Consider the following 55,618-nt stretch of genomic DNA (forward strand, 5'->3'; position numbering starts at 1 on the left):
TCTCTTCTCAGAAGAGGAGTGCACCAACTACTTCAAAAACTCAGGCTATGTTTCCGTATAAAAACATCATGCTCTAGAGCAGGTCGCCACCGGTAAACTACGGGACCAGCGAATTGAGGCGGCCCTCGAATACGTGCTATACGGGACGGTGTGGGTCAGGAATTGCACCGATGTCCGCCGTAGACTATGGCCGGGAGGCGCTCGACTTCATTGAAGGCCTTGGGGCTTATCGCACCGTCCCAGACGCGATGAATGCGCTTGAATCAGCCTTCGGTCGCTTCGGCTTCGAAACCATCATCGTGACGGGGCTGCCGAATCCCGATCAGCGCTTTGCGCAGATGGTGCTCGCCAAGCGCTGGCCCGCAGGCTGGTTCAGCCTCTACACCCAGAACAATTACGACCGCGTCGATCCGGTGGTGCGGCTGTGCCGGCAATCGGTCAACCCGTTCGAGTGGTCGGAAGCCCCCTATGATGCCGACCTCGAGCCTGAGGCGGCCGAGGTGATGAACCGCGCCGGCGATTTTCGTATGTCGCGCGGCTTCATCGTGCCGATCCACGGGCTCACCGGCTATGAAGCCGCGGTGTCGCTCGGCGGCGTCCATCTCGACCTCAATCCCCGCAGCAAGCCGGCGCTGCACCTGATGGCGATGTATGGCTTCGACCACATCCGCCGTCTGCTCGAGCCGGCGCCGTATCCCTCGACGCGTCTCACCCCGCGCGAGCGCGAGGTGATCTCGTGGGCCTCGCAGGGCAAGTCGGCCTGGGAGATCGGCGAGATCCTGCACATCACGCAGCGCACGGCCGAAGAGCATCTTGCAACCGCCGCGCGCAAGCTCGGCGCGGTCAACCGTACGCATGCGGTGGCGCTGGCGATTCGCAGCAAGATCATCAATCCCTAAGCGGCGTACTGGGAAATTTCCCAATATCGAACCTGCGTCTTTTGGCAGATTCTTTCCCCCATTGAGGCTGAATGGGGGTTTTCATGATTCACGCAATTTCCGCGGTCAATCGCCACCTTTACGAAGACGTACTGGAACAACATTTCAGGCTGCGCCACGATATCTTTGTCGAGGAGCGGCGCTGGGAGACGCTGCGCCGGCCGGATGGCCGCGAGATGGATTCCTATGACGACGAGGACACCGTCTATCTGCTTGCGCTGGAGGGCCGGCGCGTCGTCGGCGGCCACCGGCTCTACCCGACAACCAAGCCTTCGATGATGAGCGAGGTGTTCCCGCATTTGGCGGCGGTGCGCGGCTGTCCCGTGGATCCGCTGGTCTGGGAGTGGTCACGCTACTTCGTCGTCCGCGACCGCCGCGACGGCGCGCTCAACCTGCAACTGATGGCGGCGGTGCAGGAGTTCTGCCTCAATCAGGGAATCGCGCAGGTCAGCGCGATCATGGAAACCTGGTGGTTGCCGCGCTTCCACGAGGCCGGCTTCGTCGTGACGCCACTAGGCCTGCCGGCCCTGGTCGAAAACGCGTGGACCATGGCGGCCACCATCGACATTCGCCGGGAGACGCTCGATGCCCTGCATGATCGCATCGGCATGGCTTCCGTCGTGCAGCAGGACGGCCCGCGTCTCGATGCCGTCGCCCGTGCCAACCTCTGCGGTCTTGCTGCCGCGCAACGAAAGAGTGCCTGAGATGTCGAACATGATGCGGGACAGCCAGATCATGGCGCAAACCCAGGACGAGAACCTCGGCTACATGTCCGACATGGCGATGGAGCTGGCGCAGATGGCGGACGACTCCGGACTGGCGACGCTCGCCTATCTATTCCGGATGGCGGCACTGGAGGCTTCGACGGTCAACAGCATGGTCGCCGAGCCGGACGATTTTCCCCAGCAGATGACGTCGCACTAAAGCGCGATGAGATTTGGATGAATCGTCATCGCGCTTCAGGTTGTTGTTTACGCATGATCTTTCCGGAAAACCGCTTCGCACTTTTCCGGATCATGCTTTAGACGCATCCTTCCTTCAACGGCGTTCGCACCCTCTCCCCGCGAAGAGCGGGGGGAGGGTGATGCCATTTGGGTGCGGCAGGTTGCCCCATCCTGCGCGGCAGCCTTTTTGCATTGTGAGGCGTGTCTCGGCGGCAACCCGCCGGGATGCAACAAAGTGCATGTTTGGTGTCGAATCGCTCTTGCCTCGGAACGATACTGCCATTACCCATTTTTCGGCCTTGAAGAGGCAGGGGGAGCTCTTTCACTGATGGCGACTGTGTTCGAACATCGGCGCGACGCTGCGTGCGCCTGAAAGAGTTTTGATGCTGCTCGTCGTCGAACAGTTCCTGAACGGATTGCAGTTTGGCCTGCTCCTGTTCCTGCTCGCCGCCGGACTGACGCTGGTGTTCGGGATCATGGATCTCGTCAACCTCGCGCACGGCTCGCTCTACATGATGGGCGCCTATTTTGCCGCGACCTTCGCGGCCTGGACCGGCAGCTTCCTGCTCGGCGCGCTGATGGCGCTTGGCGCCACGCTGGTGCTCGGCATCGTGCTGGAGGTGACGGCGCTGCGGCATCTCTATGGCCGCGACCATCTCGACCACGTGCTCGCGACCTTCGGCCTGATTCTGTTCTTCAATGAAGCCGTGCGGCTGATCTGGGGCCCGGCGGGCCTCGCGCTGCCGCTGCCGGCCTGGCTCACCGTGCCGGTGCCGATCCTGCCCGGCATTCACTATCCCGCCTATCGGCTCGCCATCATCGCGGTGGCGCTGCTGGTCGCGCTGCTGCTCTATCTCGGCGTGATGCGCACCCGCATCGGCATGCTGATCCGCGCCGGTGCCTCCAACCGCGAGATGATCGGCGCGCTCGGCATCAACATCAAGCTGCTCTACACGCTGGTGTTCGGCCTGGGGGCCGCGCTCGCTGGTCTCGCCGGCCTGATGCAGGCGCCGATCCTCACCGTGCAGATCGGCATGGGCGAGAACATCCTGATCCTCGCTTTCGTCATCATCGTGATCGGCGGCATCGGCTCGATCCGCGGCGCGTTCCTGGCCGCGATCTTCGTCGGCATGATCGACACGCTCGGCCGCGCCTTCCTGCCCAATTTGCTGCGGCAGGTGCTGAGCGGCGCCGCTGCCTCCACCGCCGCGCCCGCCCTGTCCTCCATGCTGATCTATCTCCTGATGGCGATCGTGCTGGTGGTGCGGCCGGAGGGGCTGTTTCCGGCCAACCGTCGATGAAGGGTTTGAGCGTGAGCAAGGCCGTCACGGCCCTGATGCTGGCGGGCCTCGTGCTGCTGCCGCTCTATTCGCAGCTGTCCGGCAACATCTTCATCCTGACGCTGTTCACCCGCATCGTCATCCTGGCGCTGGCGGCGGCGAGCCTCAACCTCATCATGGGCTTTGGCGGCATGATGAGTTTTGGCCACGCCGCCTATCTCGGCATCGGCGGCTACGCGGTCGGCATGCTGGCGCAGGAAGGCGTAGGGTCCGGCTTCATCCAGTTTCCGGTCGCGCTCGCGGCCTCCGCGATCTATGCGCTCGTGATCGGCGCGCTCTCCTTGCGCACCCGCGGCGTCTATTTCATCATGATCACGCTCGCCTTTGCACAGATGGCCTATTACGTCGCCTCGGGCCTGGCGCGCTACGGCGGCGATGACGGCCTCACCGTCTACAAGCGCAGCGACTTCTCCGGGCTGATCGACCTGTCGAACCGCACGCAGTTCTACTATCTCTGCCTCGCCTGTCTGTTTGGCGTGATCTTCCTGATCTGGCGCATCGTCAATTCGCGCTTCGGCCTCGTCGTGCAGGGCCTGCGCTCCAACGAGCAGCGCATGCAGGCGATCGGCTTCCCGGCCAAGCGCTACCAGCTGGTCTGCTTCGTCATATCAGGCACGATGTGCGGCCTTGCCGGCGCGCTGCTCGCCAACAACACCGATTTCGTCAGTCCGGCCGTGATGTACTGGACGCGTTCCGGCGATCTCATGGTGATGGTGATCCTCGGCGGCATGGGCACGCTGTTCGGCCCGATCATGGGCGCGGTGGTGTTCCTGCTGCTGGAAGAGTTCCTGTCGCAGATCACCGAATATTGGGCACTGATCATGGGCCCGCTGCTGCTGCTGATCGTGCTGTTCGGCCGTGGCGGCATCATGGGCATGCTCGGGAGGGCTGGCCGTGGCTGAACCCTTGCTCCGCGTCGAAAAGCTGGTGCGCCGCTTCGGCGGCATCATTGCGACGGACAACGTCTCGCTCGACGTCGCGGCCGGTGAGCTGCACGCCATCATCGGTCCAAATGGCGCCGGCAAGACCACGCTGATCAGCCAGCTCACCGGGCACCTCGAGCCGCATTCCGGCAGCGTCTCGCTGGCAGGGCGCGACATCACCTATTTGCCGGCCTATCGCCGCTGCGCGCTGGGGCTCGCCCGCTCGTTCCAGATCACCTCGCTGCTGCTCGATTTCACTGCCGCGGACAATGTCGCGCTGGCGGCGCAGGCGCATGCCGGCACCTCGTTCCGCTTCTTCGCCAACGCGCGCAAGGAGAAGGGCCTGCGCGATGCCGCCCACGCCGCGCTCGATCGCGTCGGCCTCGGCCATCGTGCCGATGTCGTGGTGAACCGGCTCAGCCATGGCGAGCGGCGCGAGCTGGAGCTAGCGGTTGCGCTCGCGAGCAAGCCGAAGCTCTTGCTGCTCGACGAGCCCATGGCCGGCCTTGGTGTGACTGAATCGCAGCGCATGGTGAAACTGCTCCAGGAGCTGCGGAAAGAGGTCTCGATCGTGCTGGTCGAGCACGACATGCCGGCGGTGTTCGCGCTGGCTGACCGTATCTCGGTGCTGGTCTATGGCCGCGTCATCGCCTCCGGCGATCCGGCCGCGATCCGCGCCAATGAAGAGGTCAAGCGCGCCTATCTCGGCGACCAGCATGTGGTGACGCACCATGGCTGACACGCTGCTCGAGGTCGACGGCATCGAGACCTGCTACGGCCTCTCACAGGTGCTGTTCGGCCTGTCGCTGTCGATCAGCTCGGGCGAGATGGTCTCGCTGATGGGCCGCAACGGCATGGGCAAGACCACGACCATCCGTTCCATCATGGGCCTGACACCGGCCCGATCAGGCGCGATCCGTTTTGCGGGCGCGGAAGTGCGGCAGCTTCCATCCTACCGAATTGCAAAACTCGGCGTCGGCCTGGTCCCCGAGGGTCGCCAGATCTTCCCGAATCTCACCGTGCGCGAGAATCTTGTCGCCGCCGCCGCCGACCGCTTCGGCAGCCGCAATCCCTGGACGTTGGCCGCGATCTATTCCCTGTTTCCACGGCTTGCCGAGCGCGCCGCCAACATGGGCAACCAGCTCTCCGGCGGCGAGCAGCAGATGCTCGCGATCGGCCGCGCGCTGATGACCAATCCGAAGCTGCTGATCCTGGATGAAGCGACCGAGGGTCTCGCGCCGCTGATCCGCGAAGAAATCTGGAACTGCCTGTCGCTGCTCAAGAGCCGCGGACAGTCGATCCTCGTGGTCGACAAGAACGTCGACCATCTCGCCCGCATCTGCGACCGTCACTACATCATCGAGCGCGGCAAGACGGTGTGGAGCGGCACGTCCAACGAGCTGAGGGCCGAGCCGGATCTGCAGCACAAATATTTGGGGATCTAGCGCTTCCGCCGGTGAGGTGAGGAGCGGAATGCTGGCGCCTCACACTCATTGTCGTCCCGGCGAAGGCCGGGACCCATACCGCGTAATCTATCGGCTGCGGTCAGTATCAGTACCGAGCGACCAGTCTTCGCCAAACCTCTCCCTGTGGTTATGGGTCCCGGCCTTCGCCGGGACCACGTTGGGGAAGTAACTTTGCCAATCAACTACCAATAAATCCCATGCCGATGCAGCTCGCGGATGACGCGAGCCTCGGTCGATGGCTGCCGGCGCTTCGGCTTGGCGGTTTCGGTCGTGGTTGCCGCCGGTGTCGCGGCCGGCCGGGCCGGCGTTGTGGCGGCCGGAGCTGCTGTGATCGGCGCTGTCGATGCCGCCGGCGCGGTCGTCGCCGTCTGCACATTCGTCGTCTGCGGCGCCGGCGGGGCTTGGGTGGTCTGTGGCGGCGGCGCCGTGGTGGCGGGCTGCTCCGCCTGCTGGCCCGCACTGCTGGCTGCCAAGCTCAGGCTCCGTGAACCGCCGGCGTAAGCCCCGGTTGCCAGCAGCGACATCGCTGCGATCAGGATCAGCTTGCGCATGGTAACCCCCGTCATCTGGTCAATCCGTCTTACCCAATTCGCGTGCACCGGCGGCTAACGCGTGAAGCGATGCATCCCGATCTCGATCAGGGTTGCCCGGCAGGACAGGCGATAGATCAGGCTGAACAATCGACCCCACATGACCGAACTCCGTTGTTGATCACGCCCCGAACTTATAGACCGCGCGCCTTTCCGGCGTTTTTCTCGGCATGGAGAAAATGGCTTCGTCCGGGATGGCGCGATGTCGTCGGAACACTCCGGATGAAGTCGCCTCACAGGCGTGTGAGCAATGCATCGGGCCGAGGCCGGGCCGGATTCCGATAGAGGCCGGTAGTTCTCCCGAGATGAAGCGCGCGCAGCGCGGCGGTATCGTGCGGCGTCTTCAGGCTTGGCTATTGAATGGGCTCCGATCGCGAAGAGAACCCGCCGATCCTCATCTGCTCAAAATGCGGGAGGCCAATGAAGTACTTGGCGACACTACCGGGAATAGTCACGTTGCCTCCGGTGCACGCCTATATTTGTGTCCCGTGTGGTCGCGTCGACACGATCCAGCTGAAGTAAGTCACCGGTGCCGGATTGAAACCGGACTTGTTCAGAACATCTCGAAATATTCGCGGTGCTCCCAGTCGGTCACTTCAGACAGGAAGCGGTCGATCTCGGCGTTCTTGATGTGGGTGTAGTAGTCGACGAACTCCGCACCGAACTTCTCGCGGAAGAACGGGTCGTCCTTCAGTGCGGCGACCGCATCGCGCAAGCTTTTCGGCAGCAGCGGTGCCTTGGTCTCGTAGGGCGTGTCGGCCGAGGGGCCGGGATCGAGCTTGCGGTCGACGCCGTCGAGGCCTGAGAGAATCTGCGAGGCCATGTAGAGATAGGGATTGGCGGCGGGTTCGCCGATGCGGTTCTCCAGGCGCGTTGAGGCATCATTGGCGCCGCCGAGCACGCGGATCATGACGCCGCGGTTGTCGCGGCCCCAGATCGCGCGGTCCGGCGCCAGCGAATAGGAGCGGTAGCGCTTGTAGCCGTTGATGGTCGGCGTGGTGAACACGGTGGACGCACGGGCGTGGTCGAGCAGGCCGGCGAGGTAGGACTTGCCGAAGGCGCTGAGGGGCTCGGTACCGTCCTTCGCCATGAACTGGTTCTCAGCCGTCGCGCGCGAGACGATCGACTGGTGCAGATGCCAGCCGCTTGCGAACACGTTCGGCAGTTTCGGCCGGCACATGAAGGTGGCGTGATAGCCGTGGCGGCGGGCGATCTGCTTCACCGCGCTGCGGAACAGCACCATGTTGTCGGCGGGCTCCAGGCCTTTCCTCGGCTGGAAGGTGAACTCGCACTGGCTCGGCCCGAACTCGACCTCGATCGAGCGCAACGGCAGCCCCAGCGCGACGATGTCGCGCCGTAGAATCTCCAGCACCGGCTCCATCTGATCGAAGCGCTGCTCGGTGAGATATTGATAGCCGTGGCTGAGCAGGCTCACCGATGGCGGCGTGCCGGGCTGGCCCGCGTCTTCCGGGCGCATATGCGCGTCATCGAGCTTGAAGATGTGGAATTCGACCTCGAGCCCTGCGACGAAATCGTAGCCGCGCGCGCCGAGCTCATCGAGCACGCGCTTGTAGAGCCCGCGCGTCGCGAACGGCACGGGACGGCCGTCATTGAAATAGAGGTCGCAGAGCACCCAGCCCGTGGTCGGCGCCCAGGGCAGCACGCGAAACGTGGTGGGATCGGCAACCATCAGCACATCGGCCGCGCCCTCCATCTCCTTCATGCCGAACCCGCCGCCCGATGTGAACACCGGAAACACCGTGCGGTGCGAGGTGTCTTTCGCCAGCATGGTCGTGGTGATCGAGCAGCCGCTCTCCAGCGAGGCGATCGCCTCGGAAGCGATGATGGTCTTGCCGCGCAAAATGCCGTGCTGGTCGGGGAAGGCGAGGCGGATGACCTCGAGGTTCCTGTCCTCGACGATGCGGCGCATGCGCGACGCGGCGTCTCTCTGCTCATCCGACCACAGCGCATGGCGCGCGACGAAAGTCACTTTGCTAGTTCCTTCTCGCTCGATGAGAGTATAGCGCACACTGTCATCGTCCGCGAAGGCGGACGATCCAGTATTCCAGGGACGGCAACGTATCCACGAGAGGCCGCGGCGTACTGGATGCCCCGCCTTCGCGGGGCATGACAGCGGAGAATGTGGAGCCGTCGCGACTGGCCGTCGGCGAACGGCATCGTCACTCCGCCGCCGTCAGCCGATGCACGTTGTCCGCGATCTCCTTCGGCACCGGTGCGGTCCACGGCGCGCCGCGGCGGCGCTTGACGTCGACCTCCATCCAGTAGGTCTCCCAGCCCCGCGTCGGCCCGATGCCGTCCATGGTCGCGGGGCCCTGGATGCTGCGCGCATTGGCTTCGTCCAGGAACAGCATCGGCCTCTCGCCGCCGGAAACCTTCTCGATCTCCTGCCGCAGCAGGCGGCGATACTGCACGATCGCCTTGTCGGACTGTCCGAGATGCTCCTTGGTGCGGTCCTGGATCGCGCCCATCGATTCCACCGCCCACTGGTCGTGGACGTTGATGTCGTTGCCCATGCCGGTATAGGTCGCGGTCTGCTGCTCGTGCGGATCGAAACCGTAATCGTTGCTGCTGTTCTTGCGCGACTTGTAGTCCGGCAGCTCATAGAGCTCGAGCCGCTGGTCGCGCATCTTCTGCTTGTCGACCGGGTTCGTGTAGCTGGTGAAGATCGCGTACCAGTAGCAGTTCTCGTCATCGACGGGCACGTGCCACTGCGTGATCGTCATCTCCGTGCTCATGGGGATGACGAAGCCGTGCGGGAACAGCTGGTTGGTGACGCGCACATGGGTGCGCTCCTCGTCGATCTCGCGCAATGCGATCAGCCGCAGGCCGTATTCGGTGTGCTCGACATTGATGATCGGGCGGTCGTATTCGCGCAGGATTTTCGTCATCGGCAGGTCGCTGCCGGCGGAGGCGCCGCGGAACTGCTTGCCGTAGGCTGTGGACGTGTCCTCGTCCTCGAAGAAGCGGTGCAGATAGGAGGCGTGCGCGGGATCGATGCCGACCTCCAGCGCCTGCAGCCAGTTGCAGGCCATGTGGCCCTTGAACGCGAAAGTATGGCTGCCCGGTGCAATGAAGCAGTCGATCTCCGGAAAGGCGGGCGGCTCGCCCTCGCCGAGATAGGCCCAGAGGATGCCGCTCTTCTCCACCACGGGATAGGAGCGCTGGCGGATGTTCTGGCAGAGCTTTGAGTCCTTCGGCTCGGCCGGCGTCTCGATGCACTGGCCGGTGGCGTCGAACAGCCAGCCATGGAAGGCGCAGCGCAGGCCGCCATGCTCTAACCGTCCGAAGGCGAGGTCGGCGCCGCGATGCGCGCAGTGGCGGTCGATCAGGCCATAGCGCCCGCTCTCGTCGCGAAACAGAACCAGGTTCTCGCCGAGCAGCCTGACGGGACGGATCGGCCGCGCGCCCTCCAGCTCATCGACCAGCGCCGCCGGCTGCCAATAGCTCCGCATCAGCTTGCCGCAGGGGTCCTTCGGCCCGGTGCGGGTGATCAGGTCGTTCTGCTCCTGGCTCATCATGGCAGTCGCATCCTTCTTGATGAGGATCGTTGTCGATCAGCGAAGCACGTTTTCTTTCGCCTCTCCCCGCGTGCGGGGAGAGGCCGGAGCGCATCGCAAGATGCGATTCGGGTGAGGGGGCTCTCCGCGAGGGCAGCTCTCACCGTCCCTGTGGAGACTCCCCCTCACCCCACCCTCTCCCCGCAAGCGGGGCGAGGGAGCGAGAGATCGGGCTTACCTAACCGAAACTATCCAAAGCGGTATGTTCGCCTATTGAACGAATGGGCGAATTATGACATGCCTTGGATCGGCAGCAAGCACTATTTTGCAGGATTGTCCCGGCGCCATGCCCAAGCTGAAGCGGAGCGAGACTGACGAGCGGGCGACGGATTTCGTCGAGGCCCTCGACCGCGGCCTGCGCCTGCTTCAGTGCTTCGGCACGACCGCTGGCCCGATGACGCTGAGCGACCTTGCCCGCGCTGCCGATCTTCCGCGCGCGACCGCGCGGCGCATGCTGTTCACGCTCCAGCGTGGTGGCTACGTCTCAGGCGATGGCAAGCTGTTCTCGCTGACGCCGCATGTGCTGACACTGGCGGCGTCCTATTTGCGATCCAACCAGCTCGTCACGGTGCTGCAACCGGTGCTCGATCGAGTCGCGACCGCGGCAAACGAAATCTCCTCGCTCGCAGTGCTCGACGGCGATGAGGTCGTGTTCGTCGCGCGCAGCAGCCCGGCACGCATGTTCTCGGGCGGGCTGGAAATCGGCTACCGCCTGCCGGCCTTCTGCACCTCGGTCGGGCGCGCCATGCTCGGCCGGCTCGACGATGCCGATCTCGCCGCGCGCCTGAAGACGATGAAGCGGGACGCGCTGACGCCGCAGACGGTGACCGACCCGAAGGCGCTGCTCGCGCGCATCGCCGCCGACCGCGCACAGGGCTATGCGCTGGTCGACCGCGAGGCCGAACCGCATTTCCGCTCGATCTCGGTCCCCGTCCGCCGCTACGACGGCGTCATCGTCGCCGCCATCAACATGGGCGCCCATGTCGATCGCGTGCCGGCGCAGGAACTGATCGACCGTTTCCTGCCGCTGTTGCGGGAAGGCGCGGAGGCGGTGCGATCGCAGCTGCTGTAGCTGCATTCCCGCCGCCTCGAAACCGGTGCTATAATGGTCGCAAGCACAAGAGACGAGGGAGGACACCATGCAACACACCATGGTTCCCAGTGACCGCGTCGAGCACGTCGTCGTCTATGGTTGCGACGGCACGAAGCTCGGTACGATCGAACGATTGATGCTCGACAAGGTAAGCGGAACGGTCGCTTACGCCGTGATAAAGACCGGTAGGCTGCTCGGTACGCATCACCATTATCCCGTGCAGTGGAGCGCGTTGAAATATGACCCGGGACGTCAGGCTTTCCAGGTCGAACTGACGCCGGAGCAATTGAGCAGTGGCCCCTGCGAAGTCGATGGCGATGAATTCGACTGGGGCGACCGCTCGCGGCCCTACCAGCATCCAAACTACTGGTCGATCTAGCCGCGTCGGAAGTATTGTAGCCCGGGTGAGCCAACGGGTCGGCGCGAAGCGCCGCCCGATGACAGGCTCCGCGATACCCGGGAAGCCAAGACCCCGGATGTCGCTTCGCTCATCCGGGCTACGCGCCGGTAAGCAGCGTCACGTCCGGTTGCGCATCCAGTCGGCGAGGCCTGATATCGCCTTATCGAGGTCCTGCCGCGCAGCGGGGTCGGCGATTATCTCCTCCAGCGCGCCGCGCATGCAGAGCATCCACGCGTCGCGCTCGGCATCGCCGATGGCGAAGCCGAAGTGGCGCTGGCGCAGCCGCGGATGTCCCTTCTCGGGCGTATAGAGCCGCGGGCCGCCGGTCCATTCGGTGAGATAGCGCTTCAGCACGTCCCGGATCAGGCCGAGATCGGCCGCATGCATGGCGCGGATCACTTGCGCTTCCGGCAACGTGTCCATGCGCTCGTAGAAGCGATCGACGAGACGATCAATCGTGGCACTGCCGCCGATCCGCTCGAACATGGAGACTGCGACGTCGCTATCGGTCATCATCTATCCCAAGGCTTGCTGCTGGCTCGGATATAGGACGTCCGTGCCCACATACAAACTCCGCTGTCGTCCCGGATCTGCGCTTACGCTTGTCTGGGACGACAGCGGAGGGGATTGGATGAAGCGAGAACTACAGCGCCACGCTGCGCAGCCCGAAGCTGCGGGCTTCGTTCTGCAGCACCGGCCGCACCGCATCGATCAGCCTTGCTGCCGCGGCATCGACCGACAGTCCCGCCGTATCCACCACCGCGGTTGCGCGCGAATACAGCGGCTCGCGGCTGAGCAGGATGTTGCGCAGCTCGGTCATCGCCGAGCGATCATCCGCCATCGGGCGCAGGTCGCCCTGGCGGCGCACGCGCGCCATGTGCTCTTCCGGCTCGGCCTTCAGCCAGATCGTATAGAACGACGACAGGATCTGGTCGAAGGTCAGGGGCTCCGACACGATGCCGCCGCCGGTCGCCAGCACCATCAGCTCGTTGCGCGCGAGCAGTTGCTGCAGCGCCGCCTGCTCCATGCGGCGAAAGCCTTCCTGGCCGTAGAGCGCGATGATCTCGGCGACGGAAAGGCCGTTCTGCTGCTCGACCTCCTTGTTGAGCTCGACAAAGCTCCAGCCGATCTTCTTCGCCAGCATCCTGCCAAGCGTCGACTTGCCGGCGCCGCGCAGGCCGATCAGCGCGATGCCGCAGAACGGCGCACGTCGCGGCGCAGAGGCGCTGCCCCCGGCGAGCAGGTCTTTTGCTTGCGCGATCTGCGCAGGCGTCGCCTTGCGCAAGAGGTCGCGAAACATCTGCCAGTCCGGCGTCGGATCGGTTGAGGGAAGCAGGTCTTCGAGATGCGCGCCCATCGCGCTGGAGACGCGGCGCAGCAGCATGATGGAGACGTTGCCCTTGCCGCTCTCGAGCTGCGCGATGTAGCGCTCCGAAATCCCTGACACCTTGGCGAGCACTTTTCGCGACATGCCGCGCAGCGCGCGCATGGTGCGCACACGCTGGCCGAGCTGTTCGAGGAAGCGGGATTCGGCGTCGGGACTGTCGGTCATGAGCCTTCTTTAGCGGATGCCTTCTTTACAGCAGGTCCTGCGGCGCGTTTTAATGAAACATAGTGCCTGCTGGCATTGACAGCAAGCCGCCGGAGTGTCTTTCTATGAATTATAATTCTAAATTCGGGGGAGATGTCCGTGAGCGAGGGATCCTATAACGCGGTGACCTGGCTGCTCGACCGTAACGTCGAGGAGGGGCGTGGCAGCAAGCTCGTCTTCGACGACACCGTCTCGCGGCTCACCTATGGCGAGCTCCAGCAACAGACCCGGCGCGCCGCCAACATGCTGCGCCGGCTCGGCGTCCGCCGCGAGGAGCGCGTCGCGATGATCATGCTTGATACGGTCGACTTCCCGATCGTGTTCCTGGGTGCGATCCGCGCCGGCATCGTGCCGGTGCCGCTCAACACGCTGCTGACCGCCGATCAATACGCCTACATCCTCGCCGACTGCCGCGCGCGCGTGCTGTTCGTCTCCGAAGCGCTCTATCCCGTCATCAAGGACGTCGTCGGCCGCATGCCGGATCTCGAGCATGTCGTGGTCTCCGGCGCCAAGCAGAATGATCACAAGCAGCTCGCTGAAGAGATCGCGGGCGAAAGCGATCAATTCACCACTGCAGCGACGCACCCCGATGAGCCTGCATTCTGGCTCTACTCATCAGGCTCGACCGGCATGCCCAAAGGCGTGCGCCATCTGCATTCGAATCTGCAGGCGACCGCAGACACCTACGCCAAGCAGGTGCTGGGCATTCGCGAGAGCGACGTGTGCCTGTCCGCAGCAAAACTGTTCTTCGCCTATGGCCTCGGCAATGCGCTGACCTTCCCGATGTCGGTCGGGGCCACCGTGATCCTGAACAGCGAGCGGCCGACGCCGGCGCGCATGTTCGACCTGATGAACCGCTACAACCCCTCGATCTTTTACGGCGTGCCGACGCTGTTCGCGGCCATGCTCAACGACGAGACGATGAAGTCCGAACGCGGCGGCAAGGCTCTGCGCATCTGCACCTCCGCCGGCGAGGCGCTGCCGGAATCCGTCGGCAACAGCTGGAAGGCGCGCTTCGGCGTCGATATTCTCGACGGCGTCGGCTCGACCGAGCTGTTGCACATCTTCCTGTCGAACGCGCCCGGCGACATCAAATACGGCTCGTCCGGCAAGCCGGTGCCGGGCTATGCGGTGCGGCTCGTCAACGAGGCCGGGCAGGACGTCGCCGACGGCGAAGTCGGCGAACTCCTGGTCGATGCGCCCTCGGCCGGCGAGGGCTACTGGAACCAGCGCCACAAGAGCCGCCGCACCTTCGAGGGACCGTGGACCCGCACCGGCGACAAATACATCCGCGACGCGGACGGCCGTTACACCTTCTGCGGCCGCGCCGACGACATGTTCAAGGTCTCCGGCATCTGGGTCTCGCCCTTCGAGGTCGAGAGCGCGCTGATCACGCATCCGGCGGTGCTCGAAGCCGCCGTCGTGCCCGAGGCCGATCCGGAAGGCTTGTTGAAGCCGAAGGCCTTCGTCGTGCTGCGCCCCGGCGCCAAGACGACGGAGTTGCAGGAGGCACTGAAGGAGCACGTCAAGCAGAAGATCGGCCCGTGGAAATATCCGCGCTGGATCGACGTGGTGGAGTCCTTGCCGAAGACCGCGACGGGCAAGATCCAGCGATTCAAGCTGCGGGAAGGCGCGAATTGAGTGGCTCCGTCATTCCGGGGCGCGCGAAGCGCGAACCCGGAATCTCGCGCCGTGGACTGCAATCTCGAGATTCCGGATCAACTCGCTTTGCGAGTTGCCCGGAATGACGGAATGAATGGAAACGAGTTCATGACCAATCTCACCCCCACCGGCTTCCTCAGCATCGGAGGCGCCAGCCTCGAATACAAATGGCTCGCGCCGCAATCAGCCGACGCGCCGACCATCGTGATGCTGCATGAAGGCCTCGGCTCGGTCGGCCTCTGGGGCGATTTCCCAGAGAAGCTCCAGCAGGCGACCGGCGCCGGCATCTTCGTCTATTCGCGTGCGGGCTACGGCCAGTCGAGCCCGGTCACGCTGCCGCGGCCGCTCGACTACATGCAGCGCGAGGCGCTCGACGTGCTGCCGAAGCTGCTCGATGCGATTGGCTTCAAGCGTGGCCTGTTGCTCGGCCATTCCGACGGCGCCTCGATCGCGACGACCTATGCCGGTGCGCATCAGGATCATCGCCTGAGCGGCCTCGTGCTGATCGCGCCGCATTTCATCGTCGAGGACATCTCGGTGAAATCCATCGCCGCGATCAAGACAACCTTCGAGACCACCGACCTGAAGGCAAAGCTCGCGCGCTGGCACAAGGATGTCGACAACGCCTTCTACGGCTGGAACGGCGCCTGGCTCGATCCGAAATTCCGCGACTGGGACATCTCGGAATATCTCGCCTACATCCGCGTTCCCGTCATGGTCCTGCAAGGTGCCGACGATCAATATGGGACATTGCGCCAGGTCGAAATTGCGCAGGAAGAGTGTTATTGTCCGGTCGATATTAAAGTCATTTCAGACGCGGGCCATTCCCCGCATCGTGAAGCGCCGGGGGCGACGCTTGACGCGATTGAGCAATTTGCAAAAGCGGCCCTGCGCGACGATCAGGGACTTCGGGGACGCGCCGCATGAACCTGCGGAGGCACATCTGTGAATGTGCCTTCACATGTGACCGGCCAATTGCCGTGGCCGCGATGGGCTTATGTGCCGGGCGAGACCGGCGGGATCGACGCCGATTACGAGACGCTTCGTCTGGCCAAGGCGCTGGTGCCCTCGGCCTTCCGCGGCTATGTGCCGGTGCGGCATCCGGCGCTGCGTTACGGCCTCGCGCTCAACGACCGCGGCTATTTCTGGGAATCGCAGGAGGTGCTCGAAGCGGTGTGGGCCGCAGCGCCGCAAGGCGGCCGCGAGCGTATTCTGCTGCGCGCCTGCATCCATATCGCCAATGCGAATCTGCGGCTGCGGATGCAAAGGCTGCATTCGGCCGCACGTCTGTTCGGCGATGCGCAGGCAGAGTTGCGGGCTTTGAGCGCGCGCAAGGCAGTGGCTGGCGGAGACGGCCTTGTCGAGAGCTTCCCGGTTTCCGCACTGACCGCGCTGCTCCAGGCCAAGCTCGGCCGTCCCCAGCTCTCCAAGGCGGACTGGATTGCGCTTGGCGCCATCGTGCGGTCCCAGCCATCTACATGAAACAAAGTGCATGCGAGCGCTGTTAAGGGCTAGACGTCCTCCAAAAGATGCACTATTGTGCATCTAAAGGTAAACGCCAGAATACATAATCAAGCTCAAGGGTGGCCCATGGCCGGGGAAGATCGGCGCCTCGCAGGCGGCGCGACATTCATCGATTTCCAGACCGAACCGTCCCGCTACAAGCACTGGAAGCTCGCGGTCGATGGCGATGTTGCGACGCTGACCATGGATGTCGACGAGAATGGCGGCCTGTTCGAGGGCTACCTGCTCAAGCTCAATTCCTACGACCTCGGCGTCGACATCGAGCTTGCCGATGCGATCCAGCGCCTGCGCTTCGAGCATCCCGAGGTGAAGGTCGTGGTGATGCGCTCGGCCAAGAACCGCGTGTTCTGCGCCGGCGCCAACATCCGCATGCTCGCGGGCTCCACCCACGCCCACAAGGTGAACTTCTGCAAGTTCACCAACGAGACCCGCAACGGCATGGAAGACTCGTCGGAGAATTCCGGCCAGCGCTTCATCACTGTAGTGAACGGCTCGGCCGCCGGCGGCGGCTACGAGCTGGCGCTCGCGACCGACCACATCATCCTCGCCGACGATGGCTCGTCGGCTGTCGCCTTGCCTGAAGTGCCGCTGCTCGCGGTGCTGCCGGGCACCGGCGGCCTCACCCGCGTCGTCGACAAACGCAAGGTGCGCCGCGACCACGCCGACTTCTTCTGCACCATCGAGGAAGGCGTGAAGGGCAAGCGCGCCGTGCAGTGGCGTCTCGTCGACGAGATCGCGCCGAACTCGAAGCTGGAAGGCAAGATCGCCGAGCGCGCCAAAGAGTTCGCTGCGGCCTCGAAGCGCAAGGGCAGCGGCAAGGGCATCGCGCTGACGCCGCTCAAGCGCGTGATCGGCGAGACCAGCATCCATTACGGCTTCGTCACCGTCGATCTTGACCGCGCCGCGCGCATCGCCACCATCTCGATCAAGGCCCCCGAGGCTGCGCCGCCCGCCGACATCGACGGCATGATGGCGCAGGGCGCTGCGTTCTGGCCGCTCCAGGTCGCGCGCGAGCTCGACGATGCCATCCTGCATTTGCGCATCAACGAGCTCGAGATCGCGATGCTGGTGTTCAAGAGCCATGGCGACCGCGCCCATGTGCTCGCCAGCGACGCGTTCCTCGAAGTGAACAAGGCGCACTGGCTGGTCAACGAGATCAGGCATTACTGGAAGCGTGTGCTCAAGCGCATCGACGTCACCTCGCGTACGCTGGTGACGCTGGTCGAGCCGGGCTCCTGCTTTGCCGGCACGCTGGCCGAGCTCGTGTTTGCCGCCGACCGCTCCTACATGCTGATCGGCACGCGCCAGGGCGACAACCGCCCGCCGCCATCGATCGAGCTGTCCGCCATGAACTTCGGCCCGTACCCGATGAGCCACGGACTGACACGGCTGGAATCGCGCTTCCAGGCCGATCCGTCCGACGTGGAGCGCGCCGAAGCAACGCTCGGCACCAGCCTCGATGCCGAGCAGGCAGAAGAGCTCGGCCTCGTCACCTTCGCGCTCGACGACATCGACTGGGACGACGAGGTCCGCGTGTTCCTGGAGGAGCGCGCCAGCTTCTCGCCCGACAGTCTCACCGGCATGGAAGCGAGCCTCCGCTTCGTCGGCCCCGAGACGATGGAGTCAAAGATCTTCGCGCGCCTCACCGCCTGGCAGAACTGGATCTTCCAGCGCCCCAACGCGGTCGGCGAGGAAGGCGCGCTGCGCCGCTACGGCAGCGGCCAGAAGCCGAAATTCGATATGACGCGGGTTTAAGGAGAGCACGGCCATGAACATGAACATCATGAACGTCGACTACTCGACCAAGATTCCCAACAACGTGAATCTCGCCGAAGACCGCCAGGTGCTGAAGGCGTTGGAAGGCTGGCATCCCGGCTATATGGACTGGTGGAGCGACATGGGGCCGGAAGGCTTCCAGGAATCGCTGGTCTATTTGCGCACCGCTTACTCCGTCGATCCGCGCGGCTGGGCCAAGTTCGACTATGTCCGCATGCCCGAATATCGCTGGGGCATCCTCCTTGCTCCTCAGGAAGAAAATCGCGTCGTTCCCTTCGGCGAGCATTATGGCGAGCCTGCCTGGCAGGAAGTCCCCGGCGAGCATCGCGCCATGCTGCGCCGCCTGATCGTGATCCAGGGCGACACCGAGCCCGCTTCGGTCGAGCAGCAGCGCCATCTCGGCAAGACCGCGCCCTCGCTCTACGACATGCGCAATCTGTTCCAGGTCAATGTCGAGGAAGGCCGTCATCTCTGGGCGATGGTCTACCTGCTGCAAAAGTATTTTGGCCGCGACGGCCGTGAAGAAGCGGATGATTTGCTGCGCCGCCGCTCCGGCGATGCCGACGCGCCGCGCATGCTCGGCGCCTTCAACGAGGCGACGCCGGACTGGCTGTCCTTCTTCATGTTCACCTACTTCACCGACCGCGACGGCAAGATGCAGCTGCACTCGCTGGCGCAGTCGGGCTTCGATCCCCTGTCGCGCACCTGCCGCTTCATGCTGACCGAGGAAGCGCACCACATGTTCGTCGGCGAGACCGGCATCACCCGCGTCGTGCAGCGCACCTGCGATGCGATGAAGGCGGCCGGCATCACCGATCCCACCAACATCGCGAAGGTCCGTGCGCTCGGTGTGATCGATCTGCCGACCATCCAGAAGAAGCTGAACCTGCACTATACGCTGTCGCTCGACCTGTTCGGCTCGGAGGTCTCGACCAATGCGGCCAACGCCTTCAACGCCGGAATCAAGGGGCGCTATCACGAGACCCAGATCGAGGACGATCATCAGCTCAAGAACTCCACCTATCCGGTGCTCAAGCTGATCAACGGCGAGGTCAAGCTGGTCGACGAGCCGGCGCTCACCGCGCTCAACATGCGCCTGCGCGACGATTACAGCCAGGATTGCGTCAAGGGCATGCTGCGCTGGAACAAGGTGATCTCGACCGCCGGCTACGACTTCAAGCTGACGCTGCCCAATGTCGCCTTCCACCGCCACATCGGTGAGTTCAAGGACGTGCATGCCACGCCCGACGGCATTTTGATCGACGATGCCACTTGGGCCAGGCGCAAGGACGAATGGCTGCCTTCGACGGCCGACGGCGACTTCATCACCTCCTTGATGCAGCCCGTCACCGAAATCGGCCAGTTCGCCTCCTGGATCTCGCCGCCGAAGGTTGGCATCGACAACAAGCCGGGCGATTTCGAATACGTGAAGATCGAGTCGTGAGGGGCCTCATACTCAACTGTCGTCCCGGACAAGCAAACGCCTGGCGACGCATAGCGTTGCCAGGCGTTTGTGCAGATCCGGGACCCATAACCCCAGGGAGAGGTCGTGGCGCGAGCAGGCAACCACGAGTCTTCGCCAAATTAAGTCCTGTGGTTATGGGTCCCGGATCTACGCGCGCTTAAGGCGCGCTTGTCCGGGACGACACTGAATATGAGGTGAGGGCGTCGCGTCTATCGCTCGCTCTCCTAGTCCCCCGGTTCGCCTACCCCGCAATCTCCAGCCCGGCATTCGCGTACACCACGCCGCCGTCGACGGCGATGGTGTTGCCGACCACGTAGTCGCCGGCGCGCGAGGCGAGATAGATTGCGACTCCCGCCATATCCTCGTCGCTTCCGATCCGCCGCGCCGGAATGCGCTTTGCGACCTCGTCCGCGTGGTCGCGCGCGGCGCGGTTCATGTCGGACTTGAACGCGCCCGGCGCGATCGCGGTGACGTTGATGTTGTCCTTGACCAGCTTCGTCGCCATGCGCCGTGTCAGATGGATCACGGCGGCCTTGCTGGCGGCGTAGGAATAGGTCTCGCTCGGATTGACGAAGATGCCGTCGACCGAGGCGATGTTGATCACCTTCGCCGGACGTTCTGCGCTGGCTGCCGCGCGGAGCGGCTTTGCCAGCGCCTTGGTCAGGAAGAACAGCGACTTGACGTTGAGGTCCATCACCTTGTCCCAGCCGCTCTCCGGGAATTCGTCGAACTCCGCGCCCCAGGCCGCTCCGGCATTGTTGACGAGGATGTCGAGCTTCGGCTCCAGCTTGATGATTTCGCCGGCGAGCCTGTTGCAGCCTTCGACGGTGGAGATGTCGATCGGCAGCGCGATGCATTCGCCGTCATATTGCGCGGTGAGCTCTTGCGCGGTCGCCTCGCACGGTCCGGCCTTGCGCGCGGTGATGTAGACCTTCGCAGCGCCGGCGCTGAGGAATCCCGCCGCGATCATCTTGCCGATGCCGCGCGAGCCGCCGGTCACGAGCGCGATGCGGCCTTTGAGCGAGAACAGATCGTCGAACATGGTACCTCCCTTGGTTGGCGCCCGTTGTGGGCGGGGCGGAGAGGGGAGTCAAGGAAGGCGCTGCGATGGGATGCGAGTGTATAGCGACAGCGGTCCAACAAACTCGGTGTCGTCCCGGCGGAGGCCGGGACCCATAACCCCAGGGAGATGTTTGGCGAAGGCTGGTCGTTCGGGATTGATACTGATCGCAATCGAAAAATCACGCGGTATGGGTCCCGGCCTTCGCCGGGACGACAGCGGAGATTGGAGTAGCTACGCCGCGGCGATCCGGCGGAAACCGTTCCACATCGCCGTTGCCGCGCCCGAGGTCAGCACCGGCAAAATCCGCGTGTCCTGGTAATTGCCGTTGAGCGAGACGCGCGGCAGTGCGGTCATGTGGCCGGCGTTCTCGGCGAACAGCATGCCGGGCCGCGTCGTCACCGCGGTCTTGAATCCGGCGGAGGCGGCAAGGCTGAATTCGCGCTCGCCCGCGGCATCGCGGTCGCCATAGGGATAGGCGAAATGCAGCACGGGACGCTCCAGCGCCTGCTCGATCCGCGTGCGGCTCACGGCCATCTCCTGTGCGGCGATCTCCTCGCTCTGCCTCGCGAGATTGCAATGGCTGACGGTATGGGCCCCGATCGTGACGAGCGGATCGGCGGCAAAAGACTTCATCTCGTCCCAGGACAGGCAGAGGCCGCGGCACAGCGCTTCCATGTCGACGCCATGTCGGGTGCAGAGCGCTGCGATCTCGCGCGCCAGATCATGTTCGCCGGGCAGCGAGCGCAGCCAATCGTGCAGGCGGTCGAACGCCGTCTGCTTTGCAGCCGGCGTCGTCGCATCGAGCCGTAGCGCGGAATTGCCGATTCTCACCTCGATCTGCTCGGCCTTGGCGATCACGGCCTCCAGCGCCGTCCACCACAGCCGCCCGATGCCTTCTGCGAAATCGCTGGCGACATAGACCGCCAAAGGCGCGTCAAATTCGCGCAGCACCGGCAGCGCATAGTCCAGATTGTCGCGATAGCCGTCGTCGAGCGTGAAGGCGGCGAAGCGGCGGTCGAACCGGCCCTGCGCCAGCCGCTCATGCAGCTCGTCCATGCTGACGATGTCGATGTCGCGCGTGCGCAGATGGCTCAGCGTCGCGCGGAGGAACTCGGGGGTGACCTCGAGATGCCGGTTCGGCTGGAACGCGTCGTCGCGGGCCGGCCGCACGTGATGCAACATGAAAATGGCGCCGACGCCCGAGAGCAGCGGACGCAGCAGATGATGCGCACCACTGAAGTAGAGTGCCCCCAGCCCGGCGCGGATGACGTTGTTGCGGAGTTGTTTCATTGCAGGCTGGCGGACCCCCGGGCATTCCGCCCTCGACTCTAAGGAAGGACCCTTGAAGAAAAAGTTATTCCAATTGTCCACGCAGGGCCTTCGGAATGGCGCCATTTCCGGTTTGACAGCCCGCCAAGGGTTTGTTTTGTCTCCGGTTCCAGAGTTCGGGTCGTCGAATGCAGAAGCTTTTCAGGTGGGCCAGCAAATGGTGGCCGGGGCTCATCCCCCTGGCCGTCATGTGGGGATTTGCGGCCTGGAATAATACCGTGCCGGTCGAGGCGGATTTGTCCGCCCGCAGCTCGGCGGCGCTAAAGGATACCGTTCTGGACAAGACCCGGATCGCGGTGGACGGCCGCGACGTCAGCCTCGCCGCGGACGCCTTTTCCGAGGAGGGTCGTCGCGACGCGGTGATGGCGGTCGAGCTGGTCCCGGGCGTGCGCCTGGTCGACGACCGGACCCGCCTCGTTCCCGAGGCAAAACCCTTCGTCTGGAACGCCGAGCGCGACGTGGTGCGGGTGACGCTGTCCGGTTCCGCCCCCCTGCCGTCGATGAAGGCCCGCCTGACCGAGGCGGCGCGCAAGGAGGTCGGGGGCGTCGAGGTGGCCGATCAGATGGGTCTTGCGCGCGGCGCGCCGCCGCGCTTCGAGGCTGCCGCAATGCTGCTGCTCGACCAGATCGGCAAGCTCAAGGACGGCAAGATCACGATATCAGACACCAAGGTCAATCTGTCGGGCATGGCGCGTGAGCTCGGCGGTCGCGAGGCGATCGCGGCCGCGCTGAAGAATTTGCCCGAGGGGTTCTCGATCGCCGCCAACGAGATCAAGGCACCGCCCTACATCTTCCAGGCCTACAAGGATCCGGTCGCCGCGACCGTGACGCTGACCGGCTACGTCCCCGACAACAATGTCCACGCGGCGATTGCCACCAGTGCGTCGCGAAAGTTCTTCGGCGAAAAGGTCGTCGACAATCTCAAGGCCAGCATCGGCGCACCCGCCTCCTTCAATCCCGCCGTGGTCGCAGCGCTCGGGGCCCTGTCGCGGCTGTCGACCGGCACGCTCGTCGTCTCCGACCGCGAGGTGAAGCTGTCGGGCGATGCGCTCTATGAAGGCGCCGCCAACGACATTCGCGCAGGCCTCGGCAAGGATTTTCCAAAGACCTGGCAATATAAGCCGGAGATCACGGTGAAGCCGGCGCCGGGCCCGGTCGACGGCACGGTCTGCCAGCAATTGTTCTCCGAGCTTCTGGGCAAGGGCAAGATCCGCTTCGCGGCCAAGCGCGCCGACATCGATCCGGACTCCGCCGGCATCCTCGATCACCTGATCGAGACGGCGCTGCGCTGCCCTAACGCCAATATCGAGGTCGCGGGCCACACCGATGCCGACGGTGAGGATTCCTTCAACCAGGCGCTGTCCGAGAAGCGGGCGCAGGCGGTGATCGACTACCTGGTCAAGGCCGGCCTGCCCGCCAGCCGCTTCAGCGCGGTCGGCTATGGCGCAACGCAGCCCGTCGCCGGCAACGACACCGACGACGGCAAGGCCCAGAACCGCCGCATCGAATTTCTGGTGAGGTGACGATGCCCTATCTCGTCTCGTTCCATATGGGCTGGCTGATCGGCTCGGTGCTGCTGGGCTTCTGCATGGGCTGGATCTCGGTGGTCCAGCGCGGCAACGGCACCTCCAAGGTCACCGCGCGCTGGCTCGCTTTGCTCGCCGCAGGCCTGGTCGCGGCCTCATTCGCGCATGTGGTCCCCGGCCGCTTCGGCTACTGGCTCGACCTCGGCCTGATCATGTTCGCCTGCTACCTGGTCGGCTGTACCATCGGTGCCTGGCTGCGCGACCGGGTGGTCGCGCGCACCGCACCGCCGGCCTGAGACGTCGGCTCGCCCGGACGGACCCCATCGTCATCGCGTAACCGCCTGATTGGCTGGCCAATTGCCGAAGCGTGACTACAGTGCTTGACAATAATACGTACGTACGTATTATTCGACCCATGCCAAAGCCCTCGCTTAAAGACGCCATCCTCGATGCCGGCCTGAAGGTCATGTTTCGAACCGGCTATCATGGGACCAGCGTGCGCGACGTCACGGCCGCGGCGGGCGCGCCGCAGGGGTCCTTCACCAACCACTTCCGCTCCAAGGAGGCGTTCGCCTCCGAGGTGCTCGACCGCTATTTCAGCGTCACGAAGGGGCTGGTCGCGGAGGCGCTCGACGATACCTCGCTGACGCCACGTGCGCGGCTGCGACGCTATCTCGACATTATCACCGGCCGGCTTGAAGCGGATGGCTATGGCCGCGGCTGCCTGATCGGCGATCTCAGTCTGGAGGCGAGTGGCAGCAGCGAGATGCTGCGCGAGCGCCTCGCCGAGATCTTTGCAGAATGGCGTGGGCCGTTCGCGGCCTGCATCGGTGAAGCCCAGACGCGCGGTGAGATCGCATCCGACTTCGAGCCGGAAGAGCTGGCCGATTTCCTGCTCGCGTCCTGGCAGGGCGCGATCCTGCGCATGAAGGTCGACCGCAATCCCGATGCGCTCGAACGCTTCAAGACCATCGCCTTCAAAACCGTGTTCAAGGAGACGACATGAGCAAGCTTGCCGAGATCGAGATCCGCAGCGCACCAGTTCTGGGAAGCACGATGGCTTATCGCAGGATGGGCGCAAAGGATGCGCCGGTCGCACTGTTCCTGCACGGCAATCCGACCTCGTCCTACATCTGGCGCAACATCTTGCCGCTGGTGTCGCCGGTCGCGCATTGCATCGCGCCCGATCTTGTCGGCTTTGGCCAATCCGGCAAACCCGACATTGCCTATCGCTTCGCCGATCACGTCCGCTATCTCGACGCCTTCATCGAGGAGCGCGGCATCACGTCTGCCTATCTCGTTGCACAGGACTGGGGTACCGCGCTCGCATTTCATCTCGCCGCGCGCCGGCCGGATTTCGTGCGCGGCCTTGCTTTCATGGAGTTCATCCGGCCGATGCCGACCTGGCAGGACTTTCACCACACCGAGGTCGCGGAGGAGCAGGACCACGCCGAGGCGGCGAGGGCCGTGTTCCGCAAATTCAGGACGCCGGGCGACGGCGAGACCATGATCCTCGAGGCGAATGCGTTCGTCGAGCGCGTGCTGCCCGGCGGCGTCGTGCGCAAGCTCAGCGACGACGAGATGGCGCCTTATCGCGCGCCGTTCCCGACACCCGAGAGCCGTCGCCCGGTGCTTGCCTTTCCCCGCGAGCTGCCCATCGCGGGCGAGCCTGCCGATGTTTACGAGACACTCCAATCCGCGCATGCGGCGCTCGCGGTGTCGCCCTATCCAAAGCTGCTGTTCTCGGGCACGCCCGGTGCACTCGTCGCGCCGGAATTTGCCGAGCGGTTCGCTAGCTCGCTGAAGCATTGCGCGCATGTCCATCTCGGACCCGGGCTGCACTTCCTCCAGGAGGATCACCCCGAGGCGATCGGCCGCTCTGTCGCCGGCTGGATCGCCGGCATCGAGGCAGCGCGTCCGCAACTCGCGGCCTGACGGAGGGGCGATGTCTTCCAGGTCAAGGCCGGCGGACAGCATGTCGCCGGCCGCGGCGAGGCCACTTTCCGGGCCCCGACGAAATCGTGGCCGCCGTCGCCGCAGTGCGGCAATAGTCCGGAGCATCATCGGATCGTCCTCGAAAGGCCGCTGCCCGTGCCGCGGCCTTCCAGCGCGCCGGAAATCCGTGAACGGGGCCCCGGAATGTCCCCCCTCTTTCAACAGGCCGGTGCGGCCCATAGATTGATTTCGGCTTAAGGCGTGAAGGAACATTGTGCGGCCGAAATCATCAAAACTTCATGGCGACTGCGCAGGATTGCCACGGAGATTCGCGTCAAGCCTTGCCGCCGAAAGCGCCAAACCGTGCATCCGGAGCTCGCAACCTGCCTAAAACATTGAAGGCACGAGTTTTTGTTCGAATTGGCGAATTCCACTCCGCGCCAAAACGCGCTAGTGGAGAGGCGGGGGGCGTGCGCGATGCCGGAGCCGGCGGTGAGGGGCCGTCGAGTGCCTGTGCGTCGTTCGCCTGTTCGCCGGCCGTCCTGGCCGCTGAAGTGTTGTTCGAGGTCTAGATGCTGGAAGCCATACGCAGGGCGATGACGTTTCTGCGCCAGAAGCAAATCCTGCATAAGCTTGGAGTTGTGATCAGCGTCGCGGTCATCGGCATCGCTTGCTATGTGCTCTACCACATGCTGCGCGGCATCGATTTCAACGAGGTCCTCGAAGCGATCAAGAGCACCGAGCCGAGCCAGATTGCGATGGCCGCCCTGTTCGTGGCCGCCGGCTATTTCACCCTGACTTTCTACGACCTGTTCGCCACGCGCGCGATCGGCCATGCCCACGTGCCCTACCGCATCAACGCGCTCGCCGCCTTCACCAGCTATTCGATCGGCCATAATGTCGGCGCCAGCGTCTTCACTGGCGGTGCGGTGCGCTATCGCATCTATTCGGCCTATGGGCTGAACGCGATCGACGTCGCCAAGATCTGCTTCCTCGCGGGTCTGACCTTCTGGCTCGGCAATGCCGCCGTGCTGGGCCTCGGCATCTCCTATCATCCGGAGGCGGCGGCCTCGATCGACCAGCTCCCGCCCTGGCTGAACCGGACGCTGGCGCTGATGATCATCGTGGCGCTGGTCGCCTATGTGGTCTGGGTCTGGACCCAGCCGCGCGTGGTCGGACGCGGGCCCTGGACCGTGGTGCTGCCGGGCGGACCGCTGACGCTGCTTCAGATCGCGATCGGCATCATCGACCTCGGCTTCTGCGCGCTGGCGATGTACGTGCTGGTCCCGGACGAGCCCAATCTCGGCTTCGTCGTGGTCGCGGTGATCTTCGTCTCGGCCACCCTGCTCGGCTTTGCCAGCCACTCGCCCGGGGGCCTCGGCGTGTTCGACGCCGCCATGCTGGTCGGCCTCTGGCAGATGGACCGGGAGGAACTGCTCGGCGGCATGCTCCTGTTCCGCGTGCTCTATTATCTGTCCCCGTTCGTCATATCTGTAATCTTGCTGACGTTTCGCGAAGTTATAATCGGTGCCCGATCGAAGCGCTTGCAGCAGGCGGCGCTCAAGCTCGACCCCGGCCCGGCGCCTGAGGCCGCCTATGTGAGAGAGCGCAGCGACGGCGGCGTCTGACCGGGGCCAAGCCTTTGAGACAAGGCCCTTAAGACAAGGCCGTTAGGACACATCCTCCAGGAGAAGCCCGCCCGATGGCGATTGACGCCCCTTCTTCTCCCGCTGCCCAGCCCTGGTCCGACCGGCTGCGGCACTCGACCATCATCCTGATCGCCGCGGCGCTGGCGCTGTCGGTGGTGGTCTCGCTCGGGGAATTGTCGGCGCTGCACGCCATTGCCGTGTTCCTCTGCATCGCCGCCGCGGCGCTGATCCCCTGGCGGCTGCACGATCCCGCCGCCTCCCGCGACGACGTCAGGCGCATCAACCCGGTCGAGAGCGCCGCGGTGGCCGCGGTCGTCGCCGGCATGCCGGATCCGGCCGTGCTGCTCGACCGCGCCGGCCGCGTCATCCATCTCAATGCCGCAGCCGCCCAGCTTGCGCCGGCGCTGCGCCGGAACGAGCTTGCCCAGTTCGCGCTGCGCTCGCCGGAGATCATCACGGCGCTGCGCGAGTCGATTGCGACCACGGAGCCGCGGCGCGCGACCTATCTCGACCACGTCCCGGTCGATCGCTGGATGGAGCTGATCATCACGCCGGTGCCGGTGCCGACCTCGTTCGGTGGTGCCGACAAATGCATGCTGATGACGTTCCACGACCAGACGCCGCTGCGCCGGGTCGAGGAGATGCGCGCCGACTTCGTCGCCAATGCCAGCCATGAGCTGCGTACGCCGCTCGCTGCGCTGTCGGGCTTCATCGACACGTTGCAGGGCCAGGCCAAGGACGATCCCAAGGCGCGGGAACGCTTCCTCGGCATCATGCACAACCAGGCCACCCGCATGGCGCGCCTGATCGACGATCTGCTGTCGCTGTCGCGGGTCGAGCTGTCGGCCCATGTCCGGCCCGATACCCTGGTCGACCTGCTGCCGATCATCCGCCAGGTTGCCGACGGGCTCGAGCCGCTGGCGCGCGAGCGCCAGGTCGAGGTCGAGATCCATCTGCCGGACCCGCCGGTGATGATCGCGGGCGACCGCGAGGAGCTGCTCCGCCTGTTCGAGAACCTGATCGAAAATGCGCTCAAATACGGCGCCTCGGGCGGACGCGTCATCGTGTCGCTGACCTCGAGCGCCGCCGCTGATGGAACTCAGGAAATCCGGGTCATGGTTCGCGATTTCGGCCCCGGCATCGCGCCCGAGCACCTGCCGCGGCTGACCGAGCGGTTCTACCGGGTCGATGTCGGCGACAGCCGCTCGCAGGGCGGCACCGGGCTCGGATTATCGCTGGTGAAACATATTCTTAACCGTCACCGCGGCCGGCTTTTGATCGAAAGCGTGCCCCGGCAGGGGGCGACCTTCACCGCCTGTTTTCCCCAGGCGAAGACCCCAGTTCAGGTCTGAAACTCAAGCGATCTCAATCGTTTGGGAGTGTCATCCGACTGTCACGAAACCTTCGTAAAAGCACAGCCGACCGCTCCTAAAGGGGCGGCACGGGGAGCGCGATCGGGCGCGGATGGCGCTTCGCTCCCCTGTATGGAGACCAGCATGAATTTCATCAAAACTATCGTCGCTGCTGGCTTGGTCGCCGCATCGACGACGGCGGCCTTTGCTGCCGATATCACGGGTGCCGGTGCGACCTTCCCGTTCCCGATCTATTCCAAATGGGCTGACGCCTACAAGAAGGAGACCGGCAACGGTCTGAACTACCAGTCGATCGGCTCGGGCGGCGGCATCAAGCAGATCCAGGCCAAGACCGTGACCTTCGGCGCCAGCGATGCGCCGCTCAAGGCCGAGCAGCTCGAGAAGGACGGCCTCGTCCAGTGGCCGATGGTGATGGGCGCCATCGTCCCCGTCGTCAACATCGAGGGCGTGAAGCCCGGCGAGATGGTGTTCGATGGCGAGACCCTGGCCAGCATCTATCTCGGCAAGATCACCAAGTGGGACGACGCCGCGATCAAGAAGCTCAATCCGAACGTGAAGCTGCCCTCGGAGGCGATCACCGTGGTCCGCCGCTCGGACGGTTCGGGCACCACCTTCAACTTCACCAACTACCTCGCCAAGGCCAGCGCGGACTGGAAGAGCAAGGTCGGCGAGGGCACCGCGGTCGAGTGGCCGGTCGGCGTCGGCGCCAAGGGCAACGAAGGCGTGTCGGGCAACATCAGCCAGACCAAGAACTCGATCGGCTATGTCGAGTACGCCTATGCCAAGCAGAACAAGCTGACCTACACCGGTCTCGTCAACAAGGCCGGCAAGCCGGTGCAGCCGACCGTCGAGGCCTTCCAGGCGGCCGCCTCCAACGCCGACTGGGCCAAGGCTCCCGGCTACTACGTCATCCTGACCGACCAGCCCGGCGACAAGTCCTGGCCGATCACCGCGGCGACCTTCATCCTCATGCACAAGGAAGCCACCGACAAGGCGGCCTCGCAGGAAGCCATCAAGTTCTTCCGCTGGGCTTTCAAGAGCGGCGGCAAGGCGGCTGAGGAGCTCGACTACATCCCGATGCCCGAGGGTGTCGTGACCCTGATCGAGAAGACCTGGGCTGCCGAGATCAAGAGCTAAGTAAAGCTCAACTGTCCCGGACATGGTGCCGGGATGATCCAAGACCTCCGCTCCGGATCGGCCTCGCGCCGCATCCGGAGCGCGCCACCAACAACAAGCGTATATAAATAACGGCTACAGGGGATCGGCGTGGCTGAGATGGCTGTCGAGAGCAACGTAATTGATGCCGCCGGACCGTATGATCGCGCCAAGGCTTTGAGCGCGTTCAAGCTCGGCGATCTCACCTTCTACTGGATCACGCGGCTATCCGCGATCTCGGTGCTGCTCATTCTCGGTGGCATCATCGTCTCGCTGATCGTCGGCGCCTTCCCGGCGATGAAGGAATACGGCATCTCCTTCCTGTGGACGCAGCGCTGGGCGCCGTCGGCCGATCCGCCCGTGCTCGGCGCGCTCGGGCCGATGTACGGCACGCTCGTCACCTCCTTCATCGCGATGCTGATCGCCATCCCGGTTGGTCTCGGCATTGCGATCTTCCTCACCGAGCTGTGCCCGCAATGGCTGCGCCGCCCGATCGGCATGGCGGTCGAGCTGCTCGCCGGCATCCCCTCGATCATCTACGGCATGTGGGGCTTCTTCGTGCTGGGCCCGTTCCTGGCCAACACGTTCCAGCCCTTCATGATCAAGATTTTTGACGGCGTGCCCGTGCTGGGTGCGATTTTCGCGGGGCCCCCGTCTTATCTCAGCCTGTTCAACGCCGCGCTGATCCTCGCCATCATGGTGCTGCCCTTCATCACCTCGATCTCGGTCGACGTGTTCAAGACGGTGCCGCCGGTGCTGAAGGAGGCCGCCTACGGTGTCGGCTGCACCACCTGGGAGGTCGTCCGCAGCGTGGTCATCCCCTACACCCGCGTCGGCATCATCGGCGGCGTCATGCTGGCGCTGGGCCGTGCGCTCGGCGAGACCATGGCGGTGACCTTCATCATCGGCAACTCGTTCCGGATCTCCTCCTCGATCTTCGCCCCGGGCACCACGATCTCGGCGGCGATCGCATCCGAATTCGCCGAGAGCGACGGCCTGCACCAGTCCGGCCTGATCCTGCTCGGTCTGCTCCTGTTCGTGCTGACGTTCTTCGTGCTCGCGGCCGCGCGGCTGATGCTGCTGCGTCTCGAAAAGAAGGCGGGGAAGTGACATGAACCCGATCTACGTACGCCGCCGCCGCAAGGACATCGTCATCCGCGGGCTCTGCATCGGTGCCGCCGCCTTCGGTGTCACCTGGCTGGCGCTGATCCTGGTCACGCTGCTCTACAACGGCGTGAGCGGTCTGAACCTGCAGATCTTCACCGAGAACACGCCGCCGCCCGGCTCGACCGAAGGCGGCCTGCTCAACGCCATCGTCGGCTCGCTGATCATGACCGTGCTCGGCGTCGGCATCGGCGCGCCGCTCGGCCTGTTCGCCGGCACCTATCTCGCCGAGTACGGCCGCAACGACAAGCTGACCTCGGTGATCCGCTTCATCAACGACATCCTGCTCTCGGCGCCCTCGATCATCATCGGCCTGTTCATCTACGGCGCGGTGGTGGTGCCGATGCGCGGCTTCTCGGCCATTGCGGGCGCGCTCGCGCTCGCCGTGATCGTCATCCCCGTGGTGCTGCGCACGACCGAGGACATGCTGCTGCTGGTGCCGAACGCGCTGCGCGAGGCGGCCTCTGCGCTCGGCCTGCCGCGTTCGCTGGTGATCAAGCGCATTGCCTATCGTGCGGCCCGCTCCGGTCTCATCACCGGCGTGCTGCTCGCCACCGCCCGCGTCGCCGGCGAAACCGCGCCGCTGCTCTTCACCGCGCTGTCGAACCAGTTCTTCAGCCTCAGCCTGAACAAGACGATGGCGAACCTGCCGGTCACCATCAACAACTTCGTGCAGAGCCCCTACGCCTACTGGAAGCAGCTCGCCTGGAGCGGCGCGCTGCTGATCACGATCACCGTGCTTGCCCTGAACATTGGCGCGCGCATCCTCGGCGCCGAGAGGACTGCAAAATGACCGATCTTTCCGTATCCGTGAGTTCCAACGCTCATCTGGCCTCGCAGCCGTTGCCGGAAGCGCCCGCCAAGGTGACGGTGCGCAACCTCAACTTCTATTACGGCGAGCACCACGCGCTGAAGAACATCAACCTGACGCTCGGCACCAACCGCGTCACGGCGTTCATCGGCCCGTCGGGCTGCGGAAAGTCGACCCTGCTGCGCATCTTCAACCGGATGTACGACCTCTATCCGGGCCAGCGCGTCACCGGTCAGCTGATGCTCGACCAGACCAACATCCTCGACCCCAAGCTGGACCTCAACCTGCTGCGCGCCCGCGTCGGCATGGTGTTCCAGAAGCCGACGCCGTTCCCGATGACGATCTACGAGAACATCGCCTTCGGCATCCGCCTCTACGAGAAGATCTCGAAGTCCGAGATGGACGATCGCGTCGAGAAGGCGCTGCGCGGCGGCGCGCTGTGGAACGAGGTCAAGGACAAGCTCAACGCCTCGGGCCTGTCGCTCTCCGGCGGCCAGCAGCAGCGCCTCTGCATCGCCCGCACCGTCGCGGTGCGGCCTGAAGTGATCTTGTTCGACGAGCCCTGCTCGGCGCTCGACCCGATCTCGACCGCCAAGGTCGAGGAGCTGATCCAGGAACTGTCCGAGAACTACACGATCGCGATCGTCACCCACAACATGCAGCAGGCGGCGCGTGTCTCGGACAAGACCGCCTTCATGTATCTCGGCGAGCTGATCGAGTTCGACGACACCAGCAAGATCTTCACGTCGCCGAGCGATCGGCGCACGCAGGATTACATCACCGGCCGGTTCGGCTGAGGAGACGGACATGGGTTCTGAACATACCGCAAAGGCCTTCGACACCGACCTTCAGGAGCTCACCCGCCTCGTCGCCGAGATGGGCGGCATCGCCGAGCGCATGATCGTCGATTCCGTCGACGCGCTGATCCGCCGCGACGTCGCGCTCGGTCAGCGCGTCGTCACCACCGACGCCGATCTCGACGCGCTGCAGAAGAAGATCGAGGAGCGCGCCGTGCTCACCATCGCCCGTCGCCAGCCGATGGCGGTGGATCTGCGCGAGATCGTCGGCGCCATGCGCGTTGCGACCGATCTGGAGCGCATCGGCGACCTCGCCAAGAACATGGGCAAGCGCGTTGCCGCGCTGGAGACCGATTTCCATCCGCTGAAACTGTTCCGCGGCCTGGAACACATGACCGACCTCGTGCAGCAGCAGGTCAAGTCGGTGCTGGACGCCTATGCCGCGCACGATCTGCCGGCGGCGATGGCGGTGTGGAAGGGCGACGAGGAAGTCGACGCCATCTGCACCTCGCTGTTCCGCGAGCTCCTCACCTACATGATGGAGGATCCGCGCAACATCTCGTTCTGCATCCATTTGATGTTCTGCGCCAAGAACATCGAGCGGATCGGCGACCACGCCACCAACATCGCCGAGACCGTGTTCTACATGATCGAGGGCCAGGCCATCACCGACAAGCGGCCGAAGGGCGACATGACGACCTTCGCCACGACGGTCCCGAATACCTGAAGACTTTAAGGAGCGACGACAACCATGGGCGCACGCATTATGGTGGTTGAGGACGAGGAAGCTCTCACCGAGCTTCTCCGCTACAACCTCGAAGGCGACGGCTATGACGTCGAGACGGTGATGCGCGGCGACGATGCCGACACCCGCCTCAAGGAGCACATCCCCGACCTGATCGTGCTCGACTGGATGTTGCCGGGCCTCTCGGGCATCGAGCTGTGCCGGCGGCTGCGCACCCGCCCCGAGACCAAGCAGCTTCCCATCATCATGCTCACCGCGCGCGGCGAGGAGAGCGAGCGGGTGCGCGGTCTTGCGACCGGCGCCGACGATTACATCGTCAAGCCGTTCTCGGTGCCGGAGCTGCTGGCACGGGTGAAGGGCCTCTTGCGGCGCGCCAGCCCGGAGCGGCTCGCCACCGTGCTCGCCTATGGCGACATCGAGCTCGATCGCGACAAGCGCCGCGTGGCGCGCTCGGGCCGCCCGATCGATCTCGGTCCGACCGAGTATCGCCTGCTGGAGTTCTTCCTGGAGCATCCCGGCCGCGTGTTCTCGCGCGAGCAGCTGCTCGACAGCGTATGGGGCCGCGACATCTACATCGACGAGCGCACCGTCGACGTCCATATCGGCCGCCTGCGCAAGCTGCTCAATCTCGGCCGCGAGCAGGACCCGATCCGCACCGTCCGCGGCGCAGGTTATGCGCTCGACGATCGCTTTGCGAAGGCGGAGCAGACGTAAAGGTTTGCGGCGTCAGCAATCACAGCCGTCGTCCCGGACAAGCGTAAGCGCAGATCCGGGACCCCAGCGCGAGTGCTCGCGCTCGTCGCGGTGACCACAGGGCGTGATTGTTTTGCGAAAAGGTAACTCCGAGTCCCCGTAACCACATTTTGCGGTGGCTATGGATCCCGGATCTGCGCGCGCTTGAGGCGCGCTTGTCCGGGACGACATCGGATGTGTTCAGCCGTCATCATGCGACGGCTGCAATCAGCTAGATCAACAAACTCACCGCGTGCCCGGCTTCGCCGGCGCGCGACGGCGATCCGCCGCGGGCTGATACGCCACGCGCGAGTGCTGGGCGCAGTAGGGCAGGCCGGAGAGCGCCTTGCCGCCGCAGAAGAAGAAATCCGGGCTCGAGGGATCGCCGACCGGCCAGTGGCAGGTCGCCTCGTTCAGCTCGAGCAGCGACAGCCGCTGGCTCATCGGCACCACGTTGTCGTAGGTCACAGGCTCCGCCTCGACCTCGACCTCGAAGGCCTGCGCCAGCGCGGTGTTGCCGCGCGCGATGGGGCGGCTGACCCGCATCATGTGCTGAGCGGGACGCGCCTTGCGCGGCCGAGGAGCTGCCGATGAGGGGCTCTTGGCGCGGCCGGACAGGCCGAGCCTGTGCACTTTGCCGATCACGGCATTACGGGTCACGTTGCCGAGCTCGGCTGCGATCTGGCTGGCCGACAATCCGGCCTCCCAGAGCTTTTTCAGCTGCTCGACGCGATCGTCGGACCAGGTCAAAACCGTCATTGCACCCTTTCCCTCGCCGTGCGGCTGCCGTCCTGGCGCCTTGCGGCGAATGCCTAAGCCTCGAAAAACCCGTGCCGCCAGAATCCCTTAAGGCTCGCCGGGCGTAACCAGAACGCCCGAACGTTTACGCCGGTACATGAGGACTTAGAGGATCAGAACTGCTGCACGAGATGTCGTATCTGACAAGCCAAACGCTACAATATGGCGTGACTCACGCGCAAGAGTCAGCCGACTCGCTTCCACATGTTCCGTGGCAAAAACCCCGCAAATCCGGCACCGCAAGACTACGGATTCAGCGTTTCGCGGGGCTTTCGGGCGGCATTGACACCCGTTCTACCCGGCATAAGATAGTGTCACGTGCCGCCCTTAAAAGGCGGCACGTTTCGTTTTCCGGGCCGGTTGATGGTGCGCTGCATGAGCGCGTTCAGGCCGTCCGCAACATCAAGTGATCGTCATGACGAACAGCGCCGCGCCGCATTTGCTCCCCGTTTTCGCCAGGGCCGACCTCGGTTTCGAGCGCGGCGAAGGCTGCTGGCTGATCGCGACCAATGGCGAGCGCTATCTCGATTTCACTTCCGGCGTCGCGGTGAACGCGCTCGGCCACGCCCATCCCGCGCTGGTCAAGGCGTTGCAGGAGCAGGCGACTAAGCTCTGGCACATGTCGAACCTGTTCCAGAGCCCGGACGGCGAGAAACTCGCCGCGCGCCTGTGCAAGGAAAGCTTCGCTGACTTCGTGTTCTTCTGCAATTCCGGCGCCGAAGCGCTGGAAGGCGTGATCAAGCTGGTCCGCCATCATCACTTCTCGAAGGGCCATCCGGAGCGCTACCGCATCATCACCTTCGAGGGCGCCTTCCATGGCCGTACGCTGGCGACGCTGGCTGCGACGGGATCTGCAAAATATCTCGAAGGTTTCGGCCCGCCGATGGATGGTTTCGACCAGGTCCCTCACGGTGACATCGAAGCCGTGAAGAAAGCGATCGGTCCGGAGACCGCCGGCATCCTGATCGAGCCGATCCAGGGCGAGGGCGGTGTGCGCTCGTCGCCGCCGGCGTTCCTCAAGGCACTGCGCCAGCTCTGCGACGAGAAGGGCCTGCTGCTCGCCTTCGACGAGGTGCAGACCGGCATGGGCCGCACCGGCGATCTGTTCGCTCATCGGCGCACCGGCGTCACACCCGACGTGATGTCGCTGGCAAAGGCGCTCGGCGGCGGCTTCCCGATCGGCGCGGTGCTGGCCACCACGGATGCAGCAGCCGGGATGGGCCCTGGTTCGCACGGTTCGACCTTCGGCGGCAATCCGCTGGCGATCTCGGCTGCGAACGCCGTGCTCGACGTCATGCTCAAGCCCGGCTTCTTCGACCACGTGCAGAGGATGTCGCTGCTGCTCAAGCAGAAGCTCGCCTCGGTGATCGACCGTCATCCTGACGTCGTCAGCGAGGTGCGTGGCGAGGGCCTCTTGATCGGCATCAAGGCTGTCGTGCCCTCGGGCGATCTCGTTGCGGCCTTGCGCAGTGAAAAACTGCTCACGGTCGGTGCCGGCGACAATGTCGTGCGTTTCCTGCCGCCCCTGATCGTCACCGAAGCCGAGATCGAGGACAGCGTTGCGCGGCTGGAGCGCGCCTGCGCTGCGATCTCGTCCAGTCAGACCAAGCGGGCGGCAAGCTGATGAGCAAGTCGCCAAAGCACTTTCTGGATATCAACGAGCTGCCGTTGTCGGAGCTCAAGAGCATGCTCGACGCCTCCTCCGCCATGAAGGCGAAGCAGAAGGCGCATCAGCCGGTGAAGCCGCTCGAAGGCAAGACGCTGGCGATGATTTTCGAGCGTCCCTCGACGCGCACCCGCGTCTCGTTCGACGTCGCCATGCGCCAGCTCGGCGGCGAGCCCATCATGCTCACCGGCGCGGAGATGCAGCTCGGCCGCGGCGAGACCATCGCCGACACCGCGCGCGTGCTGTCGCGCTATGTCGACGCCATCATGATCCGCATCCTCAACCATGATGCGCTGCTGGAGCTTGCGGCGAATGCGACCGTGCCCGTCATCAACGGCCTGACGCGGCGCTCGCATCCCTGCCAGGTGATGGCGGACCTCCTGACCTATCAGGAGCATCGCGGCCCGATCGAGGGTCGGACGGTGGCCTGGACCGGCGACGACAACAACGTGCTGGCGTCCTGGGCGCATGCCGCCGAGCGCTTCAAATTCCAGCTCAATGTCGCAACGCCCCCGGAGCTCGCGCCGAAGAAGGCGATGCGCGACTGGATCAAGGCGACAGGTGCGCCGATCGTGCTCGGCACCGATCCCGAGGCCGCCGTGAAGGGCGCCGATTGCGTCGTCACCGACACCTGGGTGTCGATGGGTGACAAGGAAGGCGAGCATCGCCACAACGTGCTCAAGCCCTACCAGGTCAATGCGAAGCTGATGTCGCTGGCGAAGCCCGACGCGCTGTTCATGCACTGCCTGCCGGCCCATCGCGGCGAGGAGGTCACCGACGAGGTGATCGACGGCCCGCAATCGGTCGTGTTCGACGAGGCCGAAAACCGCCTGCATGCGCAGAAGGGCATTTTGGCCTGGTGCTTTGACGCGGTGAAGTAGGCGCAGTCGCGTAAAATTGGATCGTCGTCCTGGCGAAGGCCAGGACCCATTACCACCGGCTTTGGTTTGGCGACGATTGGTCATTGCCAACTTCGCGCCACAACTTCTTCCTGGGGTAATGGGTCCTGGCTTTCGCCAGGACGACACTGAATTTGCTGTATCGTATGTGATCAAATCAGCGTCTGGATGGGGCGCCTCGCCCCCTTCCATTTCCCGCTCACCGACCCCAGATAGAGGCCCATGGTTTTTCAATCCCCTGACATGAAAACCGGGCCGGAAGGCCCGGTTCGCGCGCCATCTGCGGTTCCGGTCGACGACGCCGTGCTGCCCTACGAGGTCGACGCGCTCGACGTGCGCGGTCGCCTGGTGCGGCTTGGTCCTGCGCTCGACGACATCCTGACCAAGCACGACTATCCCGCGCCCGTCGGCAAGCTGCTCGGCGAGGCCATCGTGCTGGCGACGCTGCTCGGTTCGGCGCTGAAATTCGAGGGCCGCTTCATTCTCCAGGCCCAGACCGATGGCCCGGTCTCGTTCCTGGTCGTCGATTACAAGGCGCCGGACCAACTGCGCGCCTATGCCCGCTATGACGCCTCGCGTCTGGGCACGGCGAAGGATTCCGGCACGCTGCTCGGCCGCGGCCATCTCGCCATGACCATCGACCAGGGCCCCGACATGAGCCGCTACCAGGGCCTGGTCGCGCTCGACGGCGGCAGCCTGGAAGATGCTGCCCACGAATATTTCCTGCGCTCCGAGCAGATCCCGACCAAGGTGCGCCTCGCGGTCGGCGAGGAGTGGCGCTCAAGCGACGGCGGCAAGCATCGCTGGCGTGCCGGCGGCATGCTGATGCAGTTTTTGCCGAAGGCGCCGGAGCGCGCGCGGCAGGCGGATCTGCATCCCGGCGATGCACCCGACGGCGTCGAGGTGCACAGCATCACAGAAGACGACGCCTGGGTCGAGGCGCGCTCGCTGATCGAGACCGTCGAGGATGTCGAGCTGATCGATCCGGAGCTCTCCGGCGAGCGGCTGCTCTACCGCCTGTTCCACGAGCGCGGCGTGCGCGTGTTCAAGCCGCTGTCCTTGAAGGCGCAATGCTCCTGTTCGCGCGACGCGGTCGCGTCCATGCTGAAGAGTTTTTCGCCGGACGATCGCGCCGCCATGGTCAAGGACGACAAGGTCGTCGTCACCTGCGAGTTCTGTAGCTCGGTGTACCAGTTCACGCCGCACGAGGCGGGCGTGGTGGACGCGTAGGCGTCGCGTGCAACGACGAGTTCGGGGAAGCTGTTTGCCAAGCCTCGGATATCGTAGGGTGGGCAAAGCGAAGCGTGCCCACGATCTCATGTCGTGATTGAAAATGGTGGGCACGGCGCTTTGCGCCTTTGCCCACCCTACGGCACCGCGCTAGTTCAACACCCGCTTATTATCCGGGCTGTCCAGTGAGAACGTCGGCACATCGATCTCGAAGCGCTCGCCGGTTTCGCTGACCATCTGGTAGCGGCCGGTCATGAAGCCGGAGGCGGTCGCGAGCGGCACGCCGGAGGTATATTCGAAGCGCTCGCCGGGGGCGAGCGTCGGCTGCTCGCCGACCACGCCCTCGCCCCTGACCTCCTCCTGGCGGCCGGTGGCGTCGGTGATGATCCAGTGCCGCGTCTTGAGCTGCACGGTCTCGTCGCCGGAATTGGTGATGACGATGGTGTACGACCAGAAATAGCGGGAGCGGTCGGCCGACGACTGCTCCGGAACAAAGTTCGGCTCGACGGTCACTTCGATCTGGCGGGTCACGGCGCGGTACATGGCCGCCATCATACCGAAATCCGGCGCCGGAACCAAACCCCGGAGGCGGTTTTGGCGACATCGTGCCGCCAGAATTGGCGAGGAAGTACACCCCCAGGGGAAGACACGGGAAGATACCCCGAAGACACCCCTATGTGATCCGGTCGCTTTGCGAGATGACGGCCGGACCGGTACACTCCATTCAACGTCGCTATTTGGGTGAGGGTTTTTAGGCCCCGATGACCATTGCCGACCAAGTGACGGGATCGACCATCGCGGGAACCGCCAAGCCTGCGGAGCCGCGTGCGGCCGCGCCGGCCATCTCGCTGCCCGCCATCGGCGAGCGCGAGCTCCGGCTCGACCTGTTCCGCGGGCTGGCGCTGTGGCTGATCTTCATCGACCATCTGCCGACGAGCCTGTTGACCTGGTTCACGATCCGCAATTACGGCTTCAGCGACGCCACCGAGATCTTCATCTTCATCTCCGGCTATACCGCCGCCTTCGTCTACGGCCGCGCGATGCTGGAGGGCGGCGTCGTCATCGCCACCGCGCGCATCCTGCGGCGGGTCTGGCAGATCTACGTCGCGCACGTCTTCCTGTTCACGATCTTCCTCGCCGAGATCTCCTATGTAGCGACCCGGTTCGAGAACCCGCTCTACACCGAAGAGATGGGGATCATGGACTTCCTCAAGCAGCCCGACGTCACCATCGTGCAGGCGCTGCTGCTGCGCTTCCGTCCCGTCAACATGGACGTGCTGCCGCTGTACATCGTGTTGATGCTGGCGCTGCCCGTGATCCTGTGGTCGATGAGGTGGAAGCCCGACGTCACGCTCGGCCTTTCCGTCGTGCTCTACGCGGTGACCTGGGAATACGACCTCTACTTCTCCGCCTATCCGAACGGCTTCTGGGCCTTCAATCCGCTGGCCTGGCAATTGCTTTTCGTCTTCGGTGCATGGTGTGCGCTCGGAGGTGCGCGGCGCATGTCGCGTATTTTAGCGTCGCCGGTAACGATGTGGATCGCGATCGCCTATATCGTGGCGGCGTTCTATGTGACGCTGACCTGGTACTTGCCGCAGCTGTCCCATCTGATGCCGAAGCGGCTCGAGCAGTGGATGTATCCGATCGACAAGACCGATCTCGACGTTCTGCGTTTCACGCATTTCCTGGCACTGGCCGCGCTCACCGTGCGCTTCCTGCCGCGGGACTGGCCGGGCCTGAAATCGCCGTGGCTGCGGCCGCTGATCCTGTGCGGCCAGCATTCGCTCGAGATCTTCTGCCTCGGCGTCTTCCTCGCCTTCGCCGGCCATTTCATCCTGGCCGAGGTCTCCGGCGGCGCAGTCATGCATGCGCTGATTAGTCTCTCCGGAATCCTGATCATGTGGGGCGTTGCATGGGTGATTTCGTGGTACAAGCGCGTGGCTGACAAGAGCGGTGCGAAAACCAAAAACGCCGTCGGCAACGCCGATATGGCGGGAGGGGGCTGATGAAGGCTAGGGTTCTCCTGAGCCTGATCCTGCTATGCGGTGGCCTCGCCGCGCCCGAGGCGCGCGCGGGCGATGCTGCGCCTGCCGCTCCGGCCGCGCCCGCCGCCTGCGAATTGCCGTCCTATCTGCTCAGCAGCGAAAGCCAGCTTCCCAAGGTCGCCGATGCCGTCAAGGCGGGCAAGCCGCTCGAAATCCTGGTCATCGGCAGCCGCTCGACCGCGATTCCGGCCTCGGAGGATGCGTCCTATCCGGCGCGCATGCAGGCCATCCTGAAGGACAAGCTGCCGCCGTCGGAGGCCGTGCACGTCTCCGTAGAAATACAGAGCAAGAAAACGGCAGAGGAGGCGGCCGCCACCTTCGTTAAGCTGATGGAAGCAAAAAGGCCTACTTTGGTCATCTGGCAGACCGGGACCGTGGATGCTATCCGAGCCATCGATCCCGACGATTTTCGCGGTGCTGTGACCGAAGGGGTTGCCGCGCTGCAAAATGCAGGGGCTGACGTCGTGTTGATGAACTTGCAGTACAGCCCGCGTACGGAGACCATGATCTCGGTGCCGCCCTATCTCGACAATATGCGGGTGGTGGCTCAGGAGCATGACATTCCGCTGTTCGATCGTTTCGCGATCATGCGGCAGTGGAATGACCAGGGACAGTTCGACCTGTTCAGCCCGTCCCGCGGCCCCGAATTGGCGAAACAGGTCCATGATTGCCTTGGCCGGGCGTTGGCACAGTTCGTGTTTGACGCAGCCCATCTGGGGCCGGCCCAGCAGCAAAATTGAGGTCTAGCGTTAATGAGTTCTCTCCGCCCTTTTTTCCCGACGGCATGGCTGGCTGTATCGGCAGCGGCAGCGCTGCTGTTGCTGACGCCGATGTCGCAATCGCGCGCGCAGGCACAAGCCGCGCAGGCGACGCAAGCGCCGGCGCAAACCGCTAATCCCGCTCCCGCATCGCCCTCCCAGACCACGGTCGCCGTGACGTCTCCCGAGCAGCGCGGCATCACCGCGCGCGCCATCGACAAGGTGAAGCAAGTCGCGAAATCCGCCGGCGACATCTTCAGCCGCGTGCCCTGCCTGCCGCCGAAGGGCGGCTCGAAGACGATGGGCTCGCTGCCGCATGTCGCCGCCAAGCTCGTCGCCGGCCAGCCCGTCGTGATCGTCGCGTTCGGCTCGTCGTCGACCGCCGGCTACGGCGCGAGCTCGCCCGATTTCAACTATCCGAACCGTCTCGCCGCACAGCTACGCCGGCACTATCCGACCGCCAACATCACCGTCGTCAATGCCGGCGTCGGCGGCGAGGACGCGCCCGAGATGATGAAGCGCCTGCAGACGCAGGTGATCGACGTGCATCCAGACATGGTGATCTGGCAGGTCGGCACCAACGCCGTGCTGCGCAATCTCGATCCCGCCGATACCGCCAAGCTGGTCGAGGACGGCATCTCCCGCATCCAGTCCGCCGGCGGCGCCGACATCGTGCTGGTCGATCCGCAATATTCGCCCGCCGTCAATCAGCGTGCCGAGAGCGCCGGCAAGATGATCAAGTTGCTCGGCAAGGTCGCCGAGCTCCGCAAGGTCGGCATCTTCCCGCGCTTCGAGGTGATGCGCGACTGGCACGAGAACCAATCGATCCCGGTCGAGAGCTTCGTGATCGCCGACGGCCTGCACATGAACGATTGGGGCTATGCCTGCTTCGCCCAGCTCCTCGGCGACGACATCATCCGCTCCGTCGGCCAGATCAAGCTCGGGGTGAACGTGCCGGCCGATGTGAGAACGTATCGGCCGATGTAGGGCTCGGTGCCGTAGGGTGGGCAAAGGCGCGCTCTTCGCGCGCCGTGCCCACCATCTATCGGCATTGAGATCGTGATTGGTGGGCACGCTGCGCTTTGCCCACCCTACGATTCCATCCATCGTCGTCCCGGCGAAGGCCGGGACCCATACCGCGTGATCTATCGATGAAGTGCGGTGTCAGTACGGCAGACCGCTTAATTCTCAGTCTTCGCCAAACCGCTTTCTGTGGTTATGGGTCCCGGCCTTCGCCGGGACGACACAACCTCACGCCTTCTCCAGCGCCGCGGTGAGATCTTCGATCAGATCATCCGCATGCTCCAGCCCCGCCGAGAAGCGGATGAAACCTTCGCTGATGCCGAGCGCGGCGCGGTCTTCCGGTTTCAGGCGCTGATGCGTCGTGGTGGCCGGATGCGTGACGAGGCTCTTGGCGTCGCCGAGATTGTTCGAGATCTTCGCAAGCTTGAGCTCGTTGAGCACGCGGAACGCGGCCGCCTTGCCGCCCTTCACCTCGAAGCCGACCAGCGTCGAGCCGCCGCGCATCTGCTTCTTCACGAGAGCTGCCTGCGGATGATCGGCGCGGCCGGGATAGACCAGCCGCGAGATCTTGGGATGGCTCGCCAGCACCTCGGCAACGCGGCCCGCGGTGTCGGTCTGCGCGCGCACACGCACGCCCAGCGTCTCCAGGCCCTTGAGCAGGACCCAGGCGTTGAACGGCGAGATCGACGGGCCGGTCTGGCGCATGAAATTATGCAGGTGCTCGGCGATGAACGCTTCCGAGGACAGGATGATGCCGCCGAGGCACCGGCCCTGGCCGTCGATATGCTTGGTCGCGGAGTAGACGACGACGTCGGCGCCCAGCGCCAGCGGGCTCTGCCAGATCGGGGTGGCGAACACGTTGTCGACGACGAGCCGCGCGCCGCCACTGTGCGCGATCTCGGCAATGCCGGGAATGTCGAGCACGTCAAGCGTCGGGTTGGTCGGGCTCTCCAGGAAGAACGTCTTGGTGTTCGGCCGAAGCGCCCGCTGCCACTGGTCGAGATTGGCTCCGTCGACCAGCGTGGTCTCGATGCCGTAACGCGGCAGGAGGTCCTGGATGACGTAAAGGCACGAGCCGAACAGCGCGCGCGAGGCGACCACATGATCGCCGGCTTTGAGCGGCGCCAGGATCGCGGTCGTCACCGCCGCCATGCCGGTTGCCGCCGAGCGGGCGGCCTCGGCGCCCTCGAGCTCGATCATGCGGCGCTCGAACATCGCAATGGTCGGGTTCGAATAACGCGAATAGATGAAGCCGGGGTCCTCACCCTTGAACCGCGCCTCGCACTCCTCGGCGCTGTTGTAGACATAGCCCTGCGTCAAAAACAGCGCCTCCGACGTCTCGCCATATTGCGAGCGCAGGGTGCCGGAATGGACCAGGCGGGTTTCGGGGCGGTAAGCAGGCGACTTCGACATAGGACCCTCCGACATGACCGTTCATGCGAAAACGGTCACAAAAAAACCGGCCTGGATATCTCCACTGGCCGGGATCACAGAGGTCCCCGGCCTGTTTAGCGATTTATTTAACGTGGCTGCAAGCCGGCCGGCTCAAATCACCACGGGATAAGTGATGCTCATATTCCGCAATGCCCTTTCCGTCAAGGCGTCCATCGGCTAGCCCTGAAAGACTCGTATTTTCCGCATGTCCGGATGCGTTTGACCCCAGATGAGGACCCCCGGTTGAGTTTCACGGTCGCCGCCGACGCCAATGGAATCCTGCCCGACCGCATGATCGCGGCGATGGCGGAGGCGGGGCTCATCCTGCCCGCCTACGACTTCGTCGAAAGCCAGATCCAGCCGGCGAGCCTCGACCTGCGCCTCGGCGACATCGCCTACCGCGTCCGCGCCAGCTTCCTGCCCGGGCCCGGCGCCACCGTCGCCGAGCGCATCGACGAATTGAAGCTGCACGAGTTCGGCCTCGCCGACGGCGCGGTGCTGGAGACCAACTGCGTCTACATCGTGCCGCTGCTCGAGAGCCTGGCGCTGCCGCCGGAGATCGTCGCAGCCGCAAATCCGAAAAGCTCGACCGGCCGGCTCGACGTCTTCACCCGCGTCATCGCCGACGGCACCCGCCGCTTCGACATGATCGGCGCCGGCTATCATGGCCCGCTCTATGCCGAGATCAGCCCGAAGACGTTTCCGGTGCTGGTGCGCGAGGGCTCGCGCCTGTCGCAGGTGCGCTTCCGCACTGGGGATGCCATTCTCAATGCCGACGAGCTCGATGCGCTGCATGCCACTGAGCGCCTCGTCGACGTCGACGATGCCGACCTCTCCGGCGGCGTTGCCGTCTCCGTCGATCTCTCGGGCGAGAAGGCCAATGGCTTCGTCGGCTACCGCGCCAAGCGCCACACCGGCGTCGTCGACGTCGATCGCCGTGCCGGCTATGCGGTGGAGGATTTCTGGGAGCCGATCTCGGCCCGTCCCGACGGCAGTCTGATCCTCGACCCCGGCGAGTTCTACATCCTCGCCTCGAAAGAGGCCGTGCAGGTGCCGCCCGACTACGCCGCGGAGATGGTGCCGTTCGATCCCTTGGTCGGCGAATTCCGCGTGCACTATGCCGGCTTCTTCGATCCCGGCTTCGGCTATGCCGGTGCGGGCGGGCAGGGCGCGCGCGCCGTGCTCGAAGTGCGCTCGCGCGAAGTGCCGTTCATCCTCGAGCACGGCCAGATCGTCGGCCGCCTCGTCTACGAAAAGATGCTGGCGCGCCCCGACGCCATGTACGGCCAGCGCATCGGCTCCAACTACCAGGCGCAGGGGTTGAAGCTGAGCAAGCATTTCCGGGTGTAGCGATATTCCGTAGCCCGGATGAGCGCAGCGACATCCGGGAACAGTATCCCCGCATATCGCTTCGCTCATGGCGGGCTACGATTTGTCATTCCCCGCGAAAGCGGGGAATCCAGTACGCCGCGGCCTCTCGATTCAATCACGATCGTCTCTGGAATACTGGATCGCCCGGTCTTCGCCGGGCGATGACACCGAGCTTGTGGTGTGTTGCGCCGTCCCATCCGCGATGACACACTCCCGCAAAACAACAAGCCGGGAGCGAACATGACCGCGCCAGCAGACGCCGCGCAGGAAGCCCAATGGAAGCGCTGGCGCGCGGTCGCCGATCTCTATCACGCCTATTTCACCGGCCTCATCCTCACCGTCGTCACGCGCCGCGGCACGAGCGATGCGGCGGAGTTCGTCTTCCGCGTGTTCCGTCGTCAGCAGCAGGAGCGCTTCTTGCCTGGTTTGCAAAAGCTCGGACTCAGCCATCTGCCGCCGGCGGTGGCCGCTGCACAATATCACTATCTCTCCAACTGGATCGGCGGCGTGCATGTCGAATACATGTATGAGAGCGACACCAAGGCCTGGATCCGCTATCCGCCGCCGCGCTGGATCTGGAAGGGCACCGCGATCTGCGGCGTGCCGGGCGAGGTCAGTCGCGCGATGCTGCGCGGCTGGCACGCCAACAACGGCGTTGCGCTCGGCGATCTCCGCCTCGGCTTCGTCTGCACCAAGCAGAGCGTCGACGGTCAGGACGGGCTCGAAGGCTATTACCATCAATACGACCACCCGCTCGAGCTCGATCAGCGGCTCGTGTTCGCGCGGCATGTGGAAGCGCCGCTGTTCGACGCCAAGACCGCGCCGGCATTGCCGGTCGCGAGCTGGCCGAAGCCGCGGCTGGAAAAGGCCTATCGCAATTACGCGATGGAATATGTCCGCACCGCCGCGCCCGTGATGGTGCAGCTGTTCGGCCCCGAGGACGCCGGCTATCTCCTGCACCTCACCGGCAAGCTGATCGGAATGCAATATTTCGACGAGGTCGCGACAGCGCTGTCGATGACCCGCGGCGGCGCGAGCGAGTTCACATCGTTCCTGAACGCGCTGTTCGCCGCGCAGGATGACGCGGCCGAGACGACGCAGTCCGAAGGTGTGTTCGAAATCCGTCAGCAGAGCTGGAAGCTGATGGACGACGTCGCCGACTATCACCGCGCCTGCGCCAAGGTGCTGGAAGGATTGTTCGAAGGGCTCGCCGCGGGCTGCGGCCGGCACATCTGCGTGCATCTGCGTCCGACCCCGGGCGGTCGCCCGCCGCTGGTGTGGACCATCGAGTAGGCGATGCTGTCGCGACGCAGTTCGCCTCTCCCCGCGTGCGGGGAGAGGCCGGAATTTGCGAAGCAAATTCCGGGTGAGGGGGAGTCTCCGCGAGGGCAGCTGTCACCGAATTTGCGGAAGCAGCCCCTCACCCCACCCTCTCCCCGTAAGAACGGGGAGAGGGAGAGAAAGGAGATTGAAATGCGCTGCCGCAGGGCACGCCTGCGCTCTGCGCAGGAGGAATCGGCAATCGTCGTGCTAACAAGCCTCACGCTGCGTCTTTCGCGCGAACAAAGCTATTGGCACACCAAGTGATTGCCGCGCCGCAAATGGCGCCTGCGTCCGGGGGAGGACATGTCCGACATCGCCGAAATCCCGGTCGATGAGCAAGAGCGCCCGCTGCCGCCGCCCCCGCCTCCAGTGAAGAGCGCGCTGACCGACGGGCCGATCCTGCGCACGCTGCTCTCCCTCGCCTGGCCGAACGTGATCGCGCTATCGGCCGGCACCTGCACGGTGATCGCGGAGACCTCCTATATCGGCCGGCTCGGCGTCGAGGCACTGGCGGCGATGGCGCTGGTGTTTCCGACAGTGATCCTGACCATGACCATGTCCGGCGGCGCCATGGGCGGCGCGGTGGCGTCCGCCATCGCACGCGCGCTCGGCGCCGGCGACCGCGAGCGGGCCGGCACGCTTGCCATGCATGCGATGCTGATCGGCATCAGCTTCGGCCTCGTCTTCATGCTGGGCATGTTGATCTTCGGGCCGAGGGTGCTCGAAATGCTCGGCGGCCGCGGCGATGTGCTGACGCATGCGATCGCCTACACGCAGGTGTTCTTCGGCGGCGCCGTGCTGCCCTGGCTGCTCAACACCATGGCGGGCGTGTTGCGCGGCACCGGCAACATGAAACTGCCGTCGTTCCTCATCCTCAACTCTGCGGCCTGGCAGATCGTGCTCGGCGGCACGCTCGGTCTCGGGCTCGGCCCGGTGCCGCAGCTCGGCATGCGCGGCGTCGCGGCCGGCGCGCTGATCGCCTACACCATGAACATCTGCATCATGGGCTGGTACCTGTTCTCCGGCCGCGCGCGGATCGCACTGAGGCTGCGCGGCCTGCGCATCCAATGGGCGATGTTCTTCGACATCCTCAAGGTCGGCGCCATCGCCTGCTTCTCGCCGCTGCAATCGGTGCTGACGATCTCGATCTTCACCCACATGCTGGCGAAGTTCGGCACGGCGATCCTCGCCGGCTACGGCGTCGGCGCGCGGCTGGAATTCCTGCTGACCTCGATCGCGTTCTCGTTCGGCATTGCCTGCGTGCCGATGGTCGGAATGGCGATCGGCGCGGGCCGCATCGCGCGGGCCCGGCGCATCGCCTGGATCGCCAGTGCCGCCGCCTTCGTCGCCGTCGGCGCGCCGGCATGCCTCGTTGCGATCTTCCCCGATCTCTGGGTCAACATCTTCACCGACAGCGCGGCTGTGCGCGCCGCGAGCCATCAATATCTCTCGACGGTCGGGCCGTTCTACGCGTTCTTCGGCCTTGCAACGACGATGTATTTCTCCTCGCAAGGTGCGGCGAAGGTGATCGGCCCGGTGTTGGCGCAGACCGCGCGGCTGATCTACATCTCGGCCGCCGGCTGGTGGCTCATGACTCACGAGGCCACCGCGCAGAGCTTCTTCTGGCTGGCCGCGAGCTCGATGGTCGTGCTCGGCCTGCTGTCCTGCTCCAGCGTCGTGCTGACGCGCTGGGGACCGCGCGAGGGCAAGCCCGCGATCAGGCCGGCCCTGTCGGGCGCGGCGGATAGAGCATGATCCGGACCCGAAGGGCGGCGTTAGCGCAAAGTGTGCAGCGGTTTTCCGAGACGATCATGCTCAAACAACAACCTAAGGCGCGATGATGATTTGTCCCAATCTCATCGCGCTTTAGGACGCGCGCCGGATCTTTGTTTCTGGATGTTTCCGTCGGTTGCCTGGCAATGCCCGGTAACCGACGCTGCACTGTGCCGAAGGCTCCGCGCCAGCTCCTGGCGACAATTTCGCCGCGAGTTCATCAGCACGGAAAGCCTCCATGACCTCGATTTCGGCGCTCTCCTCCCACCATCACCACACATCGCCGTTGCAGCGACTGCAGGATGAACTGCAGGCGGAAGTCAGTTCCGGCGCGATCAGCGCGTCCGATCAGACGGCGCTGTCGTCCGCGCTCAGTGACATCGATTCCGCCCTGCAATCGAGCAGCGCGAGCGATCAATCCAGCGGCGGCAGATTATCGCCCGACGAGTTCGCATCGAAGATCGACGATCTCATCCAGCAGGAAGTGTCGACCGGTAAGCTGACCGACCAGCAGGCCACCGAGCTGCAAGGCATCTTCAAGGCGGCGTTCTCGCAAGGCCCCGGCGGGCCAGGCGGCGCCGGCGGACCGCCCCTTGGGCCGCCGCCGTCCGACGGCTCTTCGGCCAGCAGCACCGACGGTTCGTCGAGCGGCAATCCGCTGGTGGATTTGCTTCAGCAATTCCTTCAGTCGCTGACCAGCTCGCTCACGGATTCGACCTCGTCCAGCACAACGGGATCCGGCGACACGACGACCGCGAGCAGCACGGACAGCTCGTCGAGCAGTACGTCGGCGACCGAGTTGCTGCAGCAATTCCTTCAGTCGCTGAAGGACTCGCTCACGGAATCAACCTACAGCGCGACGCAATCAAGCGCCCCTTCGCTGTCCGGCGTTCTGCTCAACGACCGGATCTGATACCGGCGGCGCTCCATCCGCCGGCCCGGCGCAACCATCCTTCGTCCCCCGCGAAGGGTGGTTGCCTCGTTGCCGGAGTTGCGACGCCGCGGCGATATGCCGACCCGCCTTAGCGACGCCTGTGGCGGCGATGACCACCGCCGCCGACATTGGCGAGCCGCATCAATTGCGGGATCATCGCCATCATGTCGCTGCCACCTGAACCGCCGAGCATGCCCATGATGTCGCCGCCGCCCATGCCGCCGAGGCCGGTCGGCACGCTTCCGCCCATCGGCGCGTAGCCGCCGTAATTCGGCGCGCCAAAGCCGGCGCCGAAATTGCCGCCGCCCATCATGCCGCCGAGCCCGCCGCCGCCGTTCTCCATCATGCGGCTCATCATCGGACCCATGGTCTGCATCAGCATGGCGAAGCGGCGCTTGCCCATCTTCGCCTTCATCATCTCCAGCATCGGCGCCATCTGGGTCATCATGTCCTCGCCGCCGGCACCACCGCCGCCGAGGAACTGCGCCTTTGCCGGCACACTCGACATCGAAAACAGCAGCAGCACGGCGGCCGCCTGACAGATCACCTTGTCCGCACCTCTCATGGCATGCTCCTCGCGTGCGTGGCACCGCCGGGAGAGCGGAGCCAACCGGACGCACGCGGGCATGGTTACGGCCGGCGAGGGTGCGGCTCTGTGAAAAACATCACGCAAGCGAGCATGATCCGGAAAAGTGTGCAGCGGTTTTCCCTCGCGACAAACGCGGGACGCGTTTGCGCGGAGATCATGCTCAAACAAAGAGCTACGCGGGCGGGAATGCCCGGTGCATGGCGGCGACGGCCTCTTTCGTCTGGCCCTGGACATAAGCCGCAAGCTCGTTCGGCAGCATGTCGATGATCCAGACCAGCCGGCACCGTGCATCGCCCTCGGCGATCACCTGCACCGAGGCGCTGTAATGCTTCAGCCGCTCGTTGTTGATCGCATAGACCAGACGCTGTCGCGCGTCGTCGCAATCGACCAGCACCTCGCGCGCGACGGAGCCGTTGGCGAAGGTGACGATGCGCGCATCGCCGTCGAGCGTGCACGCCGTGACGAAGCCCGGCACCAGCCGCTGCGGCAGCGCGCCGAAATCGCGCACGGCGTCCCAGACGTCGCGGGCGGGGACGGGGAGGGGGATGTCGTTGTGGATGGAGGCCATGGAGATTCCCATTTTGCTGGAGTCATTCCGGGGCGCGCGAAGCGCGAACTCTGGTGCGCAATTGCGCACCTGAGAATCTCGAGATTCCGGGTCTGGTGCTACGCACCATCCCGGAATGACGGCGTATGTGGAGCGTTTGGTCGCGCCTCACACACAAACCGCCTCGATATTGTTGCCGTCAGGATCGATCAGGAACGCCGCGTAATAGGTCGAGCTGTAATCCCTACGCGGCCCGGCGCCGCCATTGTCGCGGCCGCCGCTCTTCAGCCCTTCGCTGTGAAACGCCTTGACCGCGTCATGATCCCCGGCGCGAAACGCGATATGCGCGCCGTCGGCCTTGCGGCCCTTGTTCAGATGCAGCCACAGCCCCGGCTCGCCCTTCGGCCCGAAGCCGGCATAGCCGTCGCCGCTCGAGCACAGGACATAACCGAGTGGAGCCAGCACCGCGGTGTAGAAGCGCGTGGCGGCGTCGAGGTCGGCAACGCGCAATCCGATGTGGTCGTACATATTCCGTCTCCATTGCAAAGCGCGCCGAGAATGGCGCGCGCCGGAGACGACCCTAGTCAGTTCAGGGCAACCCGCTCTTGGAGAATCTTGCGCATCCCCTTCGAGGCTTGGCGGAACTTCGTCGGCGACACGCCGGCGGCACGATGAAACGTGCGGACGAAGTTGGAGAGGTCGCCGAAGCCGACGTCATAGGCGATATCGGTGACGGCAATGTCGTCCTCAGTAAGCCTGCGCGCGGCGTGCCGCAGCCGCGAGCGGACCAGATATTGATGCGGGGTGACGCCGAGCACGGCCGAGAACAGCCGCAGGAAATGGAACGGGCTGAGGCCGGCCTGCTTTGCTGCCTGTTCGAGGTCGAGCTCGGCATGCGAATTGTCGTCGATCCACAGCGCGGCTTCGACGGCGCGGCGGCGATCGCGCGCGGTCGGCGTCGCCGGCTTGCGCGCCTTGCCCGAAACCACATCAATGAAACGGCCCGCGAGAATCTGGCCGATCTCGTCGAGACCCAAGTCGCTGTTGCCATCTGCTGCCGTCTGGGCCAGTTCGCCCAGCACCATCAGCTCGGGCAACGGCGGCGTCGCGCCGACCTGCCAGATCTCGCGCCGTCCCCCGAGGGCATCGACCAGGTTCTCGCTGAAGAAGAAGCCGAGGCAGACGTCGCCCGAGACATGCTCGTGCGTGCAGGTGTATTCCTCGCCGGGGGCGCCGACCAGCATCGAGCCCGCCACCAGCTCGAAGAAGCCGGCGCGGCAATGGCAGCCGAAGCTGCCGGAGCGGACATAGGCGATGGAATAGCCGGTGCGGCATTCCGCGAACGGCGTGTCGTCCGGTCCCGCATCGCAGCGAAACTCGGAGACCCTCATCGAACGTGTCGTCAGCAGCGTGGTCGCATCCATGCGACTCTATCTAGGTAGGCGCGCGCGGCGGAGCAACGGGCAGCAGCACCTCGAACAGCGTCTTGCTGGCGACCGCCTGGGCGCCCTCCAGCGACAATAGCCGCCGCTTGGAGATCACCCCGCCGTAAGGCGAGATCCGGCCGGTGTAGTTGCCGGCCTCCAGAACGCGGTGGCACGGCACGATCAGCATGTAGGGATTTTTGGCGATCGCCTGCGCCACCGAATGCGCGGCGCCGGAGGCGCCGAGTGCCTTGGCGATCTCGTGATAGGTGCGCGTCTCGCCGCGCGGGATCGTGCAGGCGTATTCGTAGACCCGCCGGTTGAAGCCGGGCACGCCGCCGGCATCCAGGCTGACATCGGAAAAATCGGGATCGCTGCCCTGCAGTAGGCCCACGATGCCCTCGATCGCAAGCTCGGTATTGAGCGGAGGCTGCTGCTCGCGCGCCTCGGGATGAGCCTGGAAAATCCGGCGGCGGGTGTCGATCTCCCGCGCCTCCGGCAATTGCACGGCGACCACGCCGGTGCTGCTCCAGATGATGCCGCAACGGCCTATCGCCGTGTCGAATACCGTGTAGCCACGCCCCACCATGCACACGCCCCACTCAGTGCACGTTTTCCCCCGACGTCTCGATCATAACACCGCCACAATCCGGCGCACCCAAAATCTTGCCAGGACGTTAACAACCATCCGGGCGGACGCGCCAAACCGCTTGGCGGGAGGCGCCGTCTCGGCTAATCAGGATGGGCGCGAAGCGCGCGCACGCGGGCGTAGTTCAATGGTAGAACGGCAGCTTCCCAAGCTGCATACGAGGGTTCGATTCCCTTCGCCCGCTCCATTCTCCAAATTACGTCAACAACTTGCGCACAGAGCAACGCTCTGAGAACGACAGCTGGTGATACCTACACGCCGGGACTGCGTGGTGCTGGAAAATAGAAGCTAGCAGAAAAATCCGACCTCTCCGTCAGCGTGTCTTATTGGCCAAGATCGCTAGTGTACTAAAAAAGGGTGCAGTAATTCATCCCGGTTGAGAGCCTTCCGAAGGCGTTGCCGCGCCAGCACCTATGAAAGCGAGATTTTCCAAATCTTGTTGAGTTGGGACGCGAATCTCGTCCACCATGCGAACCAAAGCGTTTCGAGCCAAGATCATGCTTTTCAGGAGTGCCCCGTCCTCAACGCCAGCCGCGCTGTGCGCCGCCTTCGAGCGTACGTTATATAATTCCAGGATCTCCTTGTAGGTTTCTAACCGCGTTGCTCCAGGCGGTTCCAGATATGACGCGAGCATGGTCGCGACGCGAAATCGTGTCTCGCCGGGCGTAGGTGTAAATATCACTTCAATTGCGGCCCACAATGCCAGCATCGACGCTGCGCTTCTTCCGTGTTCGCTAGCGGAATCGTACGCGCGCATCGCGGCCGCAAAGTTCTTGTTTTGAGTGAATAGTTTGCCAGCGGGCAACCACTTTTGCTTCACCCAATTAAGGTCGTCATGGTCCAGATGTCGCTCATCGGTACGCCCGAAACGACGTATCGACTCGAATGATTGAATTGTAGGTTTTGTTTGCTGCGAAATCTCGTCAAAGGGATGATCAGATACCGCGACCACAGCGATGTTCGGAAATGCACCGATCCGCAAGAGTGCCGCGATCCACCACATGACCTCGTTAACGCTGAGCTTCTTACCCAGAGGGTTTGCTGTTGGAACCTTGAGTTCAACGTCAATGTCGAAGCTACGACCACCGAGTGCGGCGACCCATGGCGCTGGGTGCGACTGTCCGGGCGCTTCCGGCTTTTTGAATGCCATCAGATAGTGCGACATGAGGTGAGCGTAGATTGGGCGGACGCTTAGCCCGTCACCTAATTCAAATGGTCCACCATCCATTCTGACACCGGCAATGCCGCCGTAGACGAAATCTCCTGGCATGCGTCCCTCTCGGCGCTGAAGGTCACGATAGAGCGCGACAAGGTAATTGAATGCGCCACAAATCGACACGCAAAAGTAAGAGAATAACCGGAGAATAGCTCCGCTAACTCGTTGAAAAGACTCGGTACGAATACCCTTTCCCAAGCTGCATACGAGGGTTCGATTCCCTTCGCCCGCTCCAACACTCGGCAGGTTTCCGCCAGGAAGTATCCTCGTTTCATTCCCGGAGACGGGGCGGGCGTCCTTCCCACATGCGCGGCCTCACGGGTCTTCTCGTGTCCTGAACGTCTTCTGCGGCTGTGTAGCCTTCTTCGAGCGAGCGCGCACCAAAAAGGCCGACCGTGCCCTCGAAGATGCAGCCAGAATGTGCATTGCAGAGTAGCGCGGATGCAGTACCGCACTACCACAGGGAGTATTGTGATAAATAGCACAACCGAGTGATCATCGCAGCTTGGGTCTTGATCTTCGATACTATTGACTTGAAGCTGACGCACGGGGCTGGGGCATTTACGTCCCGCAATATCCTGAGACCGTGCGCTTGGCGGCGGACGAGCGCAGGGTTCTCCAACAAGAAAATTTATACGCGCATCGCGGGCGTCCGGCGCAATTGACCGCGCGCCGCGCCCCTACATTTGTTCCTCACTGATTTCATCGCGCGCGCCTGGAGAGGAGCGCGCCATCTATTGAAGGGGTCTCAATATGCGTAGAGCAATTGCGGTACTTGTGGTCGTTCTCATCAGTCATGCCGTGACCGGTGGTCATGCCCGTGCTCAACAGGCAGCTTGGTGTGAAGCCAATTGCAAGGCGCTTTGCACGAAGATTTGGGGGAGTGCCGGCGCGGCAAATTGTTTCGCTCAAATCCCTTGCTCCAATTACGTCGGCAAGGCGTGCGCGTCTGCCTCGGTCGTGAACGCACGGTACGTCCTCTATTGCCACAACAACGCGGGAAAGGGGACCTGCCGCTAACGCTGCGAGTCATTGCGTCGGAGCGGCGTCGGATTTTCTTGTCGAGCGAATTGCTCAACTTGCAGAGAATCTCGGCCTTCCCTTGACCGAGACCGCAGGCCTTGCACGTGAAGACCGCGACCCCGCCCAAAGATTCCAATATATTAGCCCCTCGGACCCGGCACACGCACCTGTCCCGGCTTAAGCTCTGCGTCGCCCCGTCGGGTGCGGTCCTCGTGTCGGGCAATGTTTGGATGAAGGCCAGGACCTGCAAAGAGATGGACCAGCAGAAACTCGACCGCGCGATCGGTCGTCGCTTGAAGACGTTGAGGACGCAGGCGGGCATGACGTTGAACGAACTCGCAGGCCGCTCCGGCGTCAGCCGGGCCATGATCGGGCGGGTGGAGCGGGCGCAGAGCAGTGCGACGGCCGCGCTGCTCAACAAGCTCTGTGCGGCGCTCGACGTCACGCTCAGCGACGTCGTCGCACTCGCGGAGAAGCCGCCGGAGCGGCTGGTCCGGCTTGCGGACCAGCCGCATTGGCGCGACCCCGACAGCGGCTATCGCCGGCGTCATGCCTCGCCGCCCGATGCGGCCAGCGGCATCGAGATCATCGTCGTCGACCTTCCGGCCGGCGCGCGCGTCTCCTACAGCCCCTGGGGCCGCAACGCCTTCACCCAGCAGCTCCTGATGCTGGAGGGCGCGGTCTGCGTGCATATCGACGCCAAGACGGTGCGCCTGCGCGACGGCGACTGTCTCGACTTCGACGTGATGCGCGCGGTGACCTTCGAGAACGAAACCAGACAGGATGCGCGCTACGTCATCATCACGCGGCGCGGCACCTCTTACGGGAAGATGTGATGTCGCTGATCGTGCGGGACGCTACGCTCGAGGATGCCGCGGATATTTTGGCCATCTACAATTACGCCGCGCTCAACACCACGGCGGTCTGGACCGACGGCCCGGCCGACCTCGCCTCGCGGCGCGCCTGGATGGGCGCAAGGCAGGAGGCCGGCTATCCCGTGCTGGTCGCAATGAAGGGCAGGGACGTCGTCGGCTTCGCCTCGTTCGGCGATTTCCGCCCCTTTCCCGGCTATCGCCACACGGTCGAGAACTCGGTCTATGTCGGCGAGCGGCATCATCGGCTCGGCGTCGGCCGCAGCCTGATGGCGGCGCTGATCGAGCGCGCCACGGCCATGAACAAGCACGCCATGATCGCCGGCATCGACGGCGCCAACGCCGCCTCGATCGCCTTGCATGCCTCGCTCGGTTTCGCCGAGGTCGCCCGCATGCCGGAGGTCGGCTGCAAGTTCGGCCGCTGGCTCGATCTCGTCTTCATGCAGAAGCAGCTTGCAAGCGGAGTGCGGCCGTG

Annotated in this window: 54 protein-coding genes, 1 tRNA gene and 1 riboswitch (1 of these 56 cut by a window edge); of the genes, 39 read left to right on the plus strand and 16 right to left on the minus strand. The window is 64.4% G+C overall.

Annotated features, from left to right (window positions below; translation table 11 throughout):
• The first annotated feature begins 170 nt into the window (after positions 1-170).
• From JQ592_RS09150 to JQ592_RS09180, 7 genes are all read left to right on the plus strand, one after another.
• Entirely contained in the window at positions 171-899 is a 729-nt protein-coding gene (locus tag JQ592_RS09150; protein ID WP_211402559.1) for a LuxR family transcriptional regulator, read from the plus strand.
• A gap of 83 nt (positions 900-982) precedes the next feature.
• Entirely contained in the window at positions 983-1,642 is a 660-nt protein-coding gene (locus JQ592_RS09155) for an acyl-homoserine-lactone synthase (RefSeq protein ID WP_211402560.1), read from the plus strand.
• Position 1,643: 1 nt separating this feature from the next.
• Positions 1,644-1,862 (plus strand): hypothetical protein, encoded by a 219-nt coding sequence (locus JQ592_RS09160; RefSeq protein WP_211402561.1) that lies wholly within the window; start codon positions 1,644-1,646, stop codon positions 1,860-1,862.
• 403 nt (positions 1,863-2,265) lie between these two features.
• Positions 2,266-3,183 carry a branched-chain amino acid ABC transporter permease gene (locus tag JQ592_RS09165; protein WP_018644491.1) on the plus strand — a complete coding sequence of 306 codons (918 nt, stop codon included), beginning with the start codon at positions 2,266-2,268 and terminating at the stop codon, positions 3,181-3,183.
• Complete coding sequence (locus JQ592_RS09170; RefSeq protein ID WP_211402562.1) at positions 3,180-4,124, plus strand: branched-chain amino acid ABC transporter permease; 945 nt, start codon at positions 3,180-3,182, stop codon at positions 4,122-4,124. The genes JQ592_RS09165 and JQ592_RS09170 overlap by 4 nt, the downstream gene beginning before the upstream one ends.
• Positions 4,117-4,884, plus strand: coding sequence for an ABC transporter ATP-binding protein (locus tag JQ592_RS09175; protein ID WP_211402563.1), 768 nt, complete (start codon positions 4,117-4,119; stop codon positions 4,882-4,884). The genes JQ592_RS09170 and JQ592_RS09175 overlap by 8 nt, the downstream gene beginning before the upstream one ends.
• Positions 4,877-5,590: an ABC transporter ATP-binding protein gene (locus JQ592_RS09180; RefSeq protein ID WP_211402564.1), complete on the plus strand. Its 714-nt coding sequence runs from the start codon at positions 4,877-4,879 to the stop codon at positions 5,588-5,590. The genes JQ592_RS09175 and JQ592_RS09180 overlap by 8 nt, the downstream gene beginning before the upstream one ends.
• Positions 5,591-5,793: 203 nt before the next feature.
• On the opposite strand, the gene JQ592_RS09185 is transcribed toward JQ592_RS09180, so the two are convergent.
• The 3 genes from JQ592_RS09185 to JQ592_RS09195 all read right to left on the minus strand — a co-directional run bounded on the left by JQ592_RS09185 (position 5,794) and on the right by JQ592_RS09195 (position 9,740).
• The gene (locus JQ592_RS09185) at positions 5,794-6,177 is read right to left on the minus strand and encodes a hypothetical protein (RefSeq protein WP_433996409.1); all 384 of its coding nucleotides are present in this window, start codon (positions 6,175-6,177) and stop codon (positions 5,794-5,796) included.
• Positions 6,178-6,754: 577 nt separating this feature from the next.
• Entirely contained in the window at positions 6,755-8,191 is a 1,437-nt protein-coding gene (locus JQ592_RS09190; protein WP_211402565.1) for a glutamine synthetase family protein, read from the minus strand.
• A gap of 190 nt (positions 8,192-8,381) precedes the next feature.
• A complete protein-coding gene (locus JQ592_RS09195; protein ID WP_211402566.1) occupies positions 8,382-9,740 on the minus strand; it encodes an aromatic ring-hydroxylating dioxygenase subunit alpha in 1,359 nt (452 codons plus the stop codon).
• Between the two features lie 325 nt (positions 9,741-10,065).
• Here JQ592_RS09195 and JQ592_RS09200 point away from each other — a divergent pair, with 325 nt between their 5' ends.
• The gene (locus tag JQ592_RS09200) at positions 10,066-10,851 is read left to right on the plus strand and encodes an IclR family transcriptional regulator domain-containing protein (RefSeq protein WP_211402567.1); all 786 of its coding nucleotides are present in this window, start codon (positions 10,066-10,068) and stop codon (positions 10,849-10,851) included.
• 67 nt (positions 10,852-10,918) lie between these two features.
• The gene (locus tag JQ592_RS09205) at positions 10,919-11,251 is read left to right on the plus strand and encodes a PRC-barrel domain-containing protein (protein ID WP_211402568.1); all 333 of its coding nucleotides are present in this window, start codon (positions 10,919-10,921) and stop codon (positions 11,249-11,251) included.
• Between the two features lie 138 nt (positions 11,252-11,389).
• Here the strand turns inward: JQ592_RS09205 and JQ592_RS09210 are convergent, their stop codons facing one another.
• Positions 11,390-11,785 carry a group II truncated hemoglobin gene (locus JQ592_RS09210; RefSeq protein WP_211402569.1) on the minus strand — a complete coding sequence of 132 codons (396 nt, stop codon included), beginning with the start codon at positions 11,783-11,785 and terminating at the stop codon, positions 11,390-11,392.
• A 130-nt stretch (positions 11,786-11,915) separates the two neighbouring features.
• The gene (locus JQ592_RS09215) at positions 11,916-12,824 is read right to left on the minus strand and encodes a helix-turn-helix transcriptional regulator (RefSeq protein WP_211402570.1); all 909 of its coding nucleotides are present in this window, start codon (positions 12,822-12,824) and stop codon (positions 11,916-11,918) included.
• Positions 12,825-12,962: 138 nt separating this feature from the next.
• Here JQ592_RS09215 and JQ592_RS09220 point away from each other — a divergent pair, with 138 nt between their 5' ends.
• The 5 genes from JQ592_RS09220 (at position 12,963) to boxB (ending at position 19,269) form a co-directional block, all read left to right on the plus strand.
• Positions 12,963-14,504 (plus strand): benzoate-CoA ligase family protein, encoded by a 1,542-nt coding sequence (locus JQ592_RS09220; RefSeq protein ID WP_211402571.1) that lies wholly within the window; start codon positions 12,963-12,965, stop codon positions 14,502-14,504.
• A gap of 129 nt (positions 14,505-14,633) precedes the next feature.
• A complete protein-coding gene (locus JQ592_RS09225; RefSeq protein WP_211402572.1) occupies positions 14,634-15,452 on the plus strand; it encodes an alpha/beta fold hydrolase in 819 nt (272 codons plus the stop codon).
• A gap of 18 nt (positions 15,453-15,470) precedes the next feature.
• Positions 15,471-16,007, plus strand: coding sequence for a DUF309 domain-containing protein (locus tag JQ592_RS09230; RefSeq protein WP_211402573.1), 537 nt, complete (start codon positions 15,471-15,473; stop codon positions 16,005-16,007).
• Between the two features lie 108 nt (positions 16,008-16,115).
• Positions 16,116-17,804: a 2,3-epoxybenzoyl-CoA dihydrolase gene (boxC, locus tag JQ592_RS09235; protein WP_211402574.1), complete on the plus strand. Its 1,689-nt coding sequence runs from the start codon at positions 16,116-16,118 to the stop codon at positions 17,802-17,804.
• Between the two features lie 13 nt (positions 17,805-17,817).
• Positions 17,818-19,269, plus strand: a complete 1,452-nt coding sequence (boxB, locus tag JQ592_RS09240) for a benzoyl-CoA 2,3-epoxidase subunit BoxB (protein ID WP_211402575.1) — start codon at positions 17,818-17,820, stop codon at positions 19,267-19,269.
• A gap of 262 nt (positions 19,270-19,531) precedes the next feature.
• On the opposite strand, the gene JQ592_RS09245 is transcribed toward boxB, so the two are convergent.
• Both JQ592_RS09245 and JQ592_RS09250 read right to left on the minus strand, forming a co-directional pair.
• Complete coding sequence (locus JQ592_RS09245; RefSeq protein ID WP_211402576.1) at positions 19,532-20,332, minus strand: SDR family oxidoreductase; 801 nt, start codon at positions 20,330-20,332, stop codon at positions 19,532-19,534.
• Between the two features lie 252 nt (positions 20,333-20,584).
• Complete coding sequence (locus JQ592_RS09250) at positions 20,585-21,643, minus strand: polysaccharide deacetylase family protein (RefSeq protein WP_211402577.1); 1,059 nt, start codon at positions 21,641-21,643, stop codon at positions 20,585-20,587.
• 167 nt (positions 21,644-21,810) lie between these two features.
• On the opposite strand from JQ592_RS09250, the gene JQ592_RS09255 reads away from it, so the two are divergent.
• The 12 genes from JQ592_RS09255 (at position 21,811) to phoB (ending at position 33,551) form a co-directional block, all read left to right on the plus strand.
• Entirely contained in the window at positions 21,811-23,205 is a 1,395-nt protein-coding gene (locus JQ592_RS09255) for an OmpA family protein (RefSeq protein ID WP_211402578.1), read from the plus strand.
• A gap of 2 nt (positions 23,206-23,207) precedes the next feature.
• Positions 23,208-23,504 (plus strand): hypothetical protein, encoded by a 297-nt coding sequence (locus JQ592_RS09260; protein WP_018644511.1) that lies wholly within the window; start codon positions 23,208-23,210, stop codon positions 23,502-23,504.
• Positions 23,505-23,623: 119 nt separating this feature from the next.
• Entirely contained in the window at positions 23,624-24,214 is a 591-nt protein-coding gene (locus tag JQ592_RS09265) for a TetR/AcrR family transcriptional regulator (protein WP_211402579.1), read from the plus strand.
• Positions 24,211-25,143 carry a haloalkane dehalogenase gene (locus JQ592_RS09270; protein WP_211402580.1) on the plus strand — a complete coding sequence of 311 codons (933 nt, stop codon included), beginning with the start codon at positions 24,211-24,213 and terminating at the stop codon, positions 25,141-25,143. The genes JQ592_RS09265 and JQ592_RS09270 overlap by 4 nt, the downstream gene beginning before the upstream one ends.
• 572 nt (positions 25,144-25,715) lie before the next feature.
• Positions 25,716-26,771, plus strand: coding sequence for a lysylphosphatidylglycerol synthase domain-containing protein (locus tag JQ592_RS09275; protein WP_211402581.1), 1,056 nt, complete (start codon positions 25,716-25,718; stop codon positions 26,769-26,771).
• 74 nt (positions 26,772-26,845) lie between these two features.
• Positions 26,846-28,144, plus strand: coding sequence for an ATP-binding protein (locus JQ592_RS09280; protein WP_211402582.1), 1,299 nt, complete (start codon positions 26,846-26,848; stop codon positions 28,142-28,144).
• A 144-nt stretch (positions 28,145-28,288) separates the two neighbouring features.
• Positions 28,289-29,302, plus strand: a complete 1,014-nt coding sequence (gene pstS, locus JQ592_RS09285) for a phosphate ABC transporter substrate-binding protein PstS (protein ID WP_211402583.1) — start codon at positions 28,289-28,291, stop codon at positions 29,300-29,302.
• A 138-nt stretch (positions 29,303-29,440) separates the two neighbouring features.
• Complete coding sequence (gene pstC / locus JQ592_RS09290) at positions 29,441-30,430, plus strand: phosphate ABC transporter permease subunit PstC (protein ID WP_211402933.1); 990 nt, start codon at positions 29,441-29,443, stop codon at positions 30,428-30,430.
• 1 nt (position 30,431) lies between these two features.
• Positions 30,432-31,277 (plus strand): phosphate ABC transporter permease PstA, encoded by an 846-nt coding sequence (pstA, locus tag JQ592_RS09295; protein WP_211402584.1) that lies wholly within the window; start codon positions 30,432-30,434, stop codon positions 31,275-31,277.
• Entirely contained in the window at positions 31,274-32,092 is an 819-nt protein-coding gene (gene pstB / locus JQ592_RS09300; protein WP_130363637.1) for a phosphate ABC transporter ATP-binding protein PstB, read from the plus strand. Before pstA ends, pstB begins: the two co-directional genes overlap by 4 nt.
• Positions 32,093-32,102: 10 nt before the next feature.
• Positions 32,103-32,819, plus strand: a complete 717-nt coding sequence (gene phoU, locus JQ592_RS09305) for a phosphate signaling complex protein PhoU (protein ID WP_211402585.1) — start codon at positions 32,103-32,105, stop codon at positions 32,817-32,819.
• Between the two features lie 24 nt (positions 32,820-32,843).
• The gene (gene phoB, locus JQ592_RS09310) at positions 32,844-33,551 is read left to right on the plus strand and encodes a phosphate regulon transcriptional regulator PhoB (protein WP_008143479.1); all 708 of its coding nucleotides are present in this window, start codon (positions 32,844-32,846) and stop codon (positions 33,549-33,551) included.
• Between the two features lie 264 nt (positions 33,552-33,815).
• Here phoB and JQ592_RS09315 read toward each other — a convergent pair whose 3' ends face one another.
• A complete protein-coding gene (locus JQ592_RS09315) occupies positions 33,816-34,328 on the minus strand; it encodes a GcrA family cell cycle regulator (protein WP_018644522.1) in 513 nt (170 codons plus the stop codon).
• Positions 34,329-34,782: 454 nt separating this feature from the next.
• Here JQ592_RS09315 and JQ592_RS09320 point away from each other — a divergent pair, with 454 nt between their 5' ends.
• The 3 genes from JQ592_RS09320 (at position 34,783) to JQ592_RS09330 (ending at position 38,162) form a co-directional block, all read left to right on the plus strand.
• Positions 34,783-35,991, plus strand: coding sequence for an aspartate aminotransferase family protein (locus JQ592_RS09320; RefSeq protein WP_211402586.1), 1,209 nt, complete (start codon positions 34,783-34,785; stop codon positions 35,989-35,991).
• Positions 35,991-36,914 carry an ornithine carbamoyltransferase gene (gene argF / locus JQ592_RS09325; protein ID WP_211402587.1) on the plus strand — a complete coding sequence of 308 codons (924 nt, stop codon included), beginning with the start codon at positions 35,991-35,993 and terminating at the stop codon, positions 36,912-36,914. The genes JQ592_RS09320 and argF overlap by 1 nt, the downstream gene beginning before the upstream one ends.
• Positions 36,915-37,154: 240 nt before the next feature.
• Complete coding sequence (locus JQ592_RS09330; protein WP_211402588.1) at positions 37,155-38,162, plus strand: Hsp33 family molecular chaperone; 1,008 nt, start codon at positions 37,155-37,157, stop codon at positions 38,160-38,162.
• 150 nt (positions 38,163-38,312) lie between these two features.
• Here the strand turns inward: JQ592_RS09330 and apaG are convergent, their stop codons facing one another.
• On the minus strand, positions 38,313-38,705 hold the full coding sequence (gene apaG, locus JQ592_RS09335) for a Co2+/Mg2+ efflux protein ApaG (RefSeq protein ID WP_211402934.1): 393 nt from the start codon (positions 38,703-38,705) through the stop codon (positions 38,313-38,315).
• A gap of 218 nt (positions 38,706-38,923) precedes the next feature.
• Here apaG and JQ592_RS09340 point away from each other — a divergent pair, with 218 nt between their 5' ends.
• Genes JQ592_RS09340 through JQ592_RS09350 form a run of 3 tightly spaced genes read left to right on the plus strand, consistent with a single transcriptional unit; the run spans position 38,924 to position 41,952 of the window.
• The gene (locus JQ592_RS09340) at positions 38,924-40,168 is read left to right on the plus strand and encodes an OpgC domain-containing protein (RefSeq protein WP_211402589.1); all 1,245 of its coding nucleotides are present in this window, start codon (positions 38,924-38,926) and stop codon (positions 40,166-40,168) included.
• Complete coding sequence (locus JQ592_RS09345; RefSeq protein ID WP_211402590.1) at positions 40,168-40,947, plus strand: SGNH/GDSL hydrolase family protein; 780 nt, start codon at positions 40,168-40,170, stop codon at positions 40,945-40,947. Before JQ592_RS09340 ends, JQ592_RS09345 begins: the two co-directional genes overlap by 1 nt.
• A gap of 12 nt (positions 40,948-40,959) precedes the next feature.
• Positions 40,960-41,952, plus strand: a complete 993-nt coding sequence (locus JQ592_RS09350; RefSeq protein WP_211402591.1) for an SGNH/GDSL hydrolase family protein — start codon at positions 40,960-40,962, stop codon at positions 41,950-41,952.
• A 264-nt stretch (positions 41,953-42,216) separates the two neighbouring features.
• On the opposite strand, the gene JQ592_RS09355 is transcribed toward JQ592_RS09350, so the two are convergent.
• Complete coding sequence (locus JQ592_RS09355; RefSeq protein WP_211402592.1) at positions 42,217-43,401, minus strand: O-succinylhomoserine sulfhydrylase; 1,185 nt, start codon at positions 43,399-43,401, stop codon at positions 42,217-42,219.
• Positions 43,402-43,475: 74 nt separating this feature from the next.
• A riboswitch (SAM riboswitch) is annotated at positions 43,476-43,555 on the minus strand.
• A gap of 80 nt (positions 43,556-43,635) precedes the next feature.
• Here JQ592_RS09355 and JQ592_RS09360 point away from each other — a divergent pair.
• From JQ592_RS09360 to JQ592_RS09375, 4 genes are all read left to right on the plus strand, one after another.
• Entirely contained in the window at positions 43,636-44,772 is a 1,137-nt protein-coding gene (locus tag JQ592_RS09360; RefSeq protein WP_433996410.1) for a 2'-deoxycytidine 5'-triphosphate deaminase, read from the plus strand.
• Positions 44,773-45,033: 261 nt separating this feature from the next.
• Positions 45,034-46,086 carry a hypothetical protein gene (locus JQ592_RS09365; RefSeq protein ID WP_211402594.1) on the plus strand — a complete coding sequence of 351 codons (1,053 nt, stop codon included), beginning with the start codon at positions 45,034-45,036 and terminating at the stop codon, positions 46,084-46,086.
• Between the two features lie 333 nt (positions 46,087-46,419).
• Positions 46,420-47,871: an MATE family efflux transporter gene (locus tag JQ592_RS09370; protein WP_211402595.1), complete on the plus strand. Its 1,452-nt coding sequence runs from the start codon at positions 46,420-46,422 to the stop codon at positions 47,869-47,871.
• Between the two features lie 256 nt (positions 47,872-48,127).
• Complete coding sequence (locus tag JQ592_RS09375) at positions 48,128-48,802, plus strand: hypothetical protein (RefSeq protein ID WP_211402596.1); 675 nt, start codon at positions 48,128-48,130, stop codon at positions 48,800-48,802.
• 109 nt (positions 48,803-48,911) lie between these two features.
• Here the strand turns inward: JQ592_RS09375 and JQ592_RS09380 are convergent, their stop codons facing one another.
• The 5 genes from JQ592_RS09380 to JQ592_RS09400 form a co-directional block, all read right to left on the minus strand.
• Positions 48,912-49,388, minus strand: coding sequence for a hypothetical protein (locus JQ592_RS09380; protein ID WP_211402597.1), 477 nt, complete (start codon positions 49,386-49,388; stop codon positions 48,912-48,914).
• Between the two features lie 196 nt (positions 49,389-49,584).
• Positions 49,585-49,980 carry an SRPBCC family protein gene (locus tag JQ592_RS09385; protein ID WP_211402598.1) on the minus strand — a complete coding sequence of 132 codons (396 nt, stop codon included), beginning with the start codon at positions 49,978-49,980 and terminating at the stop codon, positions 49,585-49,587.
• Positions 49,981-50,127: 147 nt separating this feature from the next.
• Positions 50,128-50,487 carry a VOC family protein gene (locus JQ592_RS09390; RefSeq protein ID WP_211402599.1) on the minus strand — a complete coding sequence of 120 codons (360 nt, stop codon included), beginning with the start codon at positions 50,485-50,487 and terminating at the stop codon, positions 50,128-50,130.
• Positions 50,488-50,543: 56 nt separating this feature from the next.
• Positions 50,544-51,383 carry a helix-turn-helix transcriptional regulator gene (locus tag JQ592_RS09395; protein WP_211402600.1) on the minus strand — a complete coding sequence of 280 codons (840 nt, stop codon included), beginning with the start codon at positions 51,381-51,383 and terminating at the stop codon, positions 50,544-50,546.
• 10 nt (positions 51,384-51,393) lie between these two features.
• Positions 51,394-51,972: a methylated-DNA--[protein]-cysteine S-methyltransferase gene (locus JQ592_RS09400; RefSeq protein ID WP_211402601.1), complete on the minus strand. Its 579-nt coding sequence runs from the start codon at positions 51,970-51,972 to the stop codon at positions 51,394-51,396.
• A 173-nt stretch (positions 51,973-52,145) separates the two neighbouring features.
• Here JQ592_RS09400 and JQ592_RS09405 point away from each other — a divergent pair.
• Positions 52,146-52,219, plus strand: a tRNA-Gly gene (locus JQ592_RS09405).
• A 180-nt stretch (positions 52,220-52,399) separates the two neighbouring features.
• Here the strand turns inward: JQ592_RS09405 and JQ592_RS09410 are convergent.
• Positions 52,400-53,302, minus strand: coding sequence for a HEPN domain-containing protein (locus tag JQ592_RS09410; RefSeq protein ID WP_211402602.1), 903 nt, complete (start codon positions 53,300-53,302; stop codon positions 52,400-52,402).
• 1,223 nt (positions 53,303-54,525) lie between these two features.
• On the opposite strand from JQ592_RS09410, the gene JQ592_RS09415 reads away from it, so the two are divergent.
• Positions 54,526-55,107: a helix-turn-helix domain-containing protein gene (locus JQ592_RS09415; protein ID WP_183250497.1), complete on the plus strand. Its 582-nt coding sequence runs from the start codon at positions 54,526-54,528 to the stop codon at positions 55,105-55,107.
• A protein-coding gene (locus tag JQ592_RS09420; RefSeq protein ID WP_211402603.1) for a GNAT family N-acetyltransferase crosses the window boundary here: on the plus strand, positions 55,107-55,618 show its 5' portion. 1 nt of this gene lie beyond the right edge of the window; 512 of the gene's 513 nt are visible here — the first part of the coding sequence; its start codon is at positions 55,107-55,109; only part of the stop codon is in view: it crosses the right edge, with 2 bases visible at positions 55,617-55,618. Before JQ592_RS09415 ends, JQ592_RS09420 begins: the two co-directional genes overlap by 1 nt.

Source organism: Bradyrhizobium iriomotense, from assembly GCF_018129405.1.
Lineage (GTDB): Bacteria > Pseudomonadota > Alphaproteobacteria > Rhizobiales > Xanthobacteraceae > Bradyrhizobium > Bradyrhizobium iriomotense_B.

Excerpts from the sequence above, each read along its gene's own strand:
- JQ592_RS09150 (WP_211402559.1), top strand. The coding sequence starts at position 171 with ATGTCCGCCGTAGACTATGGCCGGGAGGCGCTCGACTTCATTGAAGGC.
- JQ592_RS09155 (WP_211402560.1), top strand. The coding sequence starts at position 983 with ATGATTCACGCAATTTCCGCGGTCAATCGCCACCTTTACGAAGACGTA.
- JQ592_RS09160 (WP_211402561.1), top strand. The coding sequence starts at position 1,644 with ATGTCGAACATGATGCGGGACAGCCAGATCATGGCGCAAACCCAGGAC.
- JQ592_RS09165 (WP_018644491.1), top strand. The coding sequence starts at position 2,266 with ATGCTGCTCGTCGTCGAACAGTTCCTGAACGGATTGCAGTTTGGCCTG.
- JQ592_RS09170 (WP_211402562.1), top strand. The coding sequence starts at position 3,180 with ATGAAGGGTTTGAGCGTGAGCAAGGCCGTCACGGCCCTGATGCTGGCG.
- JQ592_RS09180 (WP_211402564.1), top strand. The coding sequence starts at position 4,877 with ATGGCTGACACGCTGCTCGAGGTCGACGGCATCGAGACCTGCTACGGC.
- JQ592_RS09185 (WP_433996409.1), bottom strand. The coding sequence starts at position 6,177 with ATGACGGGGGTTACCATGCGCAAGCTGATCCTGATCGCAGCGATGTCG.
- JQ592_RS09195 (WP_211402566.1), bottom strand. The coding sequence starts at position 9,740 with ATGATGAGCCAGGAGCAGAACGACCTGATCACCCGCACCGGGCCGAAG.
- JQ592_RS09200 (WP_211402567.1), top strand. The coding sequence starts at position 10,066 with ATGCCCAAGCTGAAGCGGAGCGAGACTGACGAGCGGGCGACGGATTTC.
- JQ592_RS09205 (WP_211402568.1), top strand. The coding sequence starts at position 10,919 with ATGCAACACACCATGGTTCCCAGTGACCGCGTCGAGCACGTCGTCGTC.
- JQ592_RS09210 (WP_211402569.1), bottom strand. The coding sequence starts at position 11,785 with ATGACCGATAGCGACGTCGCAGTCTCCATGTTCGAGCGGATCGGCGGC.
- JQ592_RS09215 (WP_211402570.1), bottom strand. The coding sequence starts at position 12,824 with ATGACCGACAGTCCCGACGCCGAATCCCGCTTCCTCGAACAGCTCGGC.
- JQ592_RS09225 (WP_211402572.1), top strand. The coding sequence starts at position 14,634 with ATGACCAATCTCACCCCCACCGGCTTCCTCAGCATCGGAGGCGCCAGC.
- boxC (WP_211402574.1), top strand. The coding sequence starts at position 16,116 with ATGGCCGGGGAAGATCGGCGCCTCGCAGGCGGCGCGACATTCATCGAT.
- boxB (WP_211402575.1), top strand. The coding sequence starts at position 17,818 with ATGAACATGAACATCATGAACGTCGACTACTCGACCAAGATTCCCAAC.
- JQ592_RS09245 (WP_211402576.1), bottom strand. The coding sequence starts at position 20,332 with ATGTTCGACGATCTGTTCTCGCTCAAAGGCCGCATCGCGCTCGTGACC.
- JQ592_RS09250 (WP_211402577.1), bottom strand. The coding sequence starts at position 21,643 with ATGAAACAACTCCGCAACAACGTCATCCGCGCCGGGCTGGGGGCACTC.
- JQ592_RS09255 (WP_211402578.1), top strand. The coding sequence starts at position 21,811 with ATGCAGAAGCTTTTCAGGTGGGCCAGCAAATGGTGGCCGGGGCTCATC.
- JQ592_RS09260 (WP_018644511.1), top strand. The coding sequence starts at position 23,208 with ATGCCCTATCTCGTCTCGTTCCATATGGGCTGGCTGATCGGCTCGGTG.
- JQ592_RS09265 (WP_211402579.1), top strand. The coding sequence starts at position 23,624 with ATGCCAAAGCCCTCGCTTAAAGACGCCATCCTCGATGCCGGCCTGAAG.
- JQ592_RS09270 (WP_211402580.1), top strand. The coding sequence starts at position 24,211 with ATGAGCAAGCTTGCCGAGATCGAGATCCGCAGCGCACCAGTTCTGGGA.
- JQ592_RS09275 (WP_211402581.1), top strand. The coding sequence starts at position 25,716 with ATGCTGGAAGCCATACGCAGGGCGATGACGTTTCTGCGCCAGAAGCAA.
- JQ592_RS09280 (WP_211402582.1), top strand. The coding sequence starts at position 26,846 with ATGGCGATTGACGCCCCTTCTTCTCCCGCTGCCCAGCCCTGGTCCGAC.
- pstS (WP_211402583.1), top strand. The coding sequence starts at position 28,289 with ATGAATTTCATCAAAACTATCGTCGCTGCTGGCTTGGTCGCCGCATCG.
- pstC (WP_211402933.1), top strand. The coding sequence starts at position 29,441 with ATGGCTGTCGAGAGCAACGTAATTGATGCCGCCGGACCGTATGATCGC.
- pstA (WP_211402584.1), top strand. The coding sequence starts at position 30,432 with ATGAACCCGATCTACGTACGCCGCCGCCGCAAGGACATCGTCATCCGC.
- pstB (WP_130363637.1), top strand. The coding sequence starts at position 31,274 with ATGACCGATCTTTCCGTATCCGTGAGTTCCAACGCTCATCTGGCCTCG.
- phoU (WP_211402585.1), top strand. The coding sequence starts at position 32,103 with ATGGGTTCTGAACATACCGCAAAGGCCTTCGACACCGACCTTCAGGAG.
- phoB (WP_008143479.1), top strand. The coding sequence starts at position 32,844 with ATGGGCGCACGCATTATGGTGGTTGAGGACGAGGAAGCTCTCACCGAG.
- JQ592_RS09315 (WP_018644522.1), bottom strand. The coding sequence starts at position 34,328 with ATGACGGTTTTGACCTGGTCCGACGATCGCGTCGAGCAGCTGAAAAAG.
- JQ592_RS09320 (WP_211402586.1), top strand. The coding sequence starts at position 34,783 with ATGACGAACAGCGCCGCGCCGCATTTGCTCCCCGTTTTCGCCAGGGCC.
- argF (WP_211402587.1), top strand. The coding sequence starts at position 35,991 with ATGAGCAAGTCGCCAAAGCACTTTCTGGATATCAACGAGCTGCCGTTG.
- JQ592_RS09330 (WP_211402588.1), top strand. The coding sequence starts at position 37,155 with ATGGTTTTTCAATCCCCTGACATGAAAACCGGGCCGGAAGGCCCGGTT.
- apaG (WP_211402934.1), bottom strand. The coding sequence starts at position 38,705 with ATGTACCGCGCCGTGACCCGCCAGATCGAAGTGACCGTCGAGCCGAAC.
- JQ592_RS09340 (WP_211402589.1), top strand. The coding sequence starts at position 38,924 with ATGACCATTGCCGACCAAGTGACGGGATCGACCATCGCGGGAACCGCC.
- JQ592_RS09345 (WP_211402590.1), top strand. The coding sequence starts at position 40,168 with ATGAAGGCTAGGGTTCTCCTGAGCCTGATCCTGCTATGCGGTGGCCTC.
- JQ592_RS09350 (WP_211402591.1), top strand. The coding sequence starts at position 40,960 with ATGAGTTCTCTCCGCCCTTTTTTCCCGACGGCATGGCTGGCTGTATCG.
- JQ592_RS09355 (WP_211402592.1), bottom strand. The coding sequence starts at position 43,401 with ATGTCGAAGTCGCCTGCTTACCGCCCCGAAACCCGCCTGGTCCATTCC.
- JQ592_RS09360 (WP_433996410.1), top strand. The coding sequence starts at position 43,636 with ATGCGTTTGACCCCAGATGAGGACCCCCGGTTGAGTTTCACGGTCGCC.
- JQ592_RS09365 (WP_211402594.1), top strand. The coding sequence starts at position 45,034 with ATGACCGCGCCAGCAGACGCCGCGCAGGAAGCCCAATGGAAGCGCTGG.
- JQ592_RS09370 (WP_211402595.1), top strand. The coding sequence starts at position 46,420 with ATGTCCGACATCGCCGAAATCCCGGTCGATGAGCAAGAGCGCCCGCTG.
- JQ592_RS09375 (WP_211402596.1), top strand. The coding sequence starts at position 48,128 with ATGACCTCGATTTCGGCGCTCTCCTCCCACCATCACCACACATCGCCG.
- JQ592_RS09380 (WP_211402597.1), bottom strand. The coding sequence starts at position 49,388 with ATGAGAGGTGCGGACAAGGTGATCTGTCAGGCGGCCGCCGTGCTGCTG.
- JQ592_RS09385 (WP_211402598.1), bottom strand. The coding sequence starts at position 49,980 with ATGGCCTCCATCCACAACGACATCCCCCTCCCCGTCCCCGCCCGCGAC.
- JQ592_RS09390 (WP_211402599.1), bottom strand. The coding sequence starts at position 50,487 with ATGTACGACCACATCGGATTGCGCGTTGCCGACCTCGACGCCGCCACG.
- JQ592_RS09395 (WP_211402600.1), bottom strand. The coding sequence starts at position 51,383 with ATGGATGCGACCACGCTGCTGACGACACGTTCGATGAGGGTCTCCGAG.
- JQ592_RS09400 (WP_211402601.1), bottom strand. The coding sequence starts at position 51,972 with ATGGTGGGGCGTGGCTACACGGTATTCGACACGGCGATAGGCCGTTGC.
- JQ592_RS09410 (WP_211402602.1), bottom strand. The coding sequence starts at position 53,302 with ATGCCAGGAGATTTCGTCTACGGCGGCATTGCCGGTGTCAGAATGGAT.
- JQ592_RS09415 (WP_183250497.1), top strand. The coding sequence starts at position 54,526 with ATGGACCAGCAGAAACTCGACCGCGCGATCGGTCGTCGCTTGAAGACG.